The organism is Marinobacter sp. tcs-11 (assembly GCF_002049515.1).
Classification (GTDB): domain Bacteria; phylum Pseudomonadota; class Gammaproteobacteria; order Pseudomonadales; family Oleiphilaceae; genus Marinobacter; species Marinobacter nauticus.
Map to the genome: position 1 here is coordinate 1 of NZ_LLYU01000022.1, position 57,671 is coordinate 57,671.

At 57.3% G+C, this 57,671-nt stretch carries 47 protein-coding genes, 1 tRNA gene and 1 other RNA gene; 18 read left to right on the plus strand and 31 right to left on the minus strand.

Features of this window, described 5'->3' with window-relative positions; all coding sequences use genetic code 11:
• The first annotated feature begins 147 nt into the window (after positions 1-147).
• Positions 148-1,221, plus strand: coding sequence for a DcaP family trimeric outer membrane transporter (locus ARC85_RS16885; protein ID WP_227548871.1), 1,074 nt, complete (start codon positions 148-150; stop codon positions 1,219-1,221).
• A gap of 399 nt (positions 1,222-1,620) precedes the next feature.
• Here ARC85_RS16885 and ARC85_RS16890 read toward each other — a convergent pair whose 3' ends face one another.
• The 3 genes from ARC85_RS16890 to aceE form a co-directional block, all read right to left on the minus strand.
• Entirely contained in the window at positions 1,621-2,874 is a 1,254-nt protein-coding gene (locus ARC85_RS16890; protein WP_153740573.1) for an NADH:flavin oxidoreductase/NADH oxidase family protein, read from the minus strand.
• A gap of 143 nt (positions 2,875-3,017) precedes the next feature.
• Positions 3,018-4,676 (minus strand): dihydrolipoyllysine-residue acetyltransferase, encoded by a 1,659-nt coding sequence (gene aceF / locus ARC85_RS16895; RefSeq protein WP_153740572.1) that lies wholly within the window; start codon positions 4,674-4,676, stop codon positions 3,018-3,020.
• Positions 4,677-4,686: 10 nt separating this feature from the next.
• Positions 4,687-7,350 (minus strand): pyruvate dehydrogenase (acetyl-transferring), homodimeric type, encoded by a 2,664-nt coding sequence (aceE, locus tag ARC85_RS16900; protein ID WP_286715580.1) that lies wholly within the window; start codon positions 7,348-7,350, stop codon positions 4,687-4,689.
• Between the two features lie 664 nt (positions 7,351-8,014).
• Here aceE and ARC85_RS16905 point away from each other — a divergent pair.
• Positions 8,015-9,379, plus strand: a complete 1,365-nt coding sequence (locus tag ARC85_RS16905) for a KamA family radical SAM protein (protein WP_286715582.1) — start codon at positions 8,015-8,017, stop codon at positions 9,377-9,379.
• 42 nt (positions 9,380-9,421) lie between these two features.
• Here ARC85_RS16905 and ARC85_RS16910 read toward each other — a convergent pair whose 3' ends face one another.
• Together ARC85_RS16910 and trxA are read right to left on the minus strand one after the other, a co-directional pair.
• Positions 9,422-9,742, minus strand: a complete 321-nt coding sequence (locus ARC85_RS16910) for a hypothetical protein (RefSeq protein ID WP_041657046.1) — start codon at positions 9,740-9,742, stop codon at positions 9,422-9,424.
• Between the two features lie 59 nt (positions 9,743-9,801).
• On the minus strand, positions 9,802-10,665 hold the full coding sequence (gene trxA, locus ARC85_RS16915; RefSeq protein ID WP_153740570.1) for a thioredoxin: 864 nt from the start codon (positions 10,663-10,665) through the stop codon (positions 9,802-9,804).
• A 138-nt stretch (positions 10,666-10,803) separates the two neighbouring features.
• Between trxA and lon the strand changes: the two genes are divergently transcribed.
• A complete protein-coding gene (gene lon, locus ARC85_RS16920) occupies positions 10,804-13,254 on the plus strand; it encodes an endopeptidase La (protein ID WP_286715585.1) in 2,451 nt (816 codons plus the stop codon).
• A 47-nt stretch (positions 13,255-13,301) separates the two neighbouring features.
• Here lon and ARC85_RS16925 read toward each other — a convergent pair whose 3' ends face one another.
• Positions 13,302-13,826 carry a MarR family winged helix-turn-helix transcriptional regulator gene (locus tag ARC85_RS16925; RefSeq protein ID WP_011786745.1) on the minus strand — a complete coding sequence of 175 codons (525 nt, stop codon included), beginning with the start codon at positions 13,824-13,826 and terminating at the stop codon, positions 13,302-13,304.
• 194 nt (positions 13,827-14,020) lie between these two features.
• Here ARC85_RS16925 and ARC85_RS16930 point away from each other — a divergent pair, with 194 nt between their 5' ends.
• The 6 genes from ARC85_RS16930 (at position 14,021) to ARC85_RS16955 (ending at position 20,019) form a co-directional block, all read left to right on the plus strand.
• Positions 14,021-14,914 carry a TPR end-of-group domain-containing protein gene (locus ARC85_RS16930; protein WP_227548870.1) on the plus strand — a complete coding sequence of 298 codons (894 nt, stop codon included), beginning with the start codon at positions 14,021-14,023 and terminating at the stop codon, positions 14,912-14,914.
• A gap of 163 nt (positions 14,915-15,077) precedes the next feature.
• Positions 15,078-16,190, plus strand: coding sequence for a branched-chain amino acid ABC transporter substrate-binding protein (locus ARC85_RS16935; RefSeq protein ID WP_153740567.1), 1,113 nt, complete (start codon positions 15,078-15,080; stop codon positions 16,188-16,190).
• Positions 16,191-16,352: 162 nt separating this feature from the next.
• Complete coding sequence (livH, locus tag ARC85_RS16940; protein ID WP_153740566.1) at positions 16,353-17,276, plus strand: high-affinity branched-chain amino acid ABC transporter permease LivH; 924 nt, start codon at positions 16,353-16,355, stop codon at positions 17,274-17,276.
• Positions 17,276-18,547: a high-affinity branched-chain amino acid ABC transporter permease LivM gene (locus tag ARC85_RS16945; RefSeq protein WP_199451849.1), complete on the plus strand. Its 1,272-nt coding sequence runs from the start codon at positions 17,276-17,278 to the stop codon at positions 18,545-18,547. The genes livH and ARC85_RS16945 overlap by 1 nt, the downstream gene beginning before the upstream one ends.
• A gap of 5 nt (positions 18,548-18,552) precedes the next feature.
• On the plus strand, positions 18,553-19,308 hold the full coding sequence (gene livG, locus ARC85_RS16950) for a high-affinity branched-chain amino acid ABC transporter ATP-binding protein LivG (RefSeq protein ID WP_011786750.1): 756 nt from the start codon (positions 18,553-18,555) through the stop codon (positions 19,306-19,308).
• Positions 19,309-19,317: 9 nt separating this feature from the next.
• Positions 19,318-20,019, plus strand: a complete 702-nt coding sequence (locus ARC85_RS16955; protein WP_199451850.1) for an ABC transporter ATP-binding protein — start codon at positions 19,318-19,320, stop codon at positions 20,017-20,019.
• A 71-nt stretch (positions 20,020-20,090) separates the two neighbouring features.
• Here the strand turns inward: ARC85_RS16955 and ARC85_RS16960 are convergent, their stop codons facing one another.
• Positions 20,091-20,537 carry a hypothetical protein gene (locus tag ARC85_RS16960; RefSeq protein WP_226538126.1) on the minus strand — a complete coding sequence of 149 codons (447 nt, stop codon included), beginning with the start codon at positions 20,535-20,537 and terminating at the stop codon, positions 20,091-20,093.
• A 309-nt stretch (positions 20,538-20,846) separates the two neighbouring features.
• On the opposite strand from ARC85_RS16960, the gene ARC85_RS16965 reads away from it, so the two are divergent.
• From ARC85_RS16965 to ARC85_RS16975, 3 genes are all read left to right on the plus strand, one after another.
• On the plus strand, positions 20,847-21,311 hold the full coding sequence (locus ARC85_RS16965) for a DUF3015 domain-containing protein (protein ID WP_011786753.1): 465 nt from the start codon (positions 20,847-20,849) through the stop codon (positions 21,309-21,311).
• Positions 21,312-21,390: 79 nt separating this feature from the next.
• The gene (locus ARC85_RS16970; protein WP_199452772.1) at positions 21,391-23,259 is read left to right on the plus strand and encodes an Lnb N-terminal periplasmic domain-containing protein; all 1,869 of its coding nucleotides are present in this window, start codon (positions 21,391-21,393) and stop codon (positions 23,257-23,259) included.
• Positions 23,229-24,104, plus strand: coding sequence for an alpha/beta hydrolase (locus ARC85_RS16975; protein ID WP_199452708.1), 876 nt, complete (start codon positions 23,229-23,231; stop codon positions 24,102-24,104). Before ARC85_RS16970 ends, ARC85_RS16975 begins: the two co-directional genes overlap by 31 nt.
• A 213-nt stretch (positions 24,105-24,317) precedes the next feature.
• Here ARC85_RS16975 and pnp read toward each other — a convergent pair whose 3' ends face one another.
• The 13 genes from pnp to ftsH form a co-directional block, all read right to left on the minus strand.
• Positions 24,318-26,432 (minus strand): polyribonucleotide nucleotidyltransferase, encoded by a 2,115-nt coding sequence (pnp, locus tag ARC85_RS16980; RefSeq protein ID WP_228285567.1) that lies wholly within the window; start codon positions 26,430-26,432, stop codon positions 24,318-24,320.
• A 345-nt stretch (positions 26,433-26,777) separates the two neighbouring features.
• Entirely contained in the window at positions 26,778-27,047 is a 270-nt protein-coding gene (gene rpsO / locus ARC85_RS16985; protein WP_014422591.1) for a 30S ribosomal protein S15, read from the minus strand.
• A gap of 80 nt (positions 27,048-27,127) precedes the next feature.
• Positions 27,128-28,051, minus strand: coding sequence for a tRNA pseudouridine(55) synthase TruB (gene truB, locus ARC85_RS16990; RefSeq protein ID WP_153740561.1), 924 nt, complete (start codon positions 28,049-28,051; stop codon positions 27,128-27,130).
• Positions 28,048-28,479 carry a 30S ribosome-binding factor RbfA gene (gene rbfA, locus ARC85_RS16995; RefSeq protein ID WP_011786759.1) on the minus strand — a complete coding sequence of 144 codons (432 nt, stop codon included), beginning with the start codon at positions 28,477-28,479 and terminating at the stop codon, positions 28,048-28,050. Before rbfA ends, truB begins: the two co-directional genes overlap by 4 nt.
• A complete protein-coding gene (gene infB / locus ARC85_RS17000; protein ID WP_014422593.1) occupies positions 28,479-31,025 on the minus strand; it encodes a translation initiation factor IF-2 in 2,547 nt (848 codons plus the stop codon). Before infB ends, rbfA begins: the two co-directional genes overlap by 1 nt.
• A 20-nt stretch (positions 31,026-31,045) precedes the next feature.
• Positions 31,046-32,539 carry a transcription termination factor NusA gene (gene nusA / locus ARC85_RS17005; protein ID WP_011786761.1) on the minus strand — a complete coding sequence of 498 codons (1,494 nt, stop codon included), beginning with the start codon at positions 32,537-32,539 and terminating at the stop codon, positions 31,046-31,048.
• Positions 32,540-32,593: 54 nt separating this feature from the next.
• Positions 32,594-33,055: a ribosome maturation factor RimP gene (gene rimP / locus ARC85_RS17010; RefSeq protein ID WP_011786762.1), complete on the minus strand. Its 462-nt coding sequence runs from the start codon at positions 33,053-33,055 to the stop codon at positions 32,594-32,596.
• Positions 33,056-33,368: 313 nt separating this feature from the next.
• A tRNA-Leu gene (locus ARC85_RS17015) sits at positions 33,369-33,453 on the minus strand.
• An 8-nt stretch (positions 33,454-33,461) separates the two neighbouring features.
• On the minus strand, positions 33,462-33,845 hold the full coding sequence (secG, locus tag ARC85_RS17020) for a preprotein translocase subunit SecG (RefSeq protein WP_273031439.1): 384 nt from the start codon (positions 33,843-33,845) through the stop codon (positions 33,462-33,464).
• Positions 33,846-33,869: 24 nt separating this feature from the next.
• Positions 33,870-34,628, minus strand: coding sequence for a triose-phosphate isomerase (gene tpiA / locus ARC85_RS17025; protein ID WP_286715586.1), 759 nt, complete (start codon positions 34,626-34,628; stop codon positions 33,870-33,872).
• 79 nt (positions 34,629-34,707) lie between these two features.
• A complete protein-coding gene (gene glmM, locus ARC85_RS17030) occupies positions 34,708-36,051 on the minus strand; it encodes a phosphoglucosamine mutase (protein ID WP_011786765.1) in 1,344 nt (447 codons plus the stop codon).
• Positions 36,051-36,881, minus strand: a complete 831-nt coding sequence (folP, locus tag ARC85_RS17035; protein ID WP_286715588.1) for a dihydropteroate synthase — start codon at positions 36,879-36,881, stop codon at positions 36,051-36,053. Before folP ends, glmM begins: the two co-directional genes overlap by 1 nt.
• 97 nt (positions 36,882-36,978) lie before the next feature.
• Positions 36,979-38,922, minus strand: coding sequence for an ATP-dependent zinc metalloprotease FtsH (gene ftsH, locus ARC85_RS17040; protein ID WP_181800037.1), 1,944 nt, complete (start codon positions 38,920-38,922; stop codon positions 36,979-36,981).
• 279 nt (positions 38,923-39,201) lie between these two features.
• On the opposite strand from ftsH, the gene yhbY reads away from it, so the two are divergent.
• The gene (gene yhbY, locus ARC85_RS17045; RefSeq protein ID WP_011786768.1) at positions 39,202-39,510 is read left to right on the plus strand and encodes a ribosome assembly RNA-binding protein YhbY; all 309 of its coding nucleotides are present in this window, start codon (positions 39,202-39,204) and stop codon (positions 39,508-39,510) included.
• A 78-nt stretch (positions 39,511-39,588) separates the two neighbouring features.
• Here the strand turns inward: yhbY and greA are convergent, their stop codons facing one another.
• The 7 genes from greA to grpE form a co-directional block, all read right to left on the minus strand.
• On the minus strand, positions 39,589-40,068 hold the full coding sequence (greA, locus tag ARC85_RS17050; protein WP_022991279.1) for a transcription elongation factor GreA: 480 nt from the start codon (positions 40,066-40,068) through the stop codon (positions 39,589-39,591).
• Between the two features lie 4 nt (positions 40,069-40,072).
• Positions 40,073-43,291, minus strand: coding sequence for a carbamoyl-phosphate synthase large subunit (gene carB / locus ARC85_RS17055; RefSeq protein ID WP_286715590.1), 3,219 nt, complete (start codon positions 43,289-43,291; stop codon positions 40,073-40,075).
• A gap of 82 nt (positions 43,292-43,373) precedes the next feature.
• On the minus strand, positions 43,374-44,504 hold the full coding sequence (gene carA / locus ARC85_RS17060) for a glutamine-hydrolyzing carbamoyl-phosphate synthase small subunit (protein ID WP_023011652.1): 1,131 nt from the start codon (positions 44,502-44,504) through the stop codon (positions 43,374-43,376).
• A gap of 345 nt (positions 44,505-44,849) precedes the next feature.
• Positions 44,850-45,653 (minus strand): 4-hydroxy-tetrahydrodipicolinate reductase, encoded by an 804-nt coding sequence (gene dapB / locus ARC85_RS17065; protein ID WP_023011654.1) that lies wholly within the window; start codon positions 45,651-45,653, stop codon positions 44,850-44,852.
• Between the two features lie 11 nt (positions 45,654-45,664).
• Entirely contained in the window at positions 45,665-46,789 is a 1,125-nt protein-coding gene (gene dnaJ / locus ARC85_RS17070) for a molecular chaperone DnaJ (RefSeq protein WP_023011655.1), read from the minus strand.
• 78 nt (positions 46,790-46,867) lie between these two features.
• Entirely contained in the window at positions 46,868-48,793 is a 1,926-nt protein-coding gene (gene dnaK, locus ARC85_RS17075; RefSeq protein ID WP_023011656.1) for a molecular chaperone DnaK, read from the minus strand.
• A 93-nt stretch (positions 48,794-48,886) separates the two neighbouring features.
• Complete coding sequence (grpE, locus tag ARC85_RS17080) at positions 48,887-49,495, minus strand: nucleotide exchange factor GrpE (RefSeq protein WP_031211578.1); 609 nt, start codon at positions 49,493-49,495, stop codon at positions 48,887-48,889.
• Positions 49,496-49,755: 260 nt separating this feature from the next.
• On the opposite strand from grpE, the gene recN reads away from it, so the two are divergent.
• Positions 49,756-51,435, plus strand: a complete 1,680-nt coding sequence (gene recN, locus ARC85_RS17085; RefSeq protein ID WP_199452722.1) for a DNA repair protein RecN — start codon at positions 49,756-49,758, stop codon at positions 51,433-51,435.
• 53 nt (positions 51,436-51,488) lie between these two features.
• On the opposite strand, the gene fur is transcribed toward recN, so the two are convergent.
• Complete coding sequence (gene fur / locus ARC85_RS17090; protein WP_014422607.1) at positions 51,489-51,908, minus strand: ferric iron uptake transcriptional regulator; 420 nt, start codon at positions 51,906-51,908, stop codon at positions 51,489-51,491.
• 122 nt (positions 51,909-52,030) lie between these two features.
• On the opposite strand from fur, the gene ARC85_RS17095 reads away from it, so the two are divergent.
• Positions 52,031-52,363, plus strand: coding sequence for an outer membrane protein assembly factor BamE (locus tag ARC85_RS17095; protein ID WP_022991272.1), 333 nt, complete (start codon positions 52,031-52,033; stop codon positions 52,361-52,363).
• Positions 52,364-52,366: 3 nt separating this feature from the next.
• Here the strand turns inward: ARC85_RS17095 and ARC85_RS17100 are convergent, their stop codons facing one another.
• The 3 genes from ARC85_RS17100 to ARC85_RS17110 are packed head-to-tail and all read right to left on the minus strand — an operon-like array spanning position 52,367 to position 54,729.
• Positions 52,367-52,645: an RnfH family protein gene (locus ARC85_RS17100; protein ID WP_286715597.1), complete on the minus strand. Its 279-nt coding sequence runs from the start codon at positions 52,643-52,645 to the stop codon at positions 52,367-52,369.
• Complete coding sequence (locus tag ARC85_RS17105; protein ID WP_014422610.1) at positions 52,645-53,091, minus strand: type II toxin-antitoxin system RatA family toxin; 447 nt, start codon at positions 53,089-53,091, stop codon at positions 52,645-52,647. The genes ARC85_RS17100 and ARC85_RS17105 overlap by 1 nt, the downstream gene beginning before the upstream one ends.
• A 51-nt stretch (positions 53,092-53,142) precedes the next feature.
• Entirely contained in the window at positions 53,143-54,729 is a 1,587-nt protein-coding gene (locus ARC85_RS17110) for a sodium-dependent transporter (protein ID WP_286715592.1), read from the minus strand.
• 179 nt (positions 54,730-54,908) lie between these two features.
• Between ARC85_RS17110 and smpB the strand changes: the two genes are divergently transcribed.
• The 3 genes from smpB (at position 54,909) to ssrA (ending at position 57,404) form a co-directional block, all read left to right on the plus strand.
• Positions 54,909-55,391 (plus strand): SsrA-binding protein SmpB, encoded by a 483-nt coding sequence (gene smpB / locus ARC85_RS17115; RefSeq protein WP_011786782.1) that lies wholly within the window; start codon positions 54,909-54,911, stop codon positions 55,389-55,391.
• Positions 55,392-55,525: 134 nt separating this feature from the next.
• Positions 55,526-56,944 carry a WS/DGAT/MGAT family O-acyltransferase gene (locus tag ARC85_RS17120; protein WP_286715594.1) on the plus strand — a complete coding sequence of 473 codons (1,419 nt, stop codon included), beginning with the start codon at positions 55,526-55,528 and terminating at the stop codon, positions 56,942-56,944.
• 94 nt (positions 56,945-57,038) lie between these two features.
• Positions 57,039-57,404: a transfer-messenger RNA gene (gene ssrA, locus ARC85_RS17125) on the plus strand.
• The last annotated feature ends 267 nt before the right edge of the window (positions 57,405-57,671 follow it).

Genomic DNA, 57,671 nt, shown 5'->3' on the forward strand with positions numbered 1-57,671 from the left:
ACTGCCGGACTTCGCAGAGGAACTCAACTACGGAGTCGATCTATCAACCATCTGAGGGTGGTATCAGATTGATGGGGTGAAGGTGCCCCATCAACCATTAAATCCGTATACCCCAAATTAAGAATGGCAATTCGTGCGACGGCTGCTATGACAGTTCTGGGTCTGGCTTCTCAGGCACAGGCGTTTGAAATCCAGGCCGGCGATGTGAATGCCGACATCTACGGCTACGCGCGACTGACTGCCACTTACGATATCAACGAAAAGATCACCGGTGACAACAGTACTCTGGCTGGTGATTTCGGTAAGGTTTCTGGCTCCGATAATGAAGGCCACTTCGACGCCTCAGCAACTCAAAGTCGTATTGGTGTTAAAGCGAGCCTGCCACAGGATTTCAAGATCACCGTCGAAGGTGACTTTGCCAGTGGTGGAAACTTCCGCCTCCGCCATGCTTTTGGCGAATATAACGGCATTCTGGCAGGGCAGACCTGGTCAAACTACAACAGCTTCACCGGCAATACGCCGACCCTGGATTTTAACGGCAGCGCCGGCTGGGCAGGATATCAGCTTCGGACCGCACAGCTTCGTTATACCACGGGCGGTCTCTCCGTCTCAGTAGAGGATCCCAAGGGTTCGTTGGACGGAACAACAATTGTAGTCAACGGGGATGAGGTTGACACCGACAAAGACACCATGCCGGCCTTCACTGCTCGCTACGAGGGCTCTGCTGATGCTCTGTCGTTCGCGGTTGCAGGTCTCCTCAAGCAAAACGCATATGAAAACGAAGTCAACGACACTGATGATACAGCCATGGGTTACGGCATGTTTGGCGCTGCCAAATTCAAGGCCTCTGACATGGTGTCTATCCAAGGCGCCCTGAACTATACAGACGGCGCCAATGCCTATCTGTACCAGTCCGGTTCAGCTGATGCCTACCTCGACGGTGAAGACCTCGAAACCATCTCAGGCTACGGCGCTTCAATCGGCACCAGCTTGTCCCTCGGTAACGGCCGCAGCGTCAACCTGACCTACGGTATGGTGGAACTGGATGTTGAAAATGATGGAGACGAAGAAACCCGCTCCAACATCATTGCCAACTACATGTGGACGCCGGTCAAGAGCGTGATGATGGGCGTTGAATACCAGTACTGGAAAACTGAAACCAAAGGTGGTGACAGCGAAGACGCTAACCGCCTGATGTTCGCAGCACAGTACAACTTCTGATCCTTCCTATCAGAAGTTAACTCAGAATTACCCCGGCTTCGGCCGGGGTTTTTCGTTCCAGGATGGTGCGCCGGCACCATTCCTGCTCAGCTCTTATCTTCCAGCCTCAAAGCCAATTATTCCTTACTTAACATTTTCATAGACTTACCTTCTGCCAGAAGATTTGGCACGGCCAATGCAAAAGCCTGGATACGCTGGCGACAGCGAACTCGCATTCCTATCGCAACGACGTGAGGTAACGCCATGAAACTCGCCAAAGACCAAAACCTGTTGTTTGAACTGACCCAACCTGCGGAAGCCTGGGCCATGCAGGATCTGCACGATTATTTTGACTGGATGTTCTTTGCCAACTGATCAGAAAGGCGGCCGGCTGGCCCCCGGGGACAGCCGGCTCTCCGATTAGCTGCCCGCCCGTAACCGTGTTCGAACGCCTCGGGTAGCCATAACCGCCAGCACCTCCATCAGGGATAACAGGCCCCGGTCGTGCTGTTTTGGAGCCCTGCCACGGGCAATTCTTCCGATCTGACGGGTGTACCAACTGACCTCCATCAGAGCCATATCGTCGATCATTCGAAGGCCGGTTTTAATAGGCTTGACCGCACTGGTAACCGGATCGCCCGCCATAATACGAGTCGGCAGATCAGGTTCCACAACCAAGGGCCTTGCCAGCCCCACCAGGTCCGTGGCACCAGAATCGATGGCCTGTGCCATCCCCCGCTCTGTGCGGAACCCGCCCGTGACCATCAAGGGTACGTCCGTCAATTCACGGACTTTTTCAGCAAACTCCAGGAAGTAGGCTTCCCGTGCCAGGGTGCTGGCTTTCACCTCCTCGCTTCCGGCACCTTTCGCCATGGCGGGGTTTTCATAATTTCCTCCTGAGATTTCCACCAGATCAATGCCCTCTGCCACCAGCGCCTTGATCACAGCCAGAGACTCATCCTCAGTGAAGCCCCCGCGCTGAAAATCAGCCGAATTCAGTTTGATACCAACATTAAATTCCCTGCCACAAGCCTTGCGGATTTCTCGATACACAGACAGTACAAAGCGCCGCCGGTTCGCCGCAGAACCACCCCACTCGTCGGTGCGTTGATTGTGATGGGGAGACAAAAACTGGCTAACCAGATACCCATGGGCTCCGTGAATCTGTACACCATCAAATCCCGCCTTTTTGGCGACGGCTGCGGCCTGCGCAAAGCGACGAATAATGTCATCAATCTCCGGCCCCGTGAGCGCACGCGGAGTTGCGAACATCCCCCGCAGGTCCTTCTTGAACGGAATCGCGCTTGGAGACACCGGGTCTCTATTAAGCATCTTCGGGCTTTGCTTGCCTGGATGATTGAGCTGCATCCAGATCTGTTTCCCGCCACCCCGCCCGGCCCTGGCCCAGGATTTGAGAAGATCCAGATCGGCCTCATCCTCGACCACGACGTTTTGCGGCTCCCCGATGTGCCTCCGGTCAATCATCACGTTGCCAGTGATCGACAGCCCGGCACCCCCGTCTGCCCAGGCTCTGTAAAGGGTGATCAATTCTTTAGTCGGATGATTATCAATGCTTCCCAGCGTTTCGCTCATTGCGGACTTGGCAAAGCGATTGGGGATAACCGATCCATTCGGCAGCGTGAATGGCCTGGACATCAGTTCTGAGGGAGTCATGGGAGCCTCGTATCACAGTCGTTTGTTGTGACACTGATGGTGGGTGGCTCATAACGTGCAGACATTGGCCGAGCTGACCAGGCCCGAGCGGAAGAGTGGTCGCACTGCAACGACACCGTCGCAGTGCGACCAACAAGGCTACATCACAGCAGCAGGGTCCGAATATCCCCGAGCAGCTGCGTCAGCAGGTTGGTAAACCGGGCAGCATCCGCTCCGTTCACCGCGCGGTGGTCGTAAGACAGCGACAGCGGCAGCATCAGCCGCGGCTGGAACTCCTTGCCGTCCCACACCGGTTTCATGGAGGCTTTGGACACACCCAGGATCGCCACTTCCGGCGTATTCACGATCGGCGTGAACGCTGTGCCGCCAATGCCGCCCAGGCTGGTGATGGTAAAGCAGGCACCCTGCATTTCTGCCGGCTTCAGCTGCTTGTCCCTCGCCTTCTGGGCCAACTCGGCGCTTTCGGCCGCCAGTTCCCATAGGCCCTTCTGGTCTACATTCCGTATCACCGGCACCATAAGGCCGTGTGGCGTATCCACCGCAATGCCGATGTGTATGTACTTCTTGCGCACCACCTCTTTGCGCTCCATGTCCAGGGACACGTTGAACTGAGGCAGTTCCGCCAACGCGGCGGCGCAGGCCTTGAGCAGGAACGGCAGCGGGGTCATCTTCACGCCACGCTTTTCGCCGGCCGCTTTCTGGCCTTTACGGAAGGCTTCCATTTCGGTGATGTCGGCATCGTCGAACTGGGTTACGTGAGGCACGTTCAGCCAGCTGCGCTGCATGTTGGTGGCGGTGGCTGCCATCATGCGGGACATACCTTCACGCTCGATCTCACCGAACTGGCTGAAGTCCGGCAGTTTCACGCCCGGAATGCCAGAGCCAGTGGCTACGCCACTGCCCTGCTGGGCCTGCTGCAACTGGCTCTTCACGTAGGCGTGGACATCGTCTTTCACGATCCGGCCTTTTGGGCCTGAACCTTTCACGCGCGTGAGGTCTGCCCCCAGTTCCCGGGCCAGCTTACGCACGGCCGGACCGGCGTGCACCTTGGTGCCAGGTGACGGCGGCTCGTAGGTAGAGCCCTGCGGCTGAGGCTCGGACTCCTGTTTGCCCTGGGATTTCTCCGGTTTGCTTTCCTGGCTGTCTGCCCGGGCGCTGTCACCGGAATCTTCCGATTCGCCCTCGTCGTCACCATCGTCTTCGATGGTCATTTCCAGGAGGTCTGAACCTTCGGAGAGCTTGTCGCCTTCCTTCACCAGAATCTTGCCGATCTTGCCCGCGTAGGGTGACGGGATTTCCATGGTGGCCTTGTCGGACTCCACTGTTACCAGCGGGTCTTCCTCACCAACCGTATCGCCTTCAGCCACGTTGATTTCAATCACCGGCACATCTTCAAAGCCATCCAGCGACGGCACTTTCACCACTTCGGTGCGAGAGCCACCAGACTTCTTCTTTTTCGGAGCCGGCTTGGCGTCTTCCGATCTGGCCTCAGATGGCGCCTCGGATTTTTCCTCGGTCTGTTCCGACTTATCATCCGCGGCATCGTCCGAGCCCCCAGCATCACCGCTGGCGGCCAGCATGCCGATCACGTCGCCCTCTTTCACCTTGTCACCCACCTTGACGGTGATTTTGCTGATCTTGCCGGCGACGGGGGCCGGCAGTTCTACCGAGGCTTTGTCGGATTCCACGGTCAGAATCGGATCTTCTTCCTCTACCGAATCCCCTTCACTGACGATGATTTCGATGATCTCGACTTCATCTGCACCGCCGAGATCGGGAACCTTGATTTCCTGTTCACTCATGGCGGTCTCCTTAGCTCAGCACCGGGTTCGGTTTGTTGCGATCGATTCCGTACTTGCGCATGGCTTCGAGAACCTGCTCCTGTTTGATCTCACCATCTTTAGCCAGGGCGGCCAGTGCAGTCACCGCCACATAGTAACGATCCACCTCGAAGAAGTTACGGAGCTTCTCACGGGTATCGCTGCGGCCGAAACCGTCGGTGCCCAGGGTCATGTAGGTTTTCGGGATGAATGCCCGCAACTGCTCGGAGTGCAGTTTGATGTAGTCGGTAGACGACACCACAGGGCCCTGAGCCTTTTCCAGGCACTGCGTGACGTAGGCCTTGCGCGGCTTGTCATCCGGGTGCAGGTGGTTCCAGCGCTCCACATGCTGGCCATCACGGGCCAGTTCGTTGAAGCTGGTGACACTCCAGACATCCGAGGCCACACCCCAGTCGTCCTTCAGCATCTGCGCCGCGGCACGGACCTCGTTCATGATCGCGCCGGAGCCAAGCAGCTGAACCCGCGGGCTCTTCTTGCGGCCCTTGGTTTCCACAGACTCAAACTTGTACATACCCTTGATGATGCCGTCTTCAGAGTCTTTCGGCATCGCCGGCTGTTCGTAGTTCTCGTTTTCGATGGTCAGGTAGTAGAAGACGTTCTGGTTGTCTTCAAACATCTCCTTCATACCATGACGGATCACCACGGCCATCTCGTAGCCGTAAGCCGGGTCGTAGGCCTTACAGTTGGGAATGGTGTTGGCCAAAATGTGGCTGTGGCCGTCCTGGTGCTGCAAGCCCTCACCGTTCAGAGTAGTCCGGCCGGCAGTGCCGCCGATCAGGAAGCCGCGGGCCTGCATGTCGCCCGAGGCCCAGGCCAGGTCTCCTACCCGCTGGAAGCCGAACATGGAGTAGAACACGTAGAACGGAATCAGCGGGAAACTGTTGGTACTGTATGACGTAGCCGCCGCCATCCAGGTGGACATGGCACCGTCTTCGTTGATGCCTTCCTGCAGGATCTGCCCCTTCTTGTCTTCCCGGTAGTACATGATCTGGTCACGATCCTGAGGCACGTACTTCTGGCCTTCCGCCGTGTAGATACCCAACTGACGGAACATGCCTTCCATACCGAAAGTACGGGCTTCGTCCGGCACGATAGGCACGACGCGCTTGCCGATGCGCTTGTCTTTGACCAGGGCACTCAGAATGCGGACAAAGGCCATGGTAGTAGAGATCTCACGGCCGTCAGACCCTTCCAGCACCTGCTTGAAGATATCCAGTTCGGGAATCTGCAGCGGCTGGCAATCCTTGTTGCGCTTGGGATAGAAACCACCCAGCTCCTGCCGGCGCTTCTTCATATAGACCAGCTCCGGGCTGTCCGGCGCCGGACGGTAATAAGGTACGTCTTCCAGTTCTTCGTCTTTCAGCGGCACACCGAAACGATCCCGGAACGCTTTCAGGGTATCGATGTCCAGCTTCTTCAAAGAGTGCGCGGTGTTCTGGGCTTCGCCCGCCGCACCAAAACCATAGCCCTTGATGGTGTGGGCAAGAATCACAGTCGGCTTGCCGTTGGCCTGGTTCACGGCCTTGTGATAAGCCGCGTAGACCTTGTAAGGGTCGTGGCCGCCGCGGTTCAGCTTGCTGATATCCTCGTCCGACAGGTTTTCCGCCAGCTTGGCCAGCTCCGGATGCTTGCCGAAGAATTCCTTGCGGGTATAGGCGGGGCCCTTGAACGTCAGGTTCTGAAGTTCGCCATCGCAAAGCTCGTCCATGGCCCGTTGCATCACGCCGTCTTCGTCTTTGTCGAACAGCGGATCCCACATTCGGCCCCAGACCACCTTGATAACGTTCCAGCCAGCGCCACGGAACACACCTTCCAGCTCCTGTACGATCTTGCCGTTACCCCGAACCGGGCCATCCAGGCGCTGCAGGTTGCAGTTGACCACCCAGATCAGGTTATCCAGTTTCTCGCGGCCCGCCTTGGAGATGGAGCCCAGAGTTTCCGGTTCGTCGCACTCGCCGTCACCGACAAACGCCCACACTTTGCGGCCGTCCATGTCGATCAGCTCGCGACTGTGTAGGTACTTCATTACGTGGGCCTGGTAGATGGACTGAATTGGCCCAAGCCCCATGGAAACCGTCGGGAACTGCCAGTAATCCGGCATCAGCCAGGGGTGCGGGTAGGAAGACAGGCCGTCGCCATCTACCTCTTCACGATACTTGTCCAACTGCGCTTCGCTGAACCGGCCTTCCAGGAAGGAACGGGCGTAGATACCGGGCGATGCGTGACCCTGGAAATACACCAGGTCTGAGGCACGCTCTTCACCACCGCCGTGGAAGAAATAGTTGAAGCCCACATCGTACAGAGTGGCTGCCGAAGAGAAAGTGGAAATATGGCCGCCGAGATCACCCGGGCGCTTGTTAGCGCGGACAACCATAGCCATGGCATTCCAGCGAATCAGGGAGCGGATACGACGCTCCATGAACAGATCGCCAGGCATACGCGATTCCTGGGTCACCGGAATGGTGTTGCGGAAAGGCGTGGTAATGGAGTATGGCAGTTCGGTGCCATCACGACTGGCACGCTCAGACAGGCGCTCCAGAATGTATTTGGCACGGTCTACGCCTTCGTTCTCGATCAGAGATTCCAGCGCATCCAGCCATTCACTGGTTTCAATGGGATCATCATCCTGGTACATCAAACCCTCCCCTTGGCATCAAAAGGTGCAACGCCGGCCACGATCAGCGGCCAAAGACGGTGCGAAGTCGATAAGCTGCGATGGTATGCAGTATTTTTTTGTGGAAACGTCAGCTTGTAAGAAAGGCTGAGCTGCGTGATTGACCTCTCTCAAGCATAGAACAGCTTTCTCATTTTTCCTGCCGCGCGAACGGTTATCGGTATGGCTTTTGGCACGGACCGATTGCGCGGAGAATGGTTCTGCCAGCCCTGACTATCCAGCAGAAGCAAAACTTTCGTTCTTTTACTACAAAATGACACTAAGAAACAAACAAACACCTGTTTGAATGGCAGATACCCGCCATTTATTTAGATTACTTACGCAATAATGGCGATATTCCGATCACGAAACAACCGATCTCCGACCAAGGTCGAACCCTCTCCCAGCGTTCATTTACATCAACACACTAAGAATAATCTAAAACTGTCGTTCACGACTTTTCGCAGCCTTTAACGACAAATAGGCGCTAATACCGACTGAACGACCGAAAACCCTCGCCCAGACCTCCGTTTTATTAATTAGACCTGAAAATAAATTATGATTTATGTATACTTGCCTGCCCGTTTTTTAACCAGTGAAGGAGGCACACCTCCTTTTGTCTTTGGCTCACAACAGAGGGCGATCCATGAACTCCATCGTCACCTTTCCGAACCGAATTCCGGTTCAGGAATTCGAGGAGCGCCGGTTCAAGGTTTTTACCGACCGCCAGCTCGACAAGATTGAGGCGATCCAGAATCTCCCCGAGGAAACCCTGTTTGAAATGAAAGTGGTGGCCAGCGTGCTGCCCTTCCGGGTTAACGAATATGTGATCAACGAACTGATCAACTGGGACAAGGTGCCCAACGACCCGATCTATCAGCTGGTCTTTCCACAGAAAGGCATGCTCAAGGACGAACACTACGAGCGCATGGCGCAACTGCACCGGGAAGGCGCCGACAAGAAAGACATCCAGGCCGCTGCCAAGGAAATCCGCGACGCACTGAACCCGCACCCGGCCGGGCAGATGGAAATGAACATGCCGGAACTGGACGGAGAGGTGCTGGACGGCGTGCAGCACAAGTACCGCGAAACCGTGCTGTTCTTCCCGTCCCAGGGCCAGACCTGCCACAGCTACTGCACCTTCTGTTTCCGCTGGGCGCAGTTTGTCGGTGACAAGGACCTGAAAATGGCCAGTACCGATGCCGAAAAGCTGCACGGCTACCTGCAGGAGCACACCGAAGTGACCGACCTGCTGGTCACCGGTGGCGACCCGATGGTGATGAAAACCAAGAACCTGGTGCAGTACCTGGAACCCCTGTTGCAACCGGAGTTCGAACACATCCAGACCATCCGCATCGGCACCAAGGCCCTGACCTTCTGGCCCTATCGCTTCGTGACCGACAAGGACGCCGACGAACTGATCGAGCTGTTCGCCAGGCTGGTTGATGGTGGCAAACACGTGGCCATCATGGCCCATTACAACCACTGGCAGGAGATCACCACCGACATCGCGGAAGAGGCCATCCGCCGCATTCGCGCCACTGGCGCCGAGATCCGCGCCCAGGGCCCGCTGATCAAGCATGTGAACGACGATGCCGATGCCTGGGCCAAGCTGTGGAAGAAAGAAGTGAAGCTGGGCATCATCCCCTACTACATGTTCGTAGAGCGGGACACCGGTGCCAAGAACTACTTCGAGGTGCCCCTGGCCGAGGCTTACCACATCTATCGTGAGGCCATGAAGCAAGTCAGCGGCCTGGCCCGGACCGCCCGCGGCCCCAGCATGAGCGCCGGCCCCGGCAAGGTGGAGATCCAGGGCATCACCGAAATCAACGGCGAGAAGGTCTTCGTACTGCGCTTCCTGCAAGGCCGAAACCCGGATTGGGTTCAGCGACCGTTCTTCGCCAAATACAGCGAAACGGCCACCTGGCTACATGAGCTCGAGCCCGCATTCGGAGAAGAGAAGTTCTTCTTTGAGGATGAGTTTGAAGAAATGAAGAACGGCAACGCCTGAGGCGTTGACTTAAGATCAGGCCCGTCCCCGTGACGGGCCTCCTTACCGTCCCTTCTTAGGCACAAACCCCGCTGGCTTTTCCCGAATCCATTCAACAAACACCCTCACCTCCTCGAGCTCCAGCAGCTTTTCCCTCGAGTTGTAATTCAGCCCCAGCTCATACTCTGAACACGCCCTGTGAATCGCGTTATGGCACGGGCGACAGACCCAAAGCGTACGGGTGATCAACTCTTCCCTGGAAAACAGTTTCTGAAAGCGCTTCTTGCGATGCAGATGCCTGGGTATCAGGTGATGCCTTGTGAGCTTTGCCACCGGGCGTTCGCAAAGCTCACAATGGTCGGGCTGGGGAGGGAGTTTCAGCATCGTGGAGAGATAATTGAGCCAGTCAGCGATGCTACCGACCGGCTCACCGTCCAACCGGCTCAGTGCATCAGGGTATACAGCTTCCTACGACACGTGCGCACATCCGGATTGTTGTTGCCCAGTTTCTCAAACAGCTCCACCAATGTGGTTTTGGCGACGCCGTCCTTGTAGGTGCTATCGGCCTGCATCAGCCGGATCAGCAAATCCATGGCTTCCGCGTTTTTATCCTGCAAAACCATGTGCAGGGACAACTGATGCAGAGCCTCAGGATCTTTCGGATTGACCTCCAGTTTTGCCTCCAACTCCGCCTGCGCGGGCAGTTCACCCGACTGCTTGAGGAACTTCACCCTCGCCGCCAGCTGTTTGGCTTTATGCTGCATTTTTTCTTCCGGCGGCAGGCTGTTGAGCACCTGCTCCGCGGTATCCAGATCGCCCTGCTCGGCCTTCAACTGGGCCAGATCAATCAGCACATCCAGGTTTTCCGGGTCTTTCCGGTTCAGCTCCGTGAGGATGGCCAGAGCTCCGTCCACATCACCGGCTTCCCAAAGAGCATGGGCTTTCTCGTAAGGATCTTCCGCCGGGGCTTCAATGTGCTTTTCCAGAATCTTGCGGATTTCGCTCTCGGGCAAGGCGCCATTAAAACCGTCCACAGCCTGACCATTCTTCACCAGAATGATGGTCGGCAGACTGCGCACTCCCAGGGAGGCCGTCAGTTCCTGCTGTTCGTCGGCATTCACCTTGGCCAACTGGAAGTTACCCTGATATTCCTCCGCCAGCTTTTGCAGAATCGGCATCAGCTGTTTGCAGGGCGCGCACCACTCCGCCCATACATCCACCAGAATCGGCGTGGTGGCAGAGGCTTCCATCACTTTCTGCTGAAAGTTGTCGGCGGTGGCATCAAAGATATGCGGCGAATTGCTCATATGTCGGGAACCTGAACCAGAATGAATGAAATTGTCTGAAGATATGGAGCCAGCGGCGGAAAAATCAAGCCAGCTTGAAAACCCGGCTTTTGTCGTTACATAGGTCTTTAACCACTCACGCCTTGAGAGCAATCCGGTATGAATGACGAGAACCGCAAAGACTCCCTGGAAGAATTTGAAGAAGACGTGACCGAATACATCGGCAAAGACGAAAACAGCAAGAGCCTGGCGCTGCCACAGCAGGTTATGCCGCAGCGCATGTATATTCTGCCGGTCTCCAACCGGCCGTTCTTTCCTGCTCAGGTACAGCCGGTCATGGTCAACCAGGACCCCTGGCAGGAAACCCTGAAGCGGGTTGGTGAAACCGATCACCGGGTTCTGGGCATCTGCTTTGTCGAGAATCCAGAAGCCGAAAACGGCATTCCGGAGAGTGAAGACCTTGAGACCATGGGCTGCGCCGTGCGCGTGCATCAAGCCCAGAATGAGAGTGGCAAGGTTCAGTTCATTGCCCAGGGTCTGCAACGGTTCAGAATTGTCCAGTGGCTTCGCCGTCGCCCACCTTATCTGGTGGAAGTCGAATACCCACAGGAGCCCGAAGAACCGGCCGACGAACTCAAGGCCTACACCCTGGCCATCATCAGCGCCATCAAGGAACTGCTGCGCACCAACCCGCTTTATGGCGAAGAAGTGAAGCAATATCTGTCCCGCTTCGGGCCCGATGACAGCTCACCCCTTGCAGACTTCGGCGCATCCATGACCAGCGCTCCGGGTCGCGAACTGCAGGATGTTCTTGATACCGTGCCCCTGCTCCGGCGCATGGAAAAAGTACTGTTGCTGATGCGTAAGGAGCAGGAGGTCGCCCGCCTGCAATCCGAGATCAACGAGGAAGTAAACGAGAAGGTGCAGAAGCACCAGCGGGAGTTCTTCCTGCGCGAGCAGTTGAAAGTGATCCAGCGGGAGCTGGGCATTGCCAAGGATGACAAGACGGCAGACGTGGAACGCTTCGAAGAGCGAATGGCAAAACTGAATCCACCGGAAGCCGTGCAGGAACGATTCAAGGATGAAATCCAGAAATTGCAGGTGCTGGAGCAGGGTTCACCGGAATACGGCGTTACCCGCAACTACCTGGACTGGATTACCCAGGTACCCTGGGGCGTGCATTCACAGGATCATTTTGATCTGGCCGAGGCCCGCAAGATTCTGGACCGGGACCACGACGGCCTGGACGACGTAAAGGACCGCATCATCGAATTTCTGGCCGAAGGCACTTTCAAGGGTGAAGTGAGCGGTTCCATACTGCTGCTGGTCGGCCCGCCCGGGGTCGGCAAAACCTCCATCGGCCACTCGGTGGCGGATGCCCTGGGCCGGGAATTTTACCGCTTCAGTGTGGGCGGCATGCGTGATGAAGCCGAAATTAAGGGCCACCGCCGCACCTACATCGGCGCCATGCCCGGCAAGTTCGTGCAGGCCCTGAAAGACAGTAAAGTGGCCAACCCGGTGATTATGCTGGATGAGATCGACAAGATCGGCAGCTCTTACCAGGGCGACCCGGCCTCGGCCCTGCTGGAGACCCTGGACCCGGAACAGAACAAGGAGTTCCTGGATCACTACCTGGATGTGCGCATGGACCTCTCGAAAGTGCTGTTCATCTGCACCGCCAACCAGTTGGATACCATCCCCCGGCCATTGCTGGACCGGATGGACGTGATCCGCCTGTCCGGCTACATCGGCGAAGAGAAACTGGCCATCGCCAAACATTACCTGGTACCTCGTTTGCTCAAACGGGCGGGTCTGTTGAAGAAGCAGTTGAACATCACCGACGCTGCCATTCGCCAGGTGATCGAGGGTTATGCCCGTGAAGCCGGCGTTCGGAATCTCGAGAAGCTGCTGCACAAGATTGTTCGCAAGGGCATTGTGCGCCTGCTGGAACATCCGGATGAGCCGGTTCGGGTGGGCGTTGCCGATCTGACCGACTACCTCGGCCAGCCGGCGTTCAAGAAGGAGAAATCCCTGAAAGGCACTGGCGTGGTCACCGGCCTGGCCTGGACCGCCATGGGTGGCGCCACCCTCAGCATTGAGGCCTCGCGCATCCACAGCAGCCAGCGGGGCTTCAAGCTCACCGGGCAGCTGGGGGATGTGATGAAGGAATCGGCCGAGATCGCCTACAGCTTTGTGTCATCCAACCTGAAACGGTTCAAGGGCGACCCCACGTTCTTCGACAAATCCTTTGTGCACCTGCACGTGCCCGAGGGTGCAACGCCAAAAGACGGGCCGAGCGCCGGCATCACCATGGCCACCGCCCTGTTGTCCATTGCCCGCAAGGAAGCACCGCAACAGAACCTGGCCATGACCGGGGAACTGACGTTAACGGGGCAGGTCTTGCCGGTGGGTGGTATTCGGGAAAAGGTGATTGCGGCACGCCGACAGAAGATCAATAACCTGATCCTGCCGGAAGCGAATCGCGGGGATTACGAGGAGCTTCCCGATTATCTGAAAGAAGGTATCTCGGTGAACTTTGCCAAACACTACAACGATGTGTTCCAGGTGTGTTTTGGCAACAAGCCGAAGCAAGGATCAAGCGTTCATTAATGAACTGCTGAGGCCGGCCCTTGATCAGGGCTGGCCTCAAAACCAGTTCAGGGCTTTTCTTTCCAGCCGTCGTCTTTCAGAACCGAACCAACGGTCAGCACCGGTGAAGCATCGATATCATCGGCATCCATCATGTTGGCCACGCGCTGCAACGAGGCCAGAATCATGGTCTGCTCCCACTCCGCCAGGCTCTGAAACTTCTGGATGAAGTCTTCCTGCAGAGGGTTGGGCGCACGAGCCAGAATCTCAGCACCTTCCTCCGTAAGATGGGCGTGAACCTTGCGCTTGTCTCTCGTGCTGCGAACCCGGTACACCAGTTTGCGATGCTCCAGTCTGTCGAGAATGGTCGTCACCGTGGCCTGGCTGAGACTCACGTTCTCGGCAATCGTGCCGATAGTGACCTCACCCAGATCCCGAATCGTGCGCATGATCAGCAACTGGGGGCCGGTAAGCCCGGCGTGCTTGCTGAGTCGCTTGGAATGAAGATCCGTGGCCCGGATTACCCGGCGCAATGCCACCAAAACCTGCTCATAGCTGTTCACATCCGTCCCCCGGAAGAGATTTCTGACCATTATTTATACCACTAATTATTAGAGGTCTTTGCACCAAGGATTGCAAGTGTGCAGTTTTACTAGCTTGCTTTCTTGTTGGCCTTAGGGCTTTCAGGTGGGCAATGCAGCATTATTTCTGCCAGCCACTATGCTAAGGTCAGCAATCGCTTCAATTCACTGACTGATGGATCTGGTTAATGATCAGGTATTACCTCATGTTCGCACTCGCGCTCACTTTTGCCGGCCAGGCTAATGCCCAGCAACAACAGCTCGGCCCGGAAGAAGAGCTGACCGCGGAAGACGTAGAGGAAAGCACACGAACCCTGGAAAAACCCATGTATACCCCGTTTGTGGAGCTTTACCTGCTGGAGGAGACCAAGGCACTGCGCCAGGAGATGCAGAATACCCGGGCGGAACTGATCGAGAAAGTGGTGGACAAGGAACTGTCCGTGGCCGACAAAACCATGTCCTACGCCACCGACACGGTGACTTACTTTTTCTACCTGATCGCCGGCGCCACCTCCATTCTGGTGGTGATTGGCTGGAATTCCATCCGCGACATGCGCAACCAGCTGACCAGCCTGGCCGAGAAACGGGTAAACGAGCTGGTGGTGGAATATGAACAGCGCCTGAAGTCCATTGAGGAACAACTGCAGCAGAAGTCCGAGATTATTCATCAGAACCAGGCTGAGATTGAGCGCACCAACGAGGTGCATGCGCTCTGGCTGAAGGCAAGCCAGGAGACCTCGCAACAGAACAAGATCGCCGCCTACGACCAGATTCTTGACCTGCGCCCCGACGATGTTGAGGCATTGAGCTATAAAGCCGACGCTGTACTCGAAATGCAGGAGCCCCTCTGGGCCATCAGCCTGTGCCAACGGGCACTGAAACTGGCTCCGGACAACGGCCACGCCCACTACCAGTTGGCGTGCGCCTATGCCGAGATCGGCCGTTGGGAAGATGCCGTCAGCAATCTGGATAAAGCCATTGAAATCGCGGAAGCCTATCGGGACGACGCATCGGTTGACCCTAGCTTCGAACAGCTGCACGATCACGAAAGTTTCAGGAATCTTGTCTTTCAAGATAAGGACGACAGCACGGACGCGTGACACTGCTCAGGACGGCACGGCGTTTGCTAATTCTTTCCCGATAGCTGCGCCGTGTTCCAGAGCAGACACCCTGGCCTGATTTGCTTGACAAGCAACAGACTGTGGTGTTTGTGTAAGTCTCTGAGAACATAAGAATAACCCTGACACAAACAGGAAAAACACGATGAAAACCTCCGTAAAGAAACTCGCTACCGCTGTAGGCGCGTCCGTTGCTCTGATGGCTGCCGGCCAGGCCGCCGCTGAAATTAAAGTTGGTATTGCCGGCCCGATGACCGGCCCCGTTGCCCAGTACGGCGACATGCAGTTCTCTGGTGCCCGCATGGCCATCGAGCGCATTAACGCCGCCGGTGGTGTTATGGGTGAAGACCTGGTGGCCGTGGAAGTGGACGACGTGTGCGACCCGAAACAGGCCGTCACCGTTGCCAACCGCCTGGTCAATGAAGGTGTTCGCTACGTGGTGGGTCACCTGTGTTCCAGCTCCACCCAACCGGCGTCTGACATCTATGAAGACGAAGGCATTCTGATGATCACGCCGGCCTCCACCAGCCCGGAAATCACCGAGCGCGGCTACGAACTGGTGTTCCGCACCATCGGCCTGGACAGCATGCAGGGGCCGGTTGCCGGCAACTACATCGCCAGCCAGAGCCCCGAGCGCGTGGCCATCGTGCACGACAAGCAGCAGTACGGTGAAGGTATTGCCACCGCCGTACGCGACACCCTGCAGGATGCCGGCATCGAAATTGCCATGTTTGAGGGCATTACCGCCGGTGACAAGGACTTCTCTTCCCTCGTCACCAAAATCAAACAGGCCGATGTCGATTACGTGTACTACGGCGGTTACCACCCTGAGCTGGGCCTGATCCTCCGCCAGGCACGCCAGTCTGACGTAGATGCCAAGTTCATGGGCCCGGAAGGCGTCGGTAACAAAGACATCAACACCATCGCCGGCGAAGCCGCTGAAGGCCTGCTGGTTACCCTCCCCCCCAGCTTCGACCAGAAAGAAGAAAACCAGGAGCTGATCGCCGCCTTTGATGCCAAAGGTGAAGATCCCTCCGGCCCCTTCGTACTCACCTCCTATGCCGCCGTGCAGTTGATTGCGGAAGGCATTGAAGCCGCCGATTCGAAAGATCCGTTCGACGTGGCCCAGGCTCTTCGTGCCGGAAGCTTCGAGACCCCCATCGGCACTGTTCAGTACGATAAAGCCGGCGACATGAAGTCGTTCGAGTTTGTGGTGTACGAATGGCATTCAGACGGCAGTAAAACTCCGGTAAACTGAGCCAAAATCGTTAACTAACGGTAATAATGAGAGCACCTTCCCACCGCGATCCGGGGGAAGGTGTTTTTCTGGGCTCCTGCAGACCCTCACTGCATCCGCACCGGCGACACCGGTGGCCGGTTGCAGCCAGGCGAGGGAGCGGGCTTTCGGAGTTCCACAAACATGCAAGACCTCCTGTATTTCTTTCAACAGCTCATTAACGGGCTGACGATCGGGAGCACCTACGCCCTGATCGCCATCGGCTACACGATGGTTTACGGCATCATCGGCATGATCAACTTTGCCCATGGTGAGGTTTACATGATCGGTGCCTACACCGCGCTGATCGCCATAACCGGCCTGGCAACCATGGGGATTGCCTGGCTACCCCTGATATTGATCGTGGCGCTGATATGCGCGGTAATTGTCTCCAGCTCCATGGGTTGGGCCGTGGAACGGGTAGCCTATCGGCCGGTACGCGGGCGGCACCGGCTGATCCCGCTGATCTCCGCCATTGGCATGTCCATCTTCCTGCAGAATTATGTCCACCTGGCCCAAGGCTCCCGCAACATCGGCTTTCCGGCATTGATCGAAGGTGGTTTCCAGTTCGGCTCCGAAGATACCTTCCCGATGTCCATCTCCTACATTCAGATCACCATCTTCATCACTACCCTGATCTGTATGACCGCACTTTCCCTGTTCATCTCCCGCTCCCGTATCGGCAGGGCCTGTCGCGCGGTCTCGCAGGATCTGGGCATGGCAAACCTGCTGGGCATCGATACCAACCGCATCATCTCGGCCACCTTCGTGATTGGTGCAGCCCTCGCAGCCGTCGCGGGCCTGTTGCTTGGCATGTATTACGGATCTGTGGATCCACTCTTCGGCTTTATTGCCGGCCTGAAAGCATTCACCGCAGCCGTCCTTGGCGGTATCGGCAGCATTCCCGGCGCCATGCTGGGCGGCCTCATCCTCGGCGTTGCCGAGAGTATGACCTCGGGCTACCTGAGTGGTGAATACAAAGATGTGGTGTCGTTCAGCCTGCTCATTCTGATTCTGCTGTTCAAACCCACCGGACTGCTGGGCAAACCGGAGGTTGAGAAGATCTGATGGCTGCCAACAATTTTCGACACGCGCTCTTCTGCGCGATCATCACACTGATCATTTCCTACCCCATCATCGGCTTTAACCTGGAAGCCCAGGGCATCAGCGTGACCCTGACCGGCGCCGATACCAGCACAGTAATCCTTGTGTTGCTGGCCGCGGTGATCGTGTTCCTGTTCCAGTTGTTCCGGGATCAGATCATGGGCGGGCTCAAGAGCATCCCAAGCCCGCTGCCCAAAACCCAGAAGGAGCCGATGGCCGAGAACAAACGGGCCAAAATCGAATCCTGGGTACTCACAGGCATTGTCGTTCTGGCCCTGTTCTGGCCTTTCTTTGTCTCCCGTGGCGCTGTGGATCTGGCGACGCTGGTGCTGATCTACGTCATGCTGGCGCTGGGCCTGAACGTCGTCGTGGGTCTTGCAGGCCTGCTGGACCTTGGCTACGTGGCGTTCTACGCGGTTGGCGCCTACACCTTTGCCCTGCTGTCCCAATACGCCGGCATCTCCTTCTGGATGGCTCTGCCTATCGGGGCTTGCCTGGCGGCCTTATTTGGACTGGTTCTGGGCTTCCCGGTACTGCGGTTACGGGGTGACTATCTCGCTATCGTCACTCTTGGCTTCGGCGAAATCATCCGGATTCTGCTCAACAACTGGACTGCCGTTACCGGCGGCCCCAACGGCATTGGCGGAATTCCCGATCCCACCCTGTTTGGCATGGAATTCGGCCGGCGGGTTCGGGAAGAAGGTAACACGTCATTCCATGAGACCTTCGGTATCGCCTACAGCGGCGAGCACAAGGTGATTTTCCTCTACCTGATTGCTCTGGTCCTGGCCGTGATCACCGCCCTGATCATCCGCCGGTTCATGCGCATGCCTGTTGGTCGTGCCTGGGAAGCCCTGCGGGAAGACGAGATTGCTGCCCGCTCCCTGGGCCTGAGCCGCACCGCGGTAAAACTCTCTGCCTTTACCATTGGCGCGTTCTTTGCCGGGTTTGCCGGCACTGTGTTTGCCTCCAAACAGGGCTTTATCAGCCCGGAGTCGTTTGTGTTCCTTGAGTCGGCCATCATCCTGGCCATTGTGGTGCTCGGCGGCATGGGCTCGCAGCTGGGCGTTGTACTTGCCGCCATCGCCGTGACCATCCTGCCGGAACTGGCCCGGGAGTTTTCCGACTACCGGATGCTGGTTTTCGGCGCCGCCATGGTACTGATGATGGTCTGGCGGCCACAGGGGCTGATGCCCATGCGCCGCATTCACATTGAACTCAGACGCCAGGAGTGACAGACATGCTAGAAGTACAGAATCTGTCCATGCGCTTCGGCGGCCTGCTGGCAGTCGACCAGGTAAGCCTGGACGTGCAGGAACACGAAATAGTCTCCATCATCGGCCCCAACGGGGCCGGCAAAACCACGGTCTTCAACTGCATCAGTGGTTTTTACAAGCCCACGGGCGGGAAGATCCTGTTTGAAGGTAATGAAGTCCAGGGTAAACCGGACTACAAGATTTCCCGACTGGGCATGGTGCGAACGTTCCAGCACGTGCGCCTGTTCGGCCAGATGACCGTAGTGGAAAACCTGCTGGTGGCCCAGCATCGGCACCTGAACACCAACCTGATATCCGGCCTGATCAAGACACCCGACTATCGGGAGCGGGAACGCAAGTCCCTTGACCGGGCCGCGTACTGGCTGGATCGGGTTGGCCTGCTGGAACTGGCCAACCGGGAAGCCGGCAACCTGGCCTATGGCCAGCAGCGCCGGCTGGAAATTGCGCGCTGCATGGTGACCGAACCGAAACTGCTGATGCTGGACGAACCAGCCGCAGGCCTGAACCCGGCGGAAACCAAAGACCTCAACCAGCTGATTGTCAGCCTGAAAGAGGACTACAACGTTTCCGTACTGCTGATTGAGCACGATATGAGCCTGGTTATGGACATCTCAGACCGGATTACCGTCATCAACCAGGGCCGCCCCCTGGCTGCCGGCACACCGGACGAAGTTCGCCAGAACGACGATGTGATCAAAGCCTATCTGGGCGAGGCCTGAGGAGGCACCATGCTGGTACTGGAAGACGTACATACCCACTATGGCAAAATCGAGGCCCTGCACGGCGTATCCGTGGAAGTAAAGAAGGGCGAGATTGTGTCACTGATCGGCGCCAACGGCGCCGGCAAAACCACGTTGCTGATGACCGTTTGTGGTAGCCCGCAAGCCAGCGCAGGGCGGGTGATTCTGGAGGGCCGCGACATTACCAATGACGCCACCTCCAACATCATGCGTTCCGGCATTGCGATTGTGCCCGAAGGCCGCCGCGTGTTTCCCGGGCTGACGGTGGAAGAGAACCTGCACATGGGCGGTTTCTTCAACACCAAATCGGAAATCCGCAAAAGCCAGGATCACGTGTACGAGCTGTTCCCCAGGCTGAAAGAGCGTGAACATCAGCGGGCCGGCACTATGTCCGGCGGCGAACAACAAATGCTGGCCATCGGCCGGGCACTGATGAGCAAACCCAGAATGATCATTCTGGACGAGCCATCTCTGGGGCTGGCGCCGATCATCATTCAGCAGATCTTCGAGATCATCGGCCAGTTGAGAGAGGAAGGGATTACGGTGTTCCTGGTGGAGCAGAACGCTCACCAGGCCCTGAGCCTGGCAGACCGGGGCTATGTGCTGGAAACCGGCCGTATCCGCCTGCACGACACCGGCAAGAACCTGCTGGCCAATCCGGAAGTGAGGGATGCCTACCTGGGTGGTTAACCCATCCAGAAACCAAAAAAGCCGGAGGCCATCAGCGCTCCGGCTTTTTTTTTGGGACTCACAAAAGCAGCTTACTTGATGCTCTTGATGGTGCCCTTGTAGCCTTCAACGGTTACGTCGATGGTTCCGAAGAAACCATAGCCGTTTTGCTCAACGGTGTAACGCGGAGCCACGATCACGTCTGCACCAGATTCGGTCACAGCGTTGTAGGCAGCAGAAGACTTAACCTTCTCTACCAGGCTGGCGCCACCGATCGGCAGGGGCAGAGCACCGCCAGTGGAACCCACGCCGTAGGCAACGCCGTCAGCGTATTTCTTGCTATCACCCAGAGTCAGCAGACCAAACAGCTGGGTTACAGAAGCCTTACCAGTAATCTTCTCACCAACTTCGATGTCAGCTTTGACGTCGCTCTGAACGGCGCCAGTCAGCGGCAGCGAAGGAGCGCTGGTGTTGAGGGAAGAACAACCGGTCATTGCGCCGGCCAGAACGAGTGTTGATGCAATAAGCGCTTTTTTCAAAACAAACTCTCCATATGTTGTTGCATGGCCCTCATGGCCGCGCGCACTATACTGAAATACACTCTATATAACAATAGCGGCTAACAGATGATTTTTTGTTCGATTTAGAAATATGAACACATGTTCACATTTCCGTGTATCAGGCCGCTACCTTTTTTAACAGTGGCTTAACTTGCGATTTCAGGTTTTGATCTATACTCAAACAGACGGTCTTTTAACCAAACCAGATACTGGCCGTTGTCTTGCAGCCACGGAATTCGAACGCTGCAGGGTATGCGACAAAGCTATAACCACAGAAAGGAGTGGATAATGAAAAAACTGATCGCAGGTGCAATTCTTCTTGGTGCTTCCTCCATGGCGTTCGCACAGCCCGGCTGTGGCGTGGGTGCCATGATCTGGAAAGGGCAGTCCGGCATTGCTCCACATGTCCTGGCCGCTACCACCAACGGAACCTTCGGTAACCAGACCTTCGGCATGACCACCGGCACTCTGGGTTGCCAGACCAACCAGTCTGTTCAATCCATGGCCATGTACATGGACAGCAACATCGATAAGGTTGCCCGCGACATGTCCCGCGGTTCTGGCGAAAACCTGGATACTCTGGCAGTCCTGCTGGGTGTAGAAGAAACTGACCGTGATACCTTCCGCAAAGTACTGCAAGACAACTTTGCTTCCATTTTCCCCAACGCTGATACCACCTCAGGTGAAGCCGTAGACGCCATCGTGGCCCTGCTGGAGCAGAACGACGCTCTGAGCAAATACGTGGCCGCCTGATCACTGGCGACAATGGAACAGAATGGCGCCAGGGACGGCGAACAAACCCCAGAGCCACCAATCCGGAACTACCAACTCCATGGGCTTTACCCTTCGCACCGGGCAGGCCGTTTTATGGCTTGCATGCAGTACCGCCTGGGCACAGGCAGAAACCGTTACACTGCCTGACAACCTTCACCTTCATCCAACCTGGCTGACCCTCGGCCACTATCATCAGGACAGGTTCGGTTCCGATTACTCCAGCCAGGCCGATGACCCGGCCTTCTTTCTGAGTGACGACGGCAAGACATCGCCCAGAGCCGAACTGGAAGCCACCCTGGAGGCCATACAACAACCCGGAGGTGGTGATAGCCACGCCCGCTGTCGATTCCCGGCCCGGGATGCCTGGCTGAGAGAGCAACTGGAGTTGCCGGATACACCGGTAAACTGCCCCGCTTTCGAGGAATGGGCAGGCACACTGAATACCGAGAAAGTCACCCTGGTGTTTGCTGCGTCCTATCTGAACAGTCCCTCATCCATGTTCGGACACACCTTCTTGCGGCTCGATCCCCCCCAGGATGACGAAGAAACCGATCTGCTGCTGGCAAATACTGTTTCCTACGCAGCCGATGCCGCTGAACATGACAGCGAGTTGTTGTTTGCCTATCGGGGTATTTTCGGGGGCTATCCAGGCATTACCTCCATCAAGCCCTATTACGAAATGATCCGGCTGTACAACGACATCGAACACCGGGATCTCTGGGAGTACACCCTGAATCTCGACCAACAGGAGGTTGACACCCTGCTGGCCCATACCTGGGAAATTCAGGACAAGAACTTTGATTACTATTTCTTCGATGAGAACTGCGCCTATCGCCTGCTGGCCCTGATCGACGCCGCCCGCCCGGGCACGAACCTGCTCGACGAAGTAAGCACTCACGCCATCCCCTCTGACACCGTGCGCTGGGTGAGGGATGCCGGGCTGCTTGAAAGCATCCATTACCGCCCGTCTGCCGCCACCTCTGTAGCCCATAGCCTGGAAAGCCTGCCCTCAGACCACCAGACCATCGCCGCTGCCTTAGCCAATGGCTACGTGGCAGTGAACGACCCAGAAGTGCGTAAGCTTGGTAAAGACGACCGCGCCCAACTCCTGGATGCCACGTACGATTACGTACGCTACCAGAGCGAAGCCGAAGGCTGGCCCCGGGAACACGCGGCGCCGCTGTCTCATCAACTACTGGTCGCCCGCAGCCAGATTGAGGATGCGGCAGAACTTCCAGACGTGCCCGAACCGGAGATCCGCGACGATCAGGGGCATGACACCTTTCGCCTGAGCCTCGGTTCCGGCCAGCTCGCCCACAGCGAGTTCACCCAGTTGACCATCCGGCCGGCCTATCACGACGTACTGGATCCGCCCGCCGGTTACCGTACCGGTGCACAACTGCAGTTCCTGCGCCTGGACGCCAGGCTTTACCACAAAAACGACGAACTTCAGGTGGAACAGATCACCGGCGTCGAGATACGCTCCCTGAGCCCCCGGAACCAGTTCTTTGCCCCGATCTCCTGGCAAGTTGGCTTTGGCGGCCGCCGCACGGACACCGGCAATGATCGCGTACTGGCCCCCTATCTTGAAGGCGGAGCCGGCGGCAGCTGGAGCCTGGGCAAGAACACCCAAGCCTTCGCCATTGCCACGGCGGATGTGGAAATCGATGATGACATCAAACGGGGCTACGATTTCGCCCCGGGCGCAGACCTCGGCCTGCTGCACCAGAACAACCGCTTCAGCCTGCTGACTGGCGTAAAAACCAAAGCCTGGATCGTCAGCAGCCAACACCGGCAAGACCAGCTTTATGCCGAAGCCAACTGGCACATTGGCCGGGAATTCAGCCTATTCGCCAAATTCACCCGGGAAGACCACTACGACAGGTACCAAAGCACATGGCAAGCCGGCCTGCACGCTTACTTCTGAATACCAAAACGGCTCTCATCACCCTGCTGGCCATCACCACGCTGCTGCAAACCGGATGCAGCAGCGTGTTCTTCTATCCGGACAATGCCACTTACATCACCCCGGACCGACTCAACCTGGAATACGAAGACATCTACCTCAAGACCGCGGACGGCGAAACCCTCCACGGCTGGTGGCTCCCTGCCCTCACCGACGAGCCCGCCAAGGGCACCATCTACTTCCTGCACGGCAACGCCCAGAACGTCAGCGCCCACATCCTCAACGCCGCCTGGCTGCCGGAACAGGGCTACAACGTGTTCACCATCGATTATCGCGGTTACGGCCAATCCACCGGCGCCCCCGATATCGAAGGCGCACTGCACGACGTGGAAACCGGACTGCGCTGGCTGGCCCAACGCCGCGCCGATAGTGAACACCCGCTCTATATCCTCGGCCAAAGCCTCGGCGGCGCCCTCGGTATCGCCCTGGCCAGCGAATGGGTGCAGCGAGACGAACAACCAGAGCTAAACGGCATCATCCTCGACGGCACCTTCTCCGGCTTCCGCTACATCGCCCGGGAAAAGCTCGACCTGTTCTGGCTCACCTGGCCGTTCCAGTACCCCCTGAGCTGGACCATCCCGGATGACTACGAAGGCACCGACAGGATCGCCGGTGTATCACCGGTGCCGGTGATGATTATCCACAGCGTTCGGGATGGCATCATTCCGTTCGAGCATGGCGTGCGGTTGTATGAAGCGGCGGAGCAGCCCAAGGAGTTCTTGCAGACCGATACGCCCCATGCAGCGACGTTTGTGATTCCCGCATACAGGGAGGCAGTACTGGAATTCATGGAAAAAGGCCTTTAGAGGCAAGCACAAGGTCTAGCGCAGCGGTTGTGGGAAGCCTTTCCAAAAGTCTTGAGGGCCATGGACGGCCCGAAAGAAGCGCACATGGATGTGCTCGTAGCGTCTTTTGGAAAGGCTTCCCACAACCGCTGCAGGCACTAAAACTACAAGGCCCATAAACGACAAAACCCGCCAGGCTTGAAGCCGGGCGGGTTTTTCTAACCAAGAATCATCTTAGTCAGTGAAGTCAGTCGGCTGCTCGCCTTCTTTGACTTCCTTCATGGACAGCTTAACGCGACCACGGTTGTCCACATCCAGCACCTTGACCAGAACTTCCTGACCTTCGCTCAGCTCGTCAGTGACGTTCTCGATACGGCGCTCGGAGATCTGGGAAATGTGCACCAGACCATCCTTGCCGGGCAGGATGTTAACAAAGGCACCGAAGTCCACAATCCGCTCAACGCGGCCCTTGTAGATAGCACCCACTTCGATCTCGGCAGTGATTTCTTTCACGCGATTCACGGCAGCCTGTGCGGCCGCAGCGTTGTCGGCGTAGATCTTCACGTTGCCGTCGTCGTCCAGGTCGATGGAAGCGCCGGTCTCGTCGCAAATACCACGGATGGTTGCGCCACCCTTACCGATTACATCACGGATCTTGTCCGGATGAATCTTGATGGTGGTGATGCTCGGAGCGCGATCAGACAGCTCGGCACGGGGCTCTGCGATCACCTTGTTCATCTCGTCCAGGATGTGCAGACGCGCAGCGTTGGCCTGCTCGAGGGCGATTTCCATGATTTCGTCGGTAATACCCTGAATCTTGATGTCCATCTGCAGGGCCGTGACGCCCTCTTTGGTACCGGCAACCTTGAAATCCATGTCACCCAGGTGATCTTCGTCACCCAGGATGTCAGTCAGGACCGCGAACTTGTCGCCTTCCTTGACCAGACCCATGGCGATACCGGCCACCGGAGCCTTCAGCGGCACACCAGCATCCATCAGCGCCAGGGATGAACCACACACGGAAGCCATGGAACTGGAACCGTTGGATTCAGTGATCTCGGACACCGCACGAATGGCATACGGGAACTCTTCGATGGTCGGCATAACCGCGGCTACACCACGCTTGGCCAGACGACCGTGACCAATTTCACGACGGCCCGGGCTACCCATACGGCCAGCTTCACCTACGGAGTACGGAGGGAAGTTGTAGTGGAACAGGAACGGGTCCTTGCGCTCACCTTCCAGGGCATCGATGATCTGCACGTCACGGGTGGTACCCAGCGTGGCGGTAACGATAGCCTGAGTCTCACCACGGGTGAACAGGGCGGAACCGTGAACGGACGGCAGTACGCCAACTTCCACCTTGATCGGGCGAACGGTCTTGTTGTCACGGCCATCGATACGCGGCTTGCCTTCGATAACCTGCAGACGAACGACAGACTTCTCGACCTTGCCGAAGTACTTCTTCACTTCCTCTTCGGAAGGCTGGCCTTCTTCTTCACCGGCCAGTTTTTCAACGGCAGCAGATTTGATCTCACCCAGACGCTCGTAACGGGCCATCTTGTCGCGAATCGCGTAGGCTTCTTCGATGGCACCACCGAACTCGGCCTTGATGGCGTTCAGCAGCTCAGTGTTTTCCGCCTCGGGCTGCCATTCCCAGCGCGGCTTGCCGTTCTCGGCAGCAAATTCCTTGATGGCAGTGATCGCAGTCTGCATTTCCTGGTGGCCGAACAGTACGGCGCCCAGCATCTGGTCCTCTGTCAGGCCTTTGGCCTCGGACTCAACCATCAGCACCGCTTCGTCGGTACCGGCCACAACCATGTCCAGCAGGGAAGTGCTGAGCTCTTCGAAGGTCGGGTTCAGGAAGTAGCCTTTCTCGTTGGTGTAACCCACACGGGCAGCACCAATCGGGCCGTCGAACGGGATACCGGAGATGGCCAGGGCTGCAGATGCAGCAATCATGGCAGCGATATCCGGATCGTGGTTCTTGCTGGCAGACATAACCGTCAGCACAACCTGAACTTCGTTCATGTAGCCGTTCGGGAACAGCGGGCGAATCGGACGGTCGATCAGGCGGGAGGTCAGGGTCTCTTTCTCGGACGGACGACCTTCACGCTTGAAGAAGCCACCCGGGATTTTACCGGCGGCGTAGGTTTTTTCCTGGTAGTTCACAGTCAGGGGGAAGAAGCCCTGGCCCGGCTTGGGCTCTTTGGCGCCAACAACGGTGCCCAGAACGGCAGTGTCGCCGGTGCTTACCAGTACCGCGCCGGTTGCCTGACGGGCAATACGACCGGTTTCCAGGGTGAAGGTTTCCCCACCCATTTCAAATGTCTTGATACGTGGTTGCAGTTCCACAATAAACTCCTGCATTTTCAGCGGTTTTGATTCTGGCCAATGACCCATTCATTCGCCATTTTCCAACAACTGCAGCAGTCTGATCAGTGAACCGAAAGGCAACCCGTCTGAAAGCTAACAGGCTGTTGCAAAACCCCGGCCAGAGTTCCCGGGCTTTTCAACAACCTGCTATCAATAGCGGCTTTCCATTGTGACAGGGAAAATCCTTCGGTTTCACAGACAAATCAACTGCAGCAAAAAACGCTTCCTGCTTGTTCGGAATGAGCAAGGCAGGGAGCGGGAGAGAAGCACGGCTGAACCCGGGAACCCCCGGGCCAGCCATCAGGTCGCTAAACCGGATTAGCGACGCAGACCCAGACGCTGGATCAGGTCCAGGTAACGGTCAGCGTTTTTACGCTTGAGGTAGTCCAGCAGCTTACGACGCTGGTTTACCATCCGGATCAGGCCGCGGCGGGAATGGTGATCCTGCTTGTTGGCCTTGAAGTGATCCTGCAGCTTGTTGATGTTGGCGCTCAGCAGAGCTACCTGAACCTCAGGGGAACCGGTATCGCCATCACCTTGCTGAAAATCTTTAACGATCTGAGCTTTCTCACTGGCAGACAGTGCCATATTTCACCTCATTGGTTGCGATGCATACCTATTCAGCCGAACCGCGCATCTCTACAGCCCGGCTAATCAGCAAAAGGCGTTTACCGTTTGCTGTTCTTGACCAGACGGCGAGGCACCAGTTGAGTGCCATCGCCTTCCGGCAATGCTTCTGCCAGCCCTACGAAGGAATGCTCGCCATACAGGCGGACGAAACCTTCAAAAGGCTGACCCGGTATTCTAACCGGTTGTCCGTTCAAGATCGATACCAGCGGCACGCCGGACAATCGGTACTCGGGAAACATGGTGAGGGCGGTTTCCGGCGGCAACAGCAGGCCATCCAGGCTTTCCCCGCGCTCGCGCATGGCTTCCAGGTCTTTGACATCGTGGGCATTTGCCAGGGTGTAGCCGGAGGCCAGGGTGCGACGCAGAGCACTGACATGAGCTCCACAGCCCAGAACCTCACCAATATCCTCAACCAGTGAGCGGATATACGTACCCTTGGTACAGGTAACCGCAAGATCCAGCTCCTGTTCCCGAACCGCCAACAATTTGAGCTCGTAAATGGTCACCGGCCTGGCCGGGCGCTCAATTTCGATACCCTCGCGGGCGTATTCGTACAGTGGTTTGCCCTGATGCTTCAGAGCCGAGTACATGGAGGGCACTTGCTGAATGTCGCCACGGAACCGGGCCAGTACGGCCTCCACTTCTTCCTCACTGAAGTGGGGAACCGACTTTTCCTCCACCACAGCCCCTTCGCTGTCTCCGGTTTCTGTCCGGATGCCCAGGCGTGCGGTGGTGATATACGCCTTGTCACTGTCCAGCATGGTCTGGGAGAACTTGGTGGCCTCACCAAAACACAGGGGCAGCACGCCAGTGGCGAGCGGATCAAGCGCACCGGTATGGCCGGCCTTCGCCGCACCATACAGGCGCTTGACCTGCTGCAGAATCCCGTTGGAGGTAACGCCCTGGGGCTTGTCGATTACCAGGATGCCGTTTACGTCACGGCCTTTGCGTCTTCGGCTCAAGCGTCACGCTCCGGGTTATCGGAAACCGGGTCATCATTATCGTCCCGGGGCACGGCAGGCTTGTCGCCAACCGCTTCGCGGATCAGGCGATCCATCTTGCGGCTCTGCCCCAACAGTTTGTCGAAGTGAAACCGCAGATGGGGCACCACACGCAATTTCATGGCGCGACCAACCTGCCCGCGCAGAAACCCGGAGGCCTTGTTCAACACCGTCAGGGAGTCCTGCACTTCGGGTGAATCTTCGGTGAGCTCCTCGGTGGACAGCAACGAAATATAGATATCGGCATAGCCGAGGTCACGGCTGACTTTCACATCATTAACCGTGACCATACCAACGCGAGGATCCTTCACCTCGCGCTGGATCAGCTGCGCCAGCTCTCGCTGCATCTGATCGCCGATGCGATCTACGCGACTGTATTCCCGTGCCATCAGGCCCCCGTGGACTCAAGCTGACGTTCAACACGGACGCGATCGAACACTTCGATCTGGTCACCCACTTTCACGTCGTAGCCTTTAACACCGATACCACATTCCATACCGTTGCGAACTTCCGCCACATCGTCCTTGAAGCGACGCAGGGATTCCAGCTCGCCTTCAAAGATCACCACGTTGTCACGCAGTACGCGGATCGGCTTATTACGGTATACGGTGCCCTCAGTCACCATACAGCCAGCCACCTGACCGAATTTCGGCGAACGGAATACGTCACGCACATCGGCAATGCCCACAATATCTTCGCGGAATTCCGGCTTGAGCATGCCTGTCAAAGCCGCTTTCACATCATCAATCAGGTTATAGATGATGCTGTAGTAGCGCAGATCCAGACCTTCCTGCTCAACCAGACGCTTGGATGCGGTATCCGCACGCACGTTGAAACCGAAAATAACGGCGTTGGTGGCCATGGCCAGGCTGACGTCGGTCTCGGCGATACCGCCAACACCAGACGAAACAATCTTCACCTGAACCTCGTCGTTGCCCAGGTCCTGCAGGGCCTTGGTAATGGCTTCCAGAGAACCACGCACGTCAGTCTTGAGCACCACGTTGAGGGTCTTGACCTCGTCCTTGCCCATATTCTCGAACATGTTCTCGAGCTTGGCAGCTTGCTGGCGCTGGAGACGTTGCTCACGCTCACGGGTCTGACGGAATTCAGCCAGCTCTTTGGCTTTTTTCTCGTCTGCCACAGCGAAGAATTCGTCACCGGCGTCTGGCGTGCCGTTCAGGCCCAGAATCTCGACCGGAATCGACGGGCCAGCTTCTTTCACCTGGCGCCCGGCTTCGTCTGTCATGGCGCGCACCTTACCGAAGAAGGAACCGGCCACCACCATGTCGCCCTGGCGAAGCGTACCGTTCTGAACCAGCACGGTAGCAACAGAACCACGGCCGCGTTCCAGGCTGGATTCAACCACAACACCTTTCGCCGCTGCATCCGGGGACGCTTCCAGCTCAAGGATTTCAGCCTGCAGCAAGACGGCTTCCAGCAGGTCATCGATGCCCATACCAGTGTGTGCAGAAACAGGCACGAACTGAACGTCGCCACCCCAGTCTTCCGGAATGACTTCCAGAGCTGAAAGCTCGTTCTTGATGCGGTCCGGATCGGCTTCTTCCTTGTCCATCTTGTTGATGGCAACCACGATCGGTACGCCGGCAGAACGGGCGTGCTCAACGGCTTCCTTGGTTTGAGGCATAACACCGTCGTCGGCTGCCACCACCAGGATAACGATGTCGGTACACTGGGCACCACGAGCACGCATGGCGGTAAATGCGGCGTGGCCCGGGGTATCCAGGAAGGACACCATGCCGTGTTCAGTTTCTACATGGTAAGCACCAATGTGCTGGGTAATACCACCGGACTCACCGGCAGCAACCTTGGCGCGGCGGATATGGTCCAGCAGCGAGGTCTTGCCATGGTCAACGTGACCCATAACACTGACAACCGGCGCGCGCTTGATCTTCTCTTTGCCTTCATCCGGGCCGGTGATTTCGCTCAGAACTTCCTCTTCGAAGGCATCCTCACTCACCGCCTTGGGCTTGTGACCCAGCTCTTCGGTAACCAGGATCGCCGTTTCCTGATCCAGCGCCTGATTGATGGTTGCCATCACCCCCATACCCATCAGGGTCTTGATAACATCAGCGGACTTGACGGCCATGCGCTGGGCGAGATCACCAACGGTGATGGTTTCCGGAATCTGTACTTCTCTGACCATGGGCTTTGTGGGCCTCTCGAAAGCATGACGCTTTTCTTTCGGTTTCTTTTTGGCCCGCAGCGGCTTGCGAAGAGTGGTTTCCTCTTCGTCTTCGCTCAGTACTACCGGTTCTTCTACCGGACGGCTGCGAGGACCGCGATGGCCAGCCTGCTTCTTCTTCGGCTTGCCTTCTTCAATATCATCGCCGCGCTCACGCACCTTCTCTTTTTTCTTCTTCGGCTTGCGATCCCGACCTTCATCCTCAGGCGGAGGCATGGGAATATCCTCCGGCGCGATGGCAGGCTCTGCGGATTCTGCAGCAGGTTCCGGAGCAGCTTTGGCTTCGGTTTCCGCTGCGGCCGGAGCTTCCGTTTCGGGGGCTTCGGCAGGTGCAGCTTCCGCTGCGACCTTCGGCGTTTCTTCCACCGGTGCCTGCTCTTCGGCCGGTGCCTGTACCGGCTCTTCCGCTACCGGCGCCTCAGCTTCCGGTTCGGGTTGCAGCTCTGCACGCTTGATATAGGTGCGGCGCTTGCGCACTTCTACGTTGACAGTCTTGGCCTTGCCGGCCTTAAGCGTCGTCGTGGTCTTGCGCTTGAGTGTAATCTTCCGCGGTTCAGCTTCCGCCTCGCCATGGTTTTTTCTCAGATAGGCCAGCAACTGCTGCTTCTCATCGCTGGTGACAGCGTCGTTTTCGCTGCGGGCTTTCAGGCCCGCTTCCACGATCTGCTTCAGCAAACGATCCACGGGAGCGCCTACATCTGCGGCCAGTTGTTTTACCGTTACTTCAGCCATACTGGTCCTCCTCTCCCGAATCAGGCCTGGTCTTCAAACCAGGGTGCGCGCGCAGTCATAATCAATTGACCAGCACGCTCTTCATCCATACCTTCAATTTCGAGCAGCTCATCAATCGACTGCTCCGCCAGATCTTCCATTGTGCGCACGCCCATGCCGGCAAGCTTGAATGCCAGCGCCCGGTCCATGCCGTCCATATTCAGAAGATCGTCTTCGGGCTCAGCGCCCTCCAGGGCTTCTTCACTGGCCAGCGCCTGGTTCAGCAATACGTCTTTGGCACGACGGCGCAATTCAGTGACGGTTTCCTCGTCAAAGCCCTCAATCGCCAGCATTTCTTCCATCGGTACGTAGGCCACCTCTTCAATGGAGGTAAAGCCTTCCTCGATAAGAACACCGGCAAATTCTTCATCAACATCCAGATGAGCGGTAAAGTGTTCAAGCAGGCGGTTGTATTCCTGCTCCTGGCGCTCACCGGCTTCTTCTTCCGTCATCACGTTCAGGGTCCAACCGGTCAGCTCGGTCGCCAGACGAACGTTCTGGCCGTTCCGGCCGATGGCCTGCGCCAGGTTATCTTCGGCAACGGCTACATCCATGGTGTGACGGTCTTCATCCATGACAATGGAGGCCACCTCAGCAGGCGCCATCGCGTTGATGACCAACTGAGCCGGGTTATCGTCGTAAAGCACGATATCCACACGCTCACCGCCCAGCTCATTAGACACTGCCTGTACGCGGGAGCCCCGCATACCCACACAAGCGCCAACCGGGTCAATACGGCGGTCGTTGGTCTTCACCGCTATCTTGGCCCGGGAGCCCGGATCGCGAGCGGCACCGCGAATCTCGATCAGCTCCTCGGCAATCTCGGGAACCTCGATGCGGAAAAGCTCGATCAGCATTTGCGAATCGGTACGGCTCAGAATCAGCTGTGGTCCGCGATGATCGGTGCGAATCTCCAGCAGCAGAGCACGAACGCGATCGCCCATCCGGAAGGTTTCACGGGGAATCAGGTGCTCACGGGGAAGCAGAGCTTCTGCGTTGCCACCCAGATCCACAATCACATTGTCCCGGGTCACCTTCTTGACGGTACCGGACACCAGCTCACCGATACGATCGCGGTAGCTGTCGACAATCTTCATGCGCTCGGCTTCGCGCACTTTCTGGAAGATGATCTGCTTGGCCGCCTGGGCACCAATGCGCCCGAACGCCACAGACTCCACCTTCTCTTCGTACATATCACCCGGCTTCAGATTGGTGTCGATCTCTTCCGCTTCCTGCAGGGTCAGCTCAGTGCCCAACGCAGGAACGGCATCATTGTCGACCACCAGCCAGCGTCGGAAGGTTTCGTATTCTCCGGTGCGGCGATCAATGGCAACCCGGATATCCGCCTCTTCGTCTTCATAACGTTTCTTGGCAGCGGTAGCGAGCGCGAGTTCAATCGCCTCGAAAATCACATCCTTCTCGACACCTTTCTCGTTCGAGACGGATTCCACTACCAGCAAGATCTCTTTACTCATGGGATTGCCCTGCCCTCAAAATAAACGATACATCTATAGATTTATTCGAATGTGTCACTCGAAAACCGGCACGATGTTGGCTTTTTCGATACTGTCGAAGGGCAACAGGTATTCGTGGTCATCTACTACAACTACCACGTCGTCGCCCTCCACCCCTTTGATCAGGCCCAGGAATTTGCGCCGGCCCTCAAACGCCATACGCAGCTTGATCTGCACTTTATGACCAATAAATGCCTCGTACTGCTCCAGCCGGAACAGCGGCCGGTCCATACCGGGCGAAGACACTTCCAGCGTATATTCTGTCTGGATGGGGTCTTCCACATCCATTACCCCGCTGACCTGACGACTGACTTTCTCGCAGTCGTCGATCGCGATGCCGTTCTCGGCATCATCAATAAACACCCGAAGCTTGGAATGGTGTCCATGGGAGCGGAATTCAATTCCCCAGAACTCATAACCCAGACCCTCGACCACCGGGCGCAGGATGTCTTCCAGTTGTTTCAGTTTGGCTGACAAGTGTCGCCGCCTCCGTTTCCGAATTTTCAGGGTACAAAAACAAAAAAAGGGCTGTTAATCAGCCCTTTTATGCACCAGGGCCCTTTGCGCCAGGCCCCTTAATCAAAAAGCCCCTGAAACATGGGGCCTTTTGTTGCAAGAATTCGCAAAGCGCCAACCCTTTCAAGCGCTCTGCCGACAGACACCTGGCCTGCCTGGAAGCCTCGATGCTCGCAGGCTCCAATATCCGCGGGAGTATAGTGACGCCACGCGGACTGGTCAAGGACTGACCAAAAAAAACGGCCTGGGTTTGCCAAGCCGTCTTCTTTTAATATGGTGCCCGGGGCCGGACTCGAACCGGCACAGCTTTCGCTACCACCCCCTCAAGATGGCGTGTCTACCAGTTTCACCACCCGGGCATCATTCTTTACTCGAGTTCGGGGAGCGCGTCCCCACCCTCGGATTCGCTGTTAGCTGCAGGCTCATCAGCAGAGGGAGCCTGCCCAGCTTGCGCACCTGCCTGAGACGATTCCTGAACAACCGGAATACCTGCCTCGCCAGCCACTTCGGCGCGCTGCTTGGCAAAAATTGCCAGCGAAAAACTTGTCACAAAAAAGATAACCGCCATAAAAGTGGTCATCCGCGTCAGGAAGCTTCCGCTGCCCTGACTACCAAACACGGTCTGGGACGCACCACCACCGAAAGCCGCTCCGGCGTCTGCACCCTTGCCCTGCTGGATCAGAACCAGGCCCACCAGCGACACGGCGATCACGACGTGAACAACAACTACCAGTGTTTCCAACCAATCCATACAGACTCTCGTAAACGTGTCGGCTTAGACACCTGCCGGGAAAGACCGGCAAATGCTGATAAATTCTTCGGCCTTCAACGATGCACCACCGATGAGACCGCCATCAATATCCGGCTCTGCAAACAAAGCGGCAGCATTATCCGCTTTTACACTGCCGCCGTAAAGTACCGAAATCTCTTTAGCCGGTGCATTCATACCATCCAGCACCTTGCGGATTTCCGAATGCATGGCCTGGGCATCGTCTGCCGTCGCGGTTTTTCCGGTTCCGATAGCCCAGACCGGCTCATACGCCACAACAACCCTGGACCACTGGTCGCCAGCTACAACTGCCAGCCCGTTGCGAACCTGCTCGGCAACCACCGCTTCGGCTTGACCGGCTTCCCGCTCCGCGAGCGTTTCACCTACACACAGCACCGCAACCAAGCCACTCAACAGAACCTGCTCAACCTTGGCGGCTGCCACAGAATCCGTCTCACCAAACAACTGCCGGCGCTCGGAATGCCCCACCAGCACATAACCACACCCCATATCGCGGGCCATTTCGGCGGAGATTTCTCCGGTGTATGCGCCAGATTGCCACTGGGACACGTTCTGTGCACCGGTAGTGATCCGCCCACCTCCCTGCTCAGCAACCTGGCCCAGATAGATCGCAGGAGGGATAATAACCACCTCCACATCTTTGCCAACATTACCGGACTGCTCGCAAACTGCGCCAACCAGCTGTTTCACCAGATCTTTCGACCCGTTCATTTTCCAGTTTCCGGCAACAATTCTGCGACGCATCTCTGTCCTCGACAGTCCCGAGCAAAAGGGAGGCGGAACTATACAGCAGTCACCCGCGGTACACAACCACCCTTCGAAATCAGGGTGTTGAGCGCTCCACCACCAGGGCAAGCTCTTCCACTACCCGGGTAATATCGTCCGCGCTCTGGCCCTCGGCCATCACTCTGATCAGCGGCTCGGTGCCGGATGCCCGCAGCAGAATGCGCCCGGCATCACCCAGCGAAGCCTCTGCCCGCGCCATGGCCTCAACAATATCCGCCCTACCCAACGGATCAAACCGTTCGGCAACGCGTACGTTGATCATTTTCTGCGGCAGCTTGCTCATACCTGCCCGCAGTTCTCCCATAGTCTTGCCGGACTTCCGCACTGCCAGCAGTACCTGCAACGCAGAGACAATACCGTCACCCGTGGTGGTGCAATCCCGGATCACCATATGCCCGGAACCCTCGCCTCCAATCAGCCAGTTATTGGCCAACAGGCGCTCCATCACATAACGATCGCCAACCTTGGCCCGCTCGAACTCGACGCCGATTTCGCGCAGAGCCAACTCAACACCCAGGTTGGTCATTAACGTACCAACCACACCACCGTTCAGCCGTCCTTCTGCCTGGCGCTGGGAAGCCAGGATATACAACAGTTCGTCGCCATCCACTTCGGAACCATCACGATCCACCATCAACACCCGGTCGCCGTCACCGTCGAAGGCAATACCAAGATCAGCCTTTTTCTCGGCAACCGCCTGTTTCAGCGCGCCCAGATGGGTAGAGCCAACATTCAGGTTGATGTTCAAGCCATCTGGCTCGGCGCCAATCACCGTCACTTTCGCCCCCAGCTCACGGAACACTTTGGGCGCCACGTGGTAGGTAGCACCGTGAGCACAGTCAAGCACCAGGTGCATGCCGTCGAGAGTAAACTCGTTTGGCACAGTACTTTTGCAGAACTCCACATAGCGACCGGGCGCATCGTCTACCCGGCTCGCCTTGCCCAGTTCTTCCGGCTCACACACTTCGATAGGCTGGTCCAGCCAGCGCTCAATCTCGGCTTCCAGGGCGTCGTCCAGTTTGGTACCGGCAGAAGAAAAGAATTTGATGCCGTTATCATGATGAGGGTTGTGGGAGGCACTGATGACAATTCCGGCAGATGCCCGGAAAGTTCGCGTGAGGTAGGCAATCGCCGGTGTCGGCATCGGCCCCAGCAACTTCACATCAACACCCGCCGCGGCCAGACCAGCCTCCAGCGCCGATTCGAACATATAGCCAGACAAACGGGTATCCTTGCCGATCAGTACGCTGTTGCGCTGGCCCGCACGCTTGAATGCCTGCCCCGCAGCCCACCCCAGATGCAGCATGAACTCCGGCGTAATCGGACTGTCTCCGACCCGGCCACGAATGCCATCGGTACCAAAGTATTTGCGCTGGGTCATCAGATTGCCTCCTTCACTGCCGTTACGATCCTGACGGCGTCCACAGTTTCCCTAACGTCGTGCACCCTGAGGATGCTCGCCCCTTTCATGGCCGATATTGTCGCGGCAGCGAGGCTGGCCGGCAACCTTTCATTCACATCGCGACCCGTGACCGCACCCAGCATGGATTTTCGCGAGACCCCGACAAGCAATGGATGCCCGAGAATATGCAACTGCTCAAGGCTGGCGAGCAGCTGATAGTTATGCTCCACGCTCTTGCCGAAGCCAAAGCCGGGATCAAGAATAATGTTATCGGCACGAACACCGGCCTGCTCAGCCACCCGCATACGCTCCGTCAGAAAAGAGCTGACTTCCCGACGCACATTCCGGTATCGGGGATCGTCCTGCATGCTATCCGGCTCACCCTGAATATGCATGATGCACACCGGAATGCCGGCCTTTGCGGCCACTTCGGGCGCGCCTTCGCGCTGCAGGGCGCGGACATCGTTGATCAGGCCGGCACCCAGCCGAGCGGTTTCAGCCATCACCACAGGATTGCTGGTATCCACCGAAATCACGGTATCCAACTCTTTGGCAATGGCTTCGACCACCGGGCATACGCGGTCCAGCTCTTCCTGGGTCGAGACTTCGTTTGCGCCGGGGCGAGTCGACTCACCTCCAACATCAATAAAAGAAGCGCCGTCATTGACCATCTGCCTGGCCCGCACAAGCGCCGATTCCCTGGAATTAAAGCGTCCGCCATCGGAAAACGAATCGGGGGTGACATTCAGAATACCCATCACGTGGCACCGAGACAGATCCAGTTCGCGACCGGCAAAGTTCATTTTCATAACGCGACTTCCACAGGCAGAGTTTTCGGAGAGACAAAAACAAACGCCGCCCGGGAGCCCGGGCGGCGCATTCAGTTACTCAGGCTTTGACGGCGAGTCAGTGCTCGCCGGCCGGACGCCCTACACCGGGTTGCCGGCCGTCGTCGGAGCTTCTAGGCTCCGGCGCCTGCTCAGGCTCTTCAGCCTTGACGCCTCCGGCAGGACCACTGTCACCCCAGTTCTTGGGCGGCCGAGGTTCCTTGCCAGCCATGATGTCGTCAATCTGGTAACGATCGATGGTTTCATACTTCATAAGTGCTTCGGCCATCATGTCCAGCTTGTCCCGGTTATCAATCAGGATCTGCTTGGCCTTTTCGTAGCACTCATCAATGATGTTGCGAACTTCCTCGTCAATCCGCTGGGCGGTCTCCGGCGAGTACACCGTATGTGCCTGCCCCGCGGAACGGCCGAGGAAGGGTTCCTCGCTATCGGTGTCGTACTGCAAAGGGCCAAGCTTCTCGGACAGCCCCCAGCGGGTCACCATGTTCCGGGCCAGGCTCGTGGCCCGCTCGATGTCGTTGGACGCACCAGTGGTGACACCATCGAAGCCCAGGGTCAGCTCTTCCGCGATACGGCCACCAAACAGGCTACAGATCGAGCTGATCAGATAGCGTTTGGAATGGCTGTACTTGTCCTCTTCCGGGAGGAACATGGTCACACCCAGGGCGCGGCCACGAGGAATAATACTCACTTTGTAGACCGGATCATGCTCAGGCATCAGGCGGCCAACAATGGCATGGCCGGACTCATGGTAAGCCGTGTTCCGCTTTTCCTTCTCACTCATCACCATGGACTTGCGCTCGGCGCCCATCATGATCTTGTCCTTGGCCAGCTCCAGCTCTTCCATGGAGACCAGGCGCTGGTTACGACGGGCCGCAAACAGAGCCGCTTCGTTAACCAGGTTGGCAAGATCGGCACCGGAGAAGCCTGGCGTACCCCGCGCGATGACGGCAGGATCAATGCCATCAGCCAGCGGCACTTTTTTCATATGCACTTTCAAAATCTGCTCACGGCCAATGATGTCCGGCAGGCTCACCACCACCTGGCGATCGAACCGGCCAGGGCGCAACAACGCCGGGTCCAGCACGTCCGGACGGTTGGTGGCGGCAATGACGATAACGCCTTCATTGCCTTCGAAGCCGTCCATTTCCACCAGCAACTGGTTGAGGGTCTGCTCACGCTCGTCGTGACCACCGCCCATACCAGCACCACGGTGACGGCCAACCGCATCGATCTCATCAATGAAGATAATGCACGGGCTTTGTTTTTTCGCCTGCTCGAACATGTCGCGAACACGGGAGGCACCCACGCCCACAAACATTTCCACAAAGTCGGAGCCGGAGATAGAGAAGAACGGCACCTTGGCCTCGCCCGCGATGGCCTTGGCAAGCAGGGTTTTACCGGTACCGGGAGGGCCCACCATCAATACGCCCTTCGGGATGCGACCACCAAGGCGCTGGAACTTGCTCGGATCCCGGAGGAAATCCACCAGCTCTTTCACGTCTTCCTTGGCTTCGTCGACACCCGCGACATCGGAAAACGTGGTTTTGATCTGGTCTTCACTCATCAGGCGCGCCTTGCTCTTGCCGAACGACATGGGGCCTTTGCCGCCACCGCCGCCCTGCATCTGGCGCATGAAGAACACGAACAATGCAATGATGATCAGAATCGGGAACGCGGCTACCAGCAGCTGCGTCCACAGGCTCTGGCGCTCGGGCTCCTTGCCGATCACTTCGACGTTGTTGGCGAGCAGGTCATCCATCAGCTTGTTGTCAGACACCTGCGGCCGGATGCTCTGGAACTGGGAGCCGTCGTTGCGGACACCCTGCACCTGCAGACCGTCAATGGTCACCTGCCGTACCTGGCCCTGCTGGACCATCTCGACAAACTGGGAATAGTTAACTTGTTGGCCGGTGGTGGTGGGAGAGAAATTCTGAAACACCATCAGCAGCACGGCGGCTATGATTAGCCAGAGAACCAGATTTTTTGCCATATCGTTCAAGGATCATCACCTGTGAATTGCAGGATCAGCGCCTGAAGGCCGCCAACCCTTTTCCGACACCTTACACCAATTGTACGCCGGTAAACCAGAAACGGCCCATCCGGAACCGATCGCGATACTACCTATATGGGACGCCATGACCGGAATTACAACACCCTCTGTAAGTGAATACGGCCATTTGTCATGAGTCGCTATCTGTTACAATCGCTGAATTATACGTGGTTGCCAGCGGAATCACCGCTGACCTTTTGTTAATTGCACCTATTAAGAGATTACATCATGAGTCTGTCACCGGAACAGCGCCGGGAATACCGGGCTATTGCCCACAACCTGAAGCCCGTCATCATCGTTGGCGACAAAGGCCTGTCTGAAGGGCTGCAGGACGAACTGGACCGTGCCCTGAACGACCATGAGCTGATCAAGATCAAAGTCGCCAGCCAGGATCGCGAAGTCCGCCAGGAAGCCATTCAGGCTCTGTGCGAAAGCTCCGGCGCCGAACTGGTCCAGACGATCGGTAAAATCGCCGTCATTCTGCGTCGTGCGAAGAAACCGAACCCCAAGCTGTCGAATCTGCTGCGCAACAAATAAGCGTAAGCTGAGACGCGAAAAAGCCGGCCTGGTTCCCCAGAGCCGGCTTTTTCTTTACGCCCGATCAGCACAACCGAGTCAGATATATTCCACTTCGGAAATCTCGTACTCCACGGTACCGGAGGGGATACGGATAGCCACCACATCCCCTTCGTTCTTACCAATCAGCGCGCGGGCGATCGGCGAGGACACCGACAGCTTGCCTGCCTTGATGTCGGCCTCATCTTCACCCACGATCTGGTAAGTAACCTCTTCGTCGGTTTCCATGTTGACCAGATGCACAGTGGTGCCGAAGATCACCTTGCCGGTATTCTCCATGGTGGTCACATCAATCACCTGCGCCACGGACAGCTTGCCTTCGATTTCCTGAATGCGACCTTCGATAAAGCTCTGCTGCTCCCGGGCCGCATGATACTCAGCATTTTCCTTCAGATCGCCGTGCTCACGGGCATCGGCAATGGCCGCGATCACCCGCGGCCGATCTTCGGACTTCAGCTTTTTCAGCTCCTCACGCAGACGGTCTTCGCCCGTCTTGGTCATCGGTACTCTGTCAGCCATAGCCTTACTTTCCTGCGTGTAGTTCCTGGAGGCGACGAACGGTGCGCTCCGGGCCAAACTTGATGGCCCGGCAGAAGGCTTCGCCACCTGCCAGTGTGGTTGTGTAGGTTACTTTGGTCTGCAAGGCAGACTGGCGAATCTGCGCCGAATCAGAAATCGCCTTGCGACCTTCCGTAGTATTGATAATCAGCTGAACCTGACCATTCTTGATGGCATCGACAATGTGCGGGCGACCCTCGCGAACCTTGTTCACCCGCTCAACGGCGATACCTTCGGCTTCCAGCGCCTTGGCGGTGCCAGTGGTGGCAATAATCCTGAAGCCAGCATCCACCAGGTCGCGGGCAACACTGGCCGCACCCGGCTTGTCCACATCGCGCACCGACATGAAGGCCACGCCCTGGGCCGGCAACCGTTCACCCACGGCCAGAGCGGCCTTGGCAAAGGCTTCATCAAAGCTGTCGCCCAACCCCATCACCTCACCGGTGGATTTCATTTCCGGCCCGAGGATCGGGTCCACGGCCGGGAATTTGTTGAACGGGAACACGGACTCTTTAACGGCGTAGTAGGCCGGCACGATTTCCTGAGTAAAGTTCAGTTCTTTCAGGCTCTTGCCGGACATCACCCGGGCCGCAACCGCGGCCAGAGACACCCCGATAGCCTTGGACACAAACGGCACGGTCCGTGAGGCACGCGGGTTCACTTCGATCACGTAGATCTCACCATCCTGATAGGCCAGCTGCACGTTCATCAGGCCGATAACATCCAGCTCGATGGCCATTTTTTTCACGGCCTCGCGCATCTCGTCCTGCACCTGCTTGCTCAGGCTGTAGGGCGGCAGGGAGCAGGCGGAATCACCAGAGTGAACACCAGCCTGCTCAATGTGCTGCATGATACCGCCGATCACAACATCAGTGCCGTCACTGATCGCATCAATATCGACCTCGATGGCAGCATTCAGGAAGTGATCAAGCAGAACCGGGCTGTCATTGGAGACCAGCACCGCGTTACGCATGTAGCGCACCAGTTCGGTTTCGTCATAGACGATCTCCATGGCCCGGCCACCCAGCACGTACGACGGGCGCACCACCAGCGGGTAGCCAATCTCGCGGGCAGCCACGATGCCTTCCTCGTGGCTGCGCACAGTGGCGTTTTCCGGCTGCTTCAGACCCAGGCGCTGGATCATCTGCTGGAAGCGCTCGCGGTCTTCGGCGCGGTCAATGGCGTCCGGACTGGTGCCGATAATGGGCACACCGGCGGCTTCCAGGCCACGGGCCAGTTTCAGCGGAGTCTGACCGCCATACTGGACGATTACGCCCTTGGGCTTCTCGACGTTGATGATTTCCAGCACGTCTTCCAGGGTGATCGGCTCAAAATACAACCGGTCGGAGGTGTCGTAATCAGTCGACACGGTCTCCGGGTTGCAGTTGATCATGATGGTCTCGTAGCCATCCTCGCGCATGGCCAGGGCCGCGTGCACACAGCAGTAGTCGAATTCGATGCCCTGACCAATGCGGTTGGGGCCACCGCCGATGACCACAATCTTCTCGCGATCGCTCGGCTCTGCCTCGCACTCTTCCTCATAGGTGGAGTACATGTAGGCGGTATCGGAGGCAAATTCCGCCGCACAGGTATCCACGCGCTTGTACACCGGGCGGATGCCAAGATCATGGCGTAGCTTGCGCAGGCTGACTTCGGAAATGCCCAGCAGCTTGGCCAGGCGGGCATCGGAGAAGCCCTTGCGCTTGAGGCGGAACAGGGTGGCCTTGTCGATATCGGCCTTACCGGCCGACTTGAGGGCCTGTTCTTCGCGCACGATGTCCTCGATCTGCACCAGGTACCAGGGGTCTACCTTGGTATGGCGGAACACTTCGTCCACGGTCATGCCGGCGCGGAAGGCATCGCCAATGTACCAGATTCGCTCGGCACCAGGCACGTTCAACTCCCGGGTCAGGGTTTCGCGGCTGTTTTCGGAGTCCAGATCTTCCAGCTTTTCATCGAAGCCTTCGGAACCCACTTCCAGGCCACGCAATGCCTTTTGCACCGACTCCTGGAAGGTCCGACCAATGGCCATAACCTCACCCACAGACTTCATCTGGGTGGTCAGGCGGGCGTCGGCCTGGGGGAATTTTTCGAAGGTAAACCGGGGAATCTTGGTAACCACGTAATCAATGGACGGCTCGAACGAGGCCGGGGTGACGCCGCCGGTGATTTCGTTCTGCAGTTCATCAAGGGTGTAACCCACGGCCAGCTTGGCCGCCACCTTGGCGATCGGGAAGCCAGTGGCCTTGGACGCCAGCGCTGAGGAACGGGACACCCGGGGGTTCATCTCGATAACGACCATGCGGCCGGTGTCCGGATTGATGCCGAACTGGACGTTGGAGCCGCCGGTTTCCACACCGATTTCCCGCAGGACCGCCAGGGAGGCGTTCCGCATGATCTGGTATTCCTTGTCGGTGAGGGTCTGGGCCGGGGCCACCGTAATGGAATCACCGGTGTGCACGCCCATGGCGTCGAAGTTCTCGATGGCACAGACGATGATGCAGTTGTCGTTCTTGTCGCGAACAACTTCCATCTCGTACTCTTTCCAGCCGATCAGGGATTCGTCGATCAGCAGTTCGTTGGTCGGCGACAGGTCCAGGCCACGAGTACAGATTTCCTCGAACTCGTCCTTGTTGTAGGCGATACCACCGCCGGAACCACCCATGGTGAACGATGGACGGATGATGCACGGGAAACCGATGTCTTCGGAGATCTTCCAGGCTTCGTCCATGGAATGGGCGATGGCCGCGCGCGGGCACTCCAGACCGATTTTCTTCATGGCCTTGTCGAAGCGGTCGCGGTCTTCGGCCTTGTCGATGGTGTCAGCGTTAGCGCCGATCATTTCAACGCTATGCTTCTCCAACACGCCGTGCTTTTCCAGGTCCAGCGCACAGTTCAGTGCAGTCTGACCACCCATGGTGGGCAGCAGGGCGTCCGGCTTTTCCTTTTCGATGATCTTTTCGACCGTCTTCCAGGTGATCGGCTCGATGTAGGTGGCATCGGCCATGGCCGGGTCGGTCATGATGGTGGCCGGGTTGGAGTTCACCAGGATCACCCGGTAGCCCTCTTCGCGCAGCGCCTTACAGGCCTGGGCTCCGGAGTAGTCGAATTCGCACGCCTGCCCGATCACGATGGGGCCGGCGCCCAGGATCAGGATGCTTTTAATGTCGGTACGTTTTGGCATGTCTTGGTAAACCTGTCAGCAACTTTTGAATTCTTGCAGCGCGGTATTCAGCGCCGGTGAGCTATCGTTGATGGCCTTGCCCTCAGGCAGATCGCGCTTCCATCAGCTGGATAAACTCGTCAAACAGCGGAGCCACATCATGGGGCCCCGGGCTGGCTTCCGGGTGACCCTGGAAGCTGTAGGCCGGCTTATCGGTGCGGCGAATGCCCTGCAGAGTGCCGTCAAACAGCGATTTGTGAGTCGCTTCCACGTTGGCGGGCAGGGTTGTTTCATCCACAGCAAAGCCGTGGTTCTGACTGGTAATCATCACAGTGCCTTTGGCAATGTCCTGCACCGGATGGTTGGCACCGTGGTGGCCGTGGCCCATTTTCATGGTTTTTGCACCACTGGCCAGGGCCAGTAGCTGGTGGCCCAGGCAGATGCCGAATACCGGAATCTCGGTTTCCAGCACTTCCTGAATGGCCTTGATAGCATAGTCGCAGGGCTCGGGGTCGCCCGGGCCGTTGGACAGGAAGATGCCATCGGGGTTCATCGCCAGTACATCAGAGGCCGGGGTTTGCGCAGGCACGACGGTGATCTCGCAACCGCGGGCCGCGAGCATCCGCAGAATGTTGTATTTTACGCCGTAATCCCAGGCCACCACCTTGAACCTGTCTTCGGAGCGGTCACTGTAGCCGTTTACCAGATCCCACTCGGCCTGGTTCCACTGGTAGGCTTCGCTGCAGGTGACTTCTTTGGCCAGGTCCATGCCTTTGAGGCCGGGAAAGGCGTTAGCCAGTTCCAGTGCGCGTTCGGCAGTGGCGTTTTCACCAGCGACGATGGCCCCATGCTGGGAGCCCTTGTCCCGGAGGATGCGGGTCAGTCGGCGGGTGTCGATGTCCGCAATGCCAACAATGTTGTTGCTTCGCAGGTAGTCATCAAGGCTACCCTTGTTTCGCCAGCTGCTGGCGAGCAGGGGCAGATCCCGGATGATCAGGCCAGCGGCCTGGATGCGGTCGGATTCTACGTCTTCTTCGTTAACACCGGTGTTGCCAATGTGCGGATACGTCAGGGTAACGATCTGGCGGGAGTAGGACGGATCGGTCAGGATTTCCTGGTAGCCGGTCATGGCAGTGTTGAAAACTACCTCGCCGCTGGTTTCTCCGTCTGCGCCGATGGCGGTGCCGTAGAAGAGGCTTCCGTCTGCGAGTGCAAGGATTGCTGGTGTGCTCAAGGCTTGTATCCTCATCGAGTGGCGTAAGTTCGTCACGAACAGGAACGCAAGCGCATAATCTCAGGTTGCAAAAAAGCGAGACAAGGTAAAAACCCGGTCCCGCTTTTATAAACTTTTCAAAGGTACGCTTGGTGCAGTCAAATCGCCTTATTGTAAGCGATTTTGGCGTTTTTTGTCCACGCCGAATTGCTCTCGGCCTGACGCAAACTCCGGCCACGGAAGCAGGGCACCTTCCCGAAAACCGCTACAAGCACTTCCATGTGCGCTTCTCTCCGGCCATCCATGGCCTTCGAAATTTTCGGGAAGGTGCCCTGCTCCCGCAGCCTCTGAGTATGTAGCTCAACCTCAACTTTTCAGGTTCAGAACATCCTGCATGTCGTAAAGACCTGCCGCCTTACCCTTCAGCCACAACGCCGCACGCATGGCGCCTTTAGCAAACGTCATCCGGCTGCTCGCCTTGTGGGTAATCTCAATGCGCTCGCCCTCGGTGGCGAACAGAACGGTGTGGTCACCCACCACATCGCCGGCGCGGATGGTCTCGAAGCCGATTTCCTTGCGGGTGCGTTCGCCGGTGAAGCCTTCGCGGCCATAGACCGCACATTCTTTCAGGTCGCGACCGAGAGCATCAGCCACCACTTCACCCATACGCAGGGCTGTGCCCGAGGGGGCGTCTTTTTTGTGGCGGTGGTGGGCTTCGATGATTTCCACGTCGTAGTCATCACCCAAGGTTGCGGCGGCGGTGCGCAGCAGGTTGAGGACGACATTGACGCCCACGCTCATGTTGGGCGCAAAAACGACCGGAGTGTTTTCGGCGGCCAGGGCCAGTTGCTCTTTTTCGGCGTCGGTCATGCCGGTGGTACCGATCACGAGCATTTTGCCGTTAGCGCTGCAAAACTTCGCGTTTTCCAGGGTCAGGTCCGGGAAGGTGAAGTCCACCAGTACGTCGAAGTCGTCTTTGACGTCGTCCAGGCTGGCGGCCATTTTTACGCCGGTTTTGCCGATGCCGGTCATTTCACCGGCGTCGGCGCCAATCAGACTGCTGCCCGGCTCGACGATGGCAGCGCCGAGCTCAAGGCCTTCGGTACCGTCGACAGCTTCGATCAGCACTTTACCCATGCGCCCGGCGGCGCCGATGATCGCTACCCTCATCTGCTCTACCCTCAGAATTTCATTTCGTCGAAGAAGTTTTTCACACCCTCAAACCATGAGGTTTTCTTGGGGGCATGATGAGTTCCGTTGTTACCATCCAGGGTTTGCTGGAATTCTTCCAGCAGTTCTTTCTGGCGTTTGGTGAGGTTCACCGGCGTTTCCACAATCACCCGGCACAACAAATCACCGGCCGGGCCACCGCGGACCGGGCTGACGCCTTTGTTGCGCAGACGGAACAGTTTGCCGGTCTGGGTCTCAGGCGGAATCTTGAGCTTTACCCGACCATCCAGCGTTGGTACTTCCAGCTCGCCACCGAGGGTGGCGTCGACGATGCTGATGGGCACTTCGCAGTAAAGATTGCGACCGTCACGGGTGAAAATGGAATGCTCACGAACGGCGACCTGTACATAAAGGTCTCCAGGAGGCCCTCCGTCTACACCCATCTCACCTTCGCCGGACAGGCGAATACGGTCGCCAGTATCAACACCTGGCGGCACCTTGACCGAGAGGGTTTTCTCCTGGCGCACCCGACCCTGGCCATGGCAGCTCTTACACGGGTTCTTGATGATCTGGCCGGAGCCACGACAGGTAGGACAGGCTTGCTGTACGGTGAAGAAGCCTTGCTGCATCCGGACCTGGCCCATGCCCTGGCAGGTGCCACAGCTTTCCGGGCGAGAGCCTTTTTCAGCGCCACTGCCGTCACAGGCTTCACATTCTTTATGGCCAGGGATGTTGATCTTGACGGTTTTGCCCTTAACGGCCTCTTCCAGATCCAGCTCCAGGGTGTAGCGAAGATCTGCACCGCGGGTGGTTCGGCCACGGCCACCACCACCGAAGATGTCACCGAACACATCACCAAAGATGTCGGAGAAGCTGGCGCCACCGCCACCAAAGCCGCCGCCAGCCTGACCGTCTACGCCGGCATGACCAAACTGGTCGTAGGCGGCGCGCTTACTGGAGTCCGCCAGGATTTCGTAGGCTTCGCTGGCCTCTTTGAATTTGTTCTCGGCATCTTTGTCATCCGGGTTACGGTCCGGGTGGTACTTCATCGCGAGCTTTCGATACGCCCGCTTAATTTCCTTTTCGTCCGCATCCCGGGAGATCCCGAGTACTTCGTAATAATCGCGCTTGGCCATGCTTCAAAACCCTGTTTTTATAACGAGGAAAACGCGAGCCCGGCCCGCGTTTCCCCAACTACTTGATGTACCTCGGAATTACTTCTTGTCGTCGTCTTTGACTTCCTCGAACTCGGCATCGACGGCGTCGTCAGCACTCTTGGCCTGACCTTCTTCCTGGCCACCGGCCTGCTGAGCCTGGTCGGCCTGATCCGCGTACATCTTCTGAGCCAGCTCAGAGGACACTTCGGTCAGCTTCTGAGTCTTGGCTTCGATCGCTTCCTTGTCAGAACCCTCGAGGGCCTCTTCCAGATCCTTAATGGCGGCCTCGATGGACTCCTTCTCGCTGTCGGAGACCTTGTCACCGGCTTCACTCAAGGTCTTGCGCACGGCGTGTACCATGGCATCACCCTGGTTACGGGCCTGGACAAGCTCCTCGAACTTGCGATCTTCCTCGGCATTGGCCTCGGCATCGCGAACCATCTTCTCGATCTCGTCATCGTTCAGACCAGAAGAGGCCTTGATCACGATGGACTGTTCCTTGCCGGTCGCCTTGTCTTTGGCAGACACGTTCAGGATACCGTTGGCATCAATATCGAAGGTTACTTCGATCTGCGGCACACCGCGCGGTGCCGGCGGAATATCGGCCAGATCGAAACGACCCAGAGACTTGTTCTGTGCCGCCTGCTTACGCTCACCCTGAACCACATGAATGGTCACTGCAGTCTGGTTGTCATCCGCTGTAGAGAAGGTCTGCGATTTCTTGGTCGGAATCGTGGTGTTCTTCTCGATCAGCGGAGTGGCCACGCCACCCATGGTTTCGATACCCAGGGTCAGCGGGGTTACGTCCAGCAGCAGTACGTCTTTCACGTCGCCAGACAGTACCGCGCCCTGAATCGCTGCACCCATGGCGACGGCCTCGTCCGGGTTCACGTCTTTACGCGGCTCTTTGCCGAAGAACTCTTTTACTTTCTCCTGCACCAGCGGCATACGGGTCTGACCACCGACCAGAATAACCTCGTCGATTTCACCGGCCTTCATGCCCGCATCCTGAAGAGCCACCTTACAGGGCTCCAGACTGCGCTGAACCAGGTCTTCCACCAGCGATTCCAGCTTGGCACGGGTCAGCTTCACGTTCATGTGCTTGGGACCAGACGCATCTGCAGTGATGTACGGCAGGTTTACGTCGGTCTGCTGGCTGCTGGACAGCTCGATCTTGGCCTTCTCCGCCGCTTCTTTCAGACGCTGCATGGCCAGAGAGTCGCCGCGAAGATCGATGCCGCTGTCTTTCTTGAACTGGTCGGCCAGGTATTCAATCACTTTCAGGTCGAAATCTTCACCGCCCAGGAAGGTGTCACCGTTGGTGGCCAGCACTTCGAACTGGTGCTCGCCGTCTACGTCCGCAATTTCGATGATGGACAGATCGAAAGTACCACCACCCAGGTCGTACACAGCAACAGTACGATCACCGCTCTTCTTGTCCAGGCCATAAGCCAGGGCCGCAGCAGTTGGCTCGTTGATGATCCGCTTCACTTCCAGACCAGCAATCTTGCCAGCATCTTTGGTCGCCTGGCGCTGGCTGTCATTGAAGTACGCAGGCACGGTGATCACCGCTTCGGTTACCTTTTCACCCAGGTAGTCTTCTGCAGTCTTCTTCATTTTCTTCAGAACTTCTGCAGACACCTGCGGCGGCGCCATTTTCTGACCCTTTACCTCAACCCAGGCGTCACCGTTGTCTGCCTTGGCGATTTTATAGGGCACCATCTTGATGTCTTTCTGAACCACGTCATCTTCAAAACGACGACCAATCAGACGCTTAATGGCGTACAGAGTGTTGTGCGGGTTGGTCACCGCCTGACGCTTGGCCGACTGGCCAACCAGAGTCTCGTTGTCATCGGTGTAGGCGATGATGGACGGGGTGGTGCGATCACCCTCTGCGTTTTCAATTACCTTTACCTTGTCGCCATCCATGATGGCCACACAGGAGTTTGTGGTTCCCAGGTCGATACCAATAATCTTGCTCATCGAATCACTCCAAATCTTTCTGAATGCTGTTCCGGAGAATGCCTACCCCGGCCTTTGCTGTTTAATCGCTATATTGGCGCTCCGCTCGACTTTTCAAGCCTGCTCGTCGATTTTTGGCGCATCTTCTGCCTTGGCCACTACGACCATCGCCGGACGAACTACCCGGCCATTAAGCAGATAACCTTTCTGCACAACCGCAACCACGCTGTTAGGCTCGGCATCCGGCGCCGGCACCATGGACATGGCTTCGTGCTGCTGCGGATCGAACGGCTCACCCACCGGGTTGAGCTGTTCAACGTTGAATTTCTTCAGGCTGTTCATGAACAGCGTCAGGGTCATTTCCACACCTTCGCGAATGGACGCAACCAGCTCGCCTGCGTTTTCGTGACCCTCGGTGCTTTCGACCGCCTTCTCCAGACTGTCGGCCACCGGCAACAGCTCTTTCACAAACTTCTCGAGCGCAAACTTGTGAGCTTTTTCCACATCAATCTCGGCCCGGCGACGGACATTCTGCATCTCCGCCTGTGCCCGCAAGGCCTGCTCCTGGTACTCCTGCAGTTTCTGCTGCAGCACATCCAGCTCGGAGCCCTGCTCCGGTGACTGCTCGGCATCCTGGTTACCTGCAGCCTGCTCTTCCGCCGCAGCTTCTGCTGCCTCGTTGCGTTCTTCTACCTGTTCGTTGCGCTTTTCGTCAGCACTCATGACAACTCCTGATAACGTTTTCACGGCCACGGAGGCCTGCAGAAATAACCACTCCCGCTTGTGCAGAAAGCAGGAAAGAATCGCTTTGCGAACCGATATGGGGCCCGCTTCCCGGGTTTCAACCGTCACCCACGCAATCTTTGATGTTTTCATCATTTCCTGTTTGCAAACCGGAAAAACCCTGTATATATTCACAGCAACTGTATGAACGAACAGTGGTCAGAGTTATTACTTGCTCAAGAACGAGCGGAGGTTGCGGCATGCTCACACAACTCACGGTATCGAACTACGCCATTGCAGAAAGGGTTGAACTCCAGTTCAACCGCGGTATGACAGCCCTGACTGGGGAAACCGGCGCCGGCAAGTCGATTGTGCTTGATGCCCTTGGCCTGGCCATGGGAGGCCGGGCCGATGCCGGCGCTGTTCGCCATGGCGCCAAGCGTGCCGACATTACCGCCAGCTTCGATATATCCCGCATCCCCGAAGCCCGGTCCTGGCTGGACAGCCATGAGCTGGACGACAAGGACGATTGCATCCTGCGCCGGACCATCAGCAAGGACGGCCGCTCCAAGGCATTCATTAATGGCCAGCCCTGCCCGCTGTCACAATTGAAAGAACTGGGCGGCCTGCTGATGGATATCCACAGTCAGCACCAGCATCAATCCCTGCTGCGTAAGGAAACCCACCGAAAGCTGCTGGACGAGTTCGCCGGCGCGGAAAGCCTGGCCGACGAAACCCGATCTGCATGGAAAGCCTGGCACCAGACGCGTCAGAAACTACAGCAACGCCAGCACAATGCTGATGAGGCCGAGGCCCGTTTACAGCTGCTGCGCTATCAGGTGGAAGAGCTGGACAGGTTGGCGCTGGGCGAGGACGAACAGACAACCCTGGAAACCGAACAGGCACAGCTCAGCCAGGCGGACGCCGTACTTCACAGCAGCCACCAGGCCGCCCTGCTATGCACTGAAGATGAGGTTTCGGCCGCAGACCTGGTGCGCCAGGCACTGCACCAACTGGAGCAACTGCCGGTTGATGTCCCGGCACTGACCGACACCATCCAGATGCTGAACGAAGCACAGATTCAGATTTCAGAAGCCGGCGACAACCTGCGCCGCTTCGTAGACGACTACGAAGCCGACCCGGTCCGACTGAACGAAGTGGAAGAACGGCTCAGCGCCATTTATCAGATGGCGCGCAAACACCGGATCACCCCGGAGGAGTTACCGGAATTGCATCAACGCCTGAGCCAGGAGCTGGCCGAACTGGATGGCGGCGAAGGCAGCCTGGAACAACTTCAGGCCGAGCTGGAAAACCTGCGGGCACGGTTTGACGCCCTGGCCACCAAGCTGACAGAAACACGCCGGAATGCCGCCATGGAGCTCGACCAGCGAATCGCCCGGGAGTTGGCACAATTGAGCATGCCATCGGTGCAGTTTGTCAGTCACCTGAGCCGGAACAGTGATGACGAACCTGCCCCTCACGGCATGGAAGAGGTGGAATTCCTGGTGAGTGCCAACCCGGGCCAACCCGCCCGATCGTTGGCCAAGGTGGCTTCCGGCGGTGAACTTTCCCGCATAAGCCTGGCCATCCAGGTGGTTGTGGCACAAACCTCCACCACACCAACTTTGGTGTTCGATGAGGTGGATGTCGGCATCGGTGGCGGCACCGCGGAGGTCGTAGGCCGCCTGCTGAGAGCACTCGGCGAGAATGGCCAGGTACTGTGCGTCACGCACCTGCCGCAGGTGGCGGCCCAGTGCCATCAGCATTTGTTCGTCAGCAAATTTACCGAGAAAGACGCGACCTATTCACGCATCGAATCCCTGGATGACCAGGGCCGGATCAGCGAAGTCGCAAGGATGCTTGGCGGAGTGGACATGACAGAACAGACCATAGCTCATGCCCGGGAGATGTTTGTAAAGGGCCAGGCAACCCATCACTAATCCCCCTCTCGTTTCGGAGAGCTTCTGGGCCAGCCTTGTCGCTGGCCCTTTTTTTACTTCTTATCGGACTTCAGTGGCTTCACGTAAAGGATCAGGCTGTGATCGACAATCTCATAGCCGTGCTCTGCCGCAATCTTCTGCTGGCGCTCCTCGATGACCTCATCGACGAACTCAACAACTTCGCCAGTCTGAGTGCAAACCATGTGGTCGTGATGATCATCACCGGCCATCTCGAACACCGCGTGACCGCCTTCGAAATTATGACGCAACACGAGGCCTGCAGCTTCGAACTGGGTCAGCACCCGGTAGACTGTCGCCAGGCCCACGTCATCGCCCTGGTCCAGCAGCTTTTTATAAACGTCTTCAGCACTCAGGTGATGTTCTTCAGCATTCTCAAGGATATTGAAGATCTTGACCCTTGGCAGAGTAACTTTCAGACCGACTTTTCGTAATTCGGCGTTTTCAGATGACATGTTACCATTCGCTCTTTGGTGTGCCTCACGGCTTCCGGTATGATGAAGCCGCAGTACGACGGATGACCCGTTTCACACCTGCTCAACGCAGGCGAATTCAAGATAGAGGATTTCCCCCGGCGATGCAAAAGCTCCCCGCTATCGTTCTTATTAGCATTTTATCCTTGTCCGGCTGTGTTTTTCCGGGCGTTTACAAAATCAATGTCCAGCAGGGCAACATTGTCACCGATGAGGAGCTGACGGAACTGTCCGAGGGCATGCCCAGAAGTCAGGTTCACGCGCTGCTGGGAAGCCCGTTGATGCTGAACCCCGTCGACCCGTCCAGGGAATACTATGTTTACACCTTTCAGCGCCGGGGCAACGAGATCGAAGAACAGCGCATCATCGTTTACTACGAGAACGATCAGCTGAGCCACTACGAAGCCCAATTACTGGAAGAAACACCAGCTTACTAGCGCTTACGCTTTCTTTTTAGCCCGGTTCAGGCGAGCCTGCTTGGGATCAATCTTGAGTGGGCGGTATAGTTCCACCCGGTCGCCTTCTCTCAGAGCATGCTCGGCCGGGTTCTTCACCACTTTGCCAAACACCCCCATATCGATAGCGTCCGGATCAATCTCCGGAAAGATCTCGATAATCCTGGAGAGCTTCACGGCTTCAAGGGCTGTAGTGCCCGGAGGCACCACCACGGGCACAATCTGCTGCTTGTCCGGGCGGGCATAGGCCACTTCCACTTCCATCACACGATCCCTCCGCGATAAACCTCGTCTGCGCGACGACAGAAAGCATCCACCATGGTATTGGCCGCCTGATTAAATACCGGGCCGAAAGTCATTCGTGAAAGCGAACCTGAAAATTCAAACTCCAGGGTCAGGATTACTTTGCAGGCGTTATCGTCCAGAGCCCGAAAGTGCCAGCGCCCGGTAAGATTTCTGAGCGGGCCGTCCACGAGCTTCATTTCAATGGTCTCTGGCATCAGCAACTGGTTTCGTGTGGTCAGCCGGTGGCGAACGCCCCCTTTGGAAATATCCAGTGAAGCCATGATTTCAGCATCATTCTGTTCGTGGACCTCTGCCCCGGCACACCAGGGTAAGAACTCAGGGTAACGGGCAACGTCATTGACCAGGTGGAACATACGCTCCGCCGAGTGCATAACCAATGCGGTCTTGTCGATCTGATGTGCCATGTAAACCGGATTTCCTGCGTTTCAGACTTCGTTCCAGCCCTGCCGGGCCAGTCAGACACTATGATAAAGGATATCGCCCTCTTTGGGGGCATTTTCATCTGGTTCGGGCTGCCCGTTTTCCGCGGGCAGCACGGCCTCTTCGGGTGTCTTCGGAGGTACATCTTCCTCAACCGGGCTGTCTTCAGGCGCCCTATTCTGCGCCTCAGCAGACGCTGTAGGTTGCTGGCACCAGATAGCAGCACTGCCGTTGTCACACAGGTTGCCGAGTGAGAATAGCGTGTACTGTAGCCCGATCCAGGCCGCCACAACAGGAAGCACCAGGCGCATCACCCAGAACCAGATTCTCCGGAACACAACCGGCGCATTGCCCAGAATGGTTGCCGCGAAGCGCCGGGTGATACACCAGCCGGCAAATGTGGCAATGAGAATAGCCACCGCCGGTATCACAATGCCACCGGCGACCAGTTCCAGCCATCGAAATACAGTGGCACCACCTATGCGGTAATCTGCCCACAGATTGAAGGAGAACAGGGAAGCCAGCCCGGCGAACCAGACTGCAAGCCCGACAATGACCGCAGACCAGCCCCGAGGCGCCCCGGTCCACTCCCGGAACCATCCCACCACCGGTTCGAGCAGAGACACCCCCGTCGCCCAGACAATCAGCACCACCAGCAGATAAACCGCCGCGATCACCACCTGACTGTAGGGCATGCCTGATAGCGCGACCGGCAGCGAAACAAAAAGCAGGCTGAAACCCCGCTCCCCCTCCAGGCTGCTACCGTCCGCAGCAACTGAAAACATCATCAATCCGGCCATGATGGCAACGAGGGTGTCCATCAACACCACAGCCAGTATTGAGCGTTTCAGACGGGTATGGCTGGTGGAATAGGCGCCAAATATTGCCCACACCCCCATTCCGAGACCCAAGGTATAAAAAGCATGAAAGAACGCTGCCTTGATACTGGCCGCTGTTACCTGCTCAGGCCGCATCACCAGAACGTGATCTATCCCGGACTGCAAGCTCCCCCCCATGGCTGCCAGCCCGAACAGCACCAACATCAACAGCAGGGTGCAGGGTACGATCATGCGCATCGATCGCTCCAGGCCCTTGACCACTCCGCGGGCAGAGACCGCAACCACGAGAATCACGAAGAAGACATGCCAGGCCATAAACTGCCGATAGTGGCCCGGGTCCGACACCAGCTCCGACAGAACAGCAGTTGCTGAGGCCGCCGAAGCACCCTCGAAACGGTCAGCTGCCCCGAAAAAGATGTAAGCCAGCACAATACCGCCAAAAACCGCGGTAAAGGAGAGCACCACGAACGCCGCAAGAATGCTAAGCGGCCCCGCCAGTCGCCAGAACGGTGAGCAACCAGCGTTTTTAACCATGCCGTCCATGGCCAGCACAATACCATGCCGGGCATGACGGCCAATCACAGCCTCCGTCACCATCAGCGGCAAGGTAACAATCAGCAGGCAGGCCAGGTACAGCAAGATAAACAAGCCACCGCCGTGGATACTGGCCAGATAGGGAAACTGCCATAAATTGGCCAGGCCGACCGTGGCACCCACAGAAGCCCAGAAAAAGGTGGATTTTCGGGTAAACGACCCTATTGACGTCTGGTACTTGCGCAGCATTACTTCCCCAGGCAGTGACGAGCGCATCATTGTAGCCGAAGCAAGCCTGCAGGAACGACACTAAACCCGAGCCAGTCGGCGAATCCGTGACCCTTCTTGCACTCCTGCGCTACAATGCGCGCTTTGCTGGCGTACCGACAAGACCAGCACCGTCATTCTTCCGATCCCGGACAGGATTCATGAGCAAGAAGAAAGCAAACGCCCCAACCAGCAACACCATCGCCCTGAACAAGAAGGCGAAGCACGAATACCATATTGAGGAGCGCTTCGAGGCTGGCCTGGCCCTGCTTGGCTGGGAAGTGAAGTCGTTGCGTGCCGGTAAGGCACAACTGGTTGACGCCTATGTACTGCTGAAGGATGGCGAGGCCTGGCTGTTGGGCTCCCACATCACGCCTCTGAACACCGCCTCTACCCATGTGATTGCGGACCCGACCCGCACCCGCAAACTGCTGCTGCACGCCAAGGAAATCGCCAAGATTGTCGGCCAGGTAAATCAGGCGGGTTACACCTGCATTCCCCTCGCCCTGTACTGGAAAAAGAACAAGGTAAAATGTGAGATCGCCCTGGTGAAAGGCAAGAAGCTGTTCGACAAGCGCGCTACGGAGAAAGAACGCGACTGGAACCGCCAGAAACAGCGCATCATGCGCGAGGCCAACACCTGACACCAAAACTGTGTCGCATATGCACCCTCTTTGCTGATTTCAAAAAGCCTCCTATACTTTTAGGCCTTTCGTCAGTTGGCCCCGATGGCAGTACCAGGCGGCCCGGACTCCGGTACAGAGCATAGGGAGGGCTTATGTCAGCAAAACGGACAGCCATGACCTCGGTCGATCGCTCCTGGTTACGCATGGATACCCCGGAAAATCCCATGATGATTTCCGCGGTACTGGCCTTTGAACAACCCATTCCACTCAAGCGACTCAAGCGCACCCTGGAAGAACGTTTCCTGAAATTCAGACGCTTTCGGCAGCGCATCGTTGACAAAGGTGACAAGGTCTACTGGGAAGACGACCCCCTGTTCGATCTGGACAACCACCTGCACACCATCGCTCTGCCGGGAAACGCCGGCAAGCGAGAGCTTCAGGCCCTGGCCAGTGATTTCAACAGCACCGCTCTCGATTTCCGCCGGCCACTCTGGCAGATACACTACATCGACAACTATGAGAGCGGCTGCGCCCTGTTAATCAGGATTCACCACTGTATTGCCGATGGCATTTCACTGGTGCGGGTACTGCTTTCCCTGACCGATCGCACTCCTGAACCCAAGCTAGAGCGCGTTGCACACCCAAAGCTACCCACAAAACCCAACGGCACCGCCGCCAGCCGGTTCCTGCACCGGATTGTGGACAGCACTCAGGCGGCCTGGGGACAGGCCAACCTGTTCGTGGATTCCATTCGCAAAGAGCCTGACTACCCACTGAAGCTGGCCACCACCGCCGGCGGTATTGTTATGGACCTGGCCAAACTGGGACTTGCCCCCTTCGAGCCGAAAACCAGCCTGAAAAGCCCGCTGCTGGGCCGCAAACAAGTGGCCTGGGCCGAGCCCCTTGAACTGGAAACCGTGAAACAGTGCGCGCGGACACTGGGCGGAACCGTCAACGACGTATTGCTTTGCGCCGCGACCGGTGCGCTGACCCGGCATTTTACGGAGCACGGCCAGAGTATTCCGGACTGCGGCATTCGGGTTGCCGTTCCTTTCAACCTGAGGCCGCTGGACCAACCCATCGAAAACCTCGGCAATCAGTTTGGCCTGGTGCTGGTGTGCCTGCCTGTTGAGGTAACGGATCCGATCATGTGTTTCCGCCAGGTTCAGGAAAACATGAACCGGCTCAAACGGTCATACCAGGCCCAGGTAACCTATAGCCTGCTGGACCTGTTTGGCCGCGGCCCGGACATTCTCGAACGCCGGGCACTGGACCTGCTCAGCAACAAGGCTTCAGCAGTTCTGACCAACGTTCCCGGACCACGCCATGCGGTTTACCTGGCGGGCAGCAAACTGGTTCAACCCATGTTCTGGGTCCCCCAGAGCGGCAACATAGGTATAGGCATGAGCATTTTCAGTTACGCCGGCACGGTACAGTTCGGCATAACCGTCGACAAAGGCATCAAAGCCGACCCGGGCGAGGTGATGAATTATTTCCGTGACAGCTTCGAGAGCCTGTATCAGGCTGCACTCGCGAAAGCTGGCGCCGGCGGTTTCCGCCAAGCCTCCTAGGCTAACCAGAGCCAGCGGTAGGTACAAATAGTAACGCCGTTACACAAAGAAGCCTTGAAGTCTGGCAATCCGGACACATATACTGAAATAACAAGGGGACGACTTGGCTTCGACGCCGGTGACGAACCCTTGGGTGCATGCCGAGATGGCAGCGAATCTCGTAAATCCAAAGCTGCAACGTAATAGTCGCAAACGACGAAAACTACGCACTGGCGGCGTAAGCCGTTCCAGTCGTCCTGGCTGAGGCGCCTATAACTCAGTAGCAACATCCCAGGACGTCATCGCTTATAGGCTGCTCCGTTCACCAGAGCTCACTGGTGTTCGGCTAAGATTAAAGAGCTCGCCTCTTGCACCCTGGCCTTCGGGTCGCTTGAGGTTAAATCAATAGAAGGACACTAAGCATGTAGACCTCAAGGCCTAGTGCTGGCGGACGCGGGTTCAATTCCCGCCGTCTCCACCACCTTCCAGAAAAAAGCCCCTGATTTCAGGGGCTTTTTTCGTTTCTGACCTTCCGTTTTTTCTTCAGGTGTCATCGGCGCTTAACCTTGCCTAACCCCACCAACTGACGTAAAACAACCCTATATCGAGTGGTTAGCAAGCAATACACCCCCGGTATTGCCCGTTACGCTCCGGAACAATCCAAGGCACGAACCGACACAGCCTGTCGCTCCGTGCCTTTACGCTTTAACAGAGAACGAAAGCCGTAACTTCTCATAGGGAACAACCG

Coding starts and splice junctions, on each gene's coding strand:
- dnaJ (WP_023011655.1), bottom strand. CDS start 46,789: ATGGCCAAGCGCGATTATTACGAAGTACTCGGGATCTCCCGGGATGCG.
- ARC85_RS16910 (WP_041657046.1), bottom strand. CDS start 9,742: ATGCTGAAACTCCCTCCCCAGCCCGACCATTGTGAGCTTTGCGAACGC.
- carB (WP_286715590.1), bottom strand. CDS start 43,291: ATGCCAAAACGTACCGACATTAAAAGCATCCTGATCCTGGGCGCCGGC.
- yhbY (WP_011786768.1), top strand. CDS start 39,202: ATGAGTCTGTCACCGGAACAGCGCCGGGAATACCGGGCTATTGCCCAC.
- infB (WP_014422593.1), bottom strand. CDS start 31,025: ATGGCTGAAGTAACGGTAAAACAACTGGCCGCAGATGTAGGCGCTCCC.
- ARC85_RS16945 (WP_199451849.1), top strand. CDS start 17,276: ATGGCTGCCAACAATTTTCGACACGCGCTCTTCTGCGCGATCATCACA.
- glmM (WP_011786765.1), bottom strand. CDS start 36,051: ATGACCCAGCGCAAATACTTTGGTACCGATGGCATTCGTGGCCGGGTC.
- ARC85_RS16970 (WP_199452772.1), top strand. CDS start 21,391: ATGGGCTTTACCCTTCGCACCGGGCAGGCCGTTTTATGGCTTGCATGC.
- grpE (WP_031211578.1), bottom strand. CDS start 49,495: ATGAGTGCTGACGAAAAGCGCAACGAACAGGTAGAAGAACGCAACGAG.
- ARC85_RS17110 (WP_286715592.1), bottom strand. CDS start 54,729: ATGCTGCGCAAGTACCAGACGTCAATAGGGTCGTTTACCCGAAAATCC.
- ARC85_RS16885 (WP_227548871.1), top strand. CDS start 148: ATGACAGTTCTGGGTCTGGCTTCTCAGGCACAGGCGTTTGAAATCCAG.
- aceE (WP_286715580.1), bottom strand. CDS start 7,350: ATGTACCAGGATGATGATCCCATTGAAACCAGTGAATGGCTGGATGCG.
- aceF (WP_153740572.1), bottom strand. CDS start 4,676: ATGAGTGAACAGGAAATCAAGGTTCCCGATCTCGGCGGTGCAGATGAA.
- ARC85_RS16925 (WP_011786745.1), bottom strand. CDS start 13,826: ATGGTCAGAAATCTCTTCCGGGGGACGGATGTGAACAGCTATGAGCAG.
- ARC85_RS17095 (WP_022991272.1), top strand. CDS start 52,031: ATGCAAAAGCTCCCCGCTATCGTTCTTATTAGCATTTTATCCTTGTCC.
- ARC85_RS17100 (WP_286715597.1), bottom strand. CDS start 52,645: ATGGAAGTGGAAGTGGCCTATGCCCGCCCGGACAAGCAGCAGATTGTG.
- ARC85_RS17120 (WP_286715594.1), top strand. CDS start 55,526: ATGTCAGCAAAACGGACAGCCATGACCTCGGTCGATCGCTCCTGGTTA.
- lon (WP_286715585.1), top strand. CDS start 10,804: ATGAATGACGAGAACCGCAAAGACTCCCTGGAAGAATTTGAAGAAGAC.
- greA (WP_022991279.1), bottom strand. CDS start 40,068: ATGGCTGACAGAGTACCGATGACCAAGACGGGCGAAGACCGTCTGCGT.
- ARC85_RS16965 (WP_011786753.1), top strand. CDS start 20,847: ATGAAAAAACTGATCGCAGGTGCAATTCTTCTTGGTGCTTCCTCCATG.
- livH (WP_153740566.1), top strand. CDS start 16,353: ATGCAAGACCTCCTGTATTTCTTTCAACAGCTCATTAACGGGCTGACG.
- dnaK (WP_023011656.1), bottom strand. CDS start 48,793: ATGAGCAAGATTATTGGTATCGACCTGGGAACCACAAACTCCTGTGTG.
- folP (WP_286715588.1), bottom strand. CDS start 36,881: ATGAAAATGAACTTTGCCGGTCGCGAACTGGATCTGTCTCGGTGCCAC.
- livG (WP_011786750.1), top strand. CDS start 18,553: ATGCTAGAAGTACAGAATCTGTCCATGCGCTTCGGCGGCCTGCTGGCA.
- ARC85_RS16935 (WP_153740567.1), top strand. CDS start 15,078: ATGAAAACCTCCGTAAAGAAACTCGCTACCGCTGTAGGCGCGTCCGTT.
- ARC85_RS16905 (WP_286715582.1), top strand. CDS start 8,015: ATGAACTCCATCGTCACCTTTCCGAACCGAATTCCGGTTCAGGAATTC.
- ARC85_RS16975 (WP_199452708.1), top strand. CDS start 23,229: ATGGCAAGCCGGCCTGCACGCTTACTTCTGAATACCAAAACGGCTCTC.
- fur (WP_014422607.1), bottom strand. CDS start 51,908: ATGTCATCTGAAAACGCCGAATTACGAAAAGTCGGTCTGAAAGTTACT.
- ARC85_RS16890 (WP_153740573.1), bottom strand. CDS start 2,874: ATGACTCCCTCAGAACTGATGTCCAGGCCATTCACGCTGCCGAATGGA.
- tpiA (WP_286715586.1), bottom strand. CDS start 34,628: ATGCGTCGCAGAATTGTTGCCGGAAACTGGAAAATGAACGGGTCGAAA.
- dapB (WP_023011654.1), bottom strand. CDS start 45,653: ATGAGGGTAGCGATCATCGGCGCCGCCGGGCGCATGGGTAAAGTGCTG.
- ARC85_RS16955 (WP_199451850.1), top strand. CDS start 19,318: ATGCTGGTACTGGAAGACGTACATACCCACTATGGCAAAATCGAGGCC.
- trxA (WP_153740570.1), bottom strand. CDS start 10,665: ATGAGCAATTCGCCGCATATCTTTGATGCCACCGCCGACAACTTTCAG.
- rpsO (WP_014422591.1), bottom strand. CDS start 27,047: ATGGCACTGTCTGCCAGTGAGAAAGCTCAGATCGTTAAAGATTTTCAG.
- ARC85_RS17105 (WP_014422610.1), bottom strand. CDS start 53,091: ATGGCACATCAGATCGACAAGACCGCATTGGTTATGCACTCGGCGGAG.
- nusA (WP_011786761.1), bottom strand. CDS start 32,539: ATGAGTAAAGAGATCTTGCTGGTAGTGGAATCCGTCTCGAACGAGAAA.
- ARC85_RS16930 (WP_227548870.1), top strand. CDS start 14,021: ATGTTCGCACTCGCGCTCACTTTTGCCGGCCAGGCTAATGCCCAGCAA.
- secG (WP_273031439.1), bottom strand. CDS start 33,845: ATGGATTGGTTGGAAACACTGGTAGTTGTTGTTCACGTCGTGATCGCC.
- smpB (WP_011786782.1), top strand. CDS start 54,909: ATGAGCAAGAAGAAAGCAAACGCCCCAACCAGCAACACCATCGCCCTG.
- rbfA (WP_011786759.1), bottom strand. CDS start 28,479: ATGGCACGGGAATACAGTCGCGTAGATCGCATCGGCGATCAGATGCAG.
- recN (WP_199452722.1), top strand. CDS start 49,756: ATGCTCACACAACTCACGGTATCGAACTACGCCATTGCAGAAAGGGTT.